Annotated in this window: 55 protein-coding genes and 1 pseudogene (2 of these 56 running past the window's edge); 44 read left to right on the top strand and 12 right to left on the bottom strand. The window is 73.5% G+C overall.

Annotated elements, in window-relative coordinates:
- Both A5481_RS18260 and A5481_RS35295 read right to left on the bottom strand, forming a co-directional pair.
- Positions 1 to 414 carry the 5' end (the start) of an outer-membrane lipoprotein carrier protein LolA gene (locus tag A5481_RS18260; RefSeq protein WP_048432919.1) on the bottom strand. It extends 537 nt beyond the left edge of the window, so 414 of the gene's 951 nt are visible here — the first part of the coding sequence; it begins with the start codon at positions 412 to 414; its stop codon lies off the left edge, out of view.
- A gap of 163 nt (positions 415 to 577) precedes the next feature.
- The gene (locus A5481_RS35295) at positions 578 to 4,951 is read right to left on the bottom strand and encodes a DNA translocase FtsK (protein ID WP_048432920.1); all 4,374 of its coding nucleotides are present in this window, start codon (positions 4,949 to 4,951) and stop codon (positions 578 to 580) included.
- Positions 4,952 to 5,183: 232 nt separating this feature from the next.
- Here A5481_RS35295 and A5481_RS18270 point away from each other — a divergent pair, with 232 nt between their 5' ends.
- The 5 genes from A5481_RS18270 (at position 5,184) to A5481_RS18290 (ending at position 10,333) form a co-directional block, all read left to right on the top strand.
- Positions 5,184 to 7,226 (top strand): NAD(+) synthase, encoded by a 2,043-nt coding sequence (locus A5481_RS18270; protein ID WP_048432921.1) that lies wholly within the window; start codon positions 5,184 to 5,186, stop codon positions 7,224 to 7,226.
- Between the two features lie 94 nt (positions 7,227 to 7,320).
- A complete protein-coding gene (locus tag A5481_RS18275) occupies positions 7,321 to 7,965 on the top strand; it encodes a cysteine hydrolase family protein (protein WP_048432922.1) in 645 nt (214 codons plus the stop codon).
- A gap of 225 nt (positions 7,966 to 8,190) precedes the next feature.
- The gene (locus A5481_RS18280; RefSeq protein ID WP_048432923.1) at positions 8,191 to 8,418 is read left to right on the top strand and encodes a hypothetical protein; all 228 of its coding nucleotides are present in this window, start codon (positions 8,191 to 8,193) and stop codon (positions 8,416 to 8,418) included.
- Positions 8,419 to 8,544: 126 nt separating this feature from the next.
- On the top strand, positions 8,545 to 8,928 hold the full coding sequence (locus tag A5481_RS18285; protein WP_048432931.1) for a PilZ domain-containing protein: 384 nt from the start codon (positions 8,545 to 8,547) through the stop codon (positions 8,926 to 8,928).
- Between the two features lie 343 nt (positions 8,929 to 9,271).
- Positions 9,272 to 10,333: an MBL fold metallo-hydrolase gene (locus A5481_RS18290; protein ID WP_048432924.1), complete on the top strand. Its 1,062-nt coding sequence runs from the start codon at positions 9,272 to 9,274 to the stop codon at positions 10,331 to 10,333.
- A gap of 104 nt (positions 10,334 to 10,437) precedes the next feature.
- On the opposite strand, the gene hslU is transcribed toward A5481_RS18290, so the two are convergent.
- The gene (hslU, locus tag A5481_RS18295; RefSeq protein WP_048432925.1) at positions 10,438 to 11,751 is read right to left on the bottom strand and encodes an ATP-dependent protease ATPase subunit HslU; all 1,314 of its coding nucleotides are present in this window, start codon (positions 11,749 to 11,751) and stop codon (positions 10,438 to 10,440) included.
- Positions 11,752 to 11,814: 63 nt separating this feature from the next.
- Complete coding sequence (gene hslV / locus A5481_RS18300) at positions 11,815 to 12,345, bottom strand: ATP-dependent protease subunit HslV (protein ID WP_064504141.1); 531 nt, start codon at positions 12,343 to 12,345, stop codon at positions 11,815 to 11,817.
- Positions 12,346 to 12,517: 172 nt separating this feature from the next.
- Here hslV and A5481_RS18305 point away from each other — a divergent pair, with 172 nt between their 5' ends.
- From A5481_RS18305 to A5481_RS18310, 3 genes are all read left to right on the top strand, one after another.
- Positions 12,518 to 12,793: a hypothetical protein gene (locus A5481_RS18305; protein ID WP_245298646.1), complete on the top strand. Its 276-nt coding sequence runs from the start codon at positions 12,518 to 12,520 to the stop codon at positions 12,791 to 12,793.
- Positions 12,794 to 12,798: 5 nt separating this feature from the next.
- Positions 12,799 to 12,939: a DUF2897 domain-containing protein gene (locus A5481_RS33680; RefSeq protein WP_156655635.1), complete on the top strand. Its 141-nt coding sequence runs from the start codon at positions 12,799 to 12,801 to the stop codon at positions 12,937 to 12,939.
- A gap of 99 nt (positions 12,940 to 13,038) precedes the next feature.
- Positions 13,039 to 13,551 carry a P-loop nucleotide/nucleoside kinase family protein gene (locus A5481_RS18310; protein ID WP_064504127.1) on the top strand — a complete coding sequence of 171 codons (513 nt, stop codon included), beginning with the start codon at positions 13,039 to 13,041 and terminating at the stop codon, positions 13,549 to 13,551.
- 117 nt (positions 13,552 to 13,668) lie between these two features.
- Here the strand turns inward: A5481_RS18310 and A5481_RS35300 are convergent, their stop codons facing one another.
- The 4 genes from A5481_RS35300 to A5481_RS18330 all read right to left on the bottom strand — a co-directional run bounded on the left by A5481_RS35300 (position 13,669) and on the right by A5481_RS18330 (position 18,533).
- Positions 13,669 to 14,160: a MerR family transcriptional regulator gene (locus tag A5481_RS35300; RefSeq protein ID WP_245238996.1), complete on the bottom strand. Its 492-nt coding sequence runs from the start codon at positions 14,158 to 14,160 to the stop codon at positions 13,669 to 13,671.
- An 8-nt stretch (positions 14,161 to 14,168) separates the two neighbouring features.
- A complete protein-coding gene (locus tag A5481_RS18320) occupies positions 14,169 to 15,272 on the bottom strand; it encodes an ATP-dependent DNA helicase (protein WP_048435420.1) in 1,104 nt (367 codons plus the stop codon).
- Between the two features lie 13 nt (positions 15,273 to 15,285).
- Positions 15,286 to 17,076 (bottom strand): cation:proton antiporter domain-containing protein, encoded by a 1,791-nt coding sequence (locus tag A5481_RS18325; protein ID WP_048435419.1) that lies wholly within the window; start codon positions 17,074 to 17,076, stop codon positions 15,286 to 15,288.
- Positions 17,077 to 17,228: 152 nt separating this feature from the next.
- On the bottom strand, positions 17,229 to 18,533 hold the full coding sequence (locus A5481_RS18330) for a cystathionine gamma-synthase family protein (protein ID WP_048436346.1): 1,305 nt from the start codon (positions 18,531 to 18,533) through the stop codon (positions 17,229 to 17,231).
- A gap of 280 nt (positions 18,534 to 18,813) precedes the next feature.
- Here A5481_RS18330 and A5481_RS18335 point away from each other — a divergent pair, with 280 nt between their 5' ends.
- From A5481_RS18335 to A5481_RS18365, 7 genes are all read left to right on the top strand, one after another.
- Positions 18,814 to 20,040, top strand: a complete 1,227-nt coding sequence (locus A5481_RS18335) for an ATPase (RefSeq protein WP_245239104.1) — start codon at positions 18,814 to 18,816, stop codon at positions 20,038 to 20,040.
- Positions 20,037 to 20,708 carry a hypothetical protein gene (locus A5481_RS18340; RefSeq protein WP_048436345.1) on the top strand — a complete coding sequence of 224 codons (672 nt, stop codon included), beginning with the start codon at positions 20,037 to 20,039 and terminating at the stop codon, positions 20,706 to 20,708. Before A5481_RS18335 ends, A5481_RS18340 begins: the two co-directional genes overlap by 4 nt.
- A 78-nt stretch (positions 20,709 to 20,786) precedes the next feature.
- Complete coding sequence (locus A5481_RS18345; RefSeq protein WP_048436344.1) at positions 20,787 to 21,632, top strand: AAA family ATPase; 846 nt, start codon at positions 20,787 to 20,789, stop codon at positions 21,630 to 21,632.
- 3 nt (positions 21,633 to 21,635) lie between these two features.
- Complete coding sequence (locus tag A5481_RS18350; protein ID WP_048436343.1) at positions 21,636 to 22,154, top strand: SixA phosphatase family protein; 519 nt, start codon at positions 21,636 to 21,638, stop codon at positions 22,152 to 22,154.
- A 451-nt stretch (positions 22,155 to 22,605) separates the two neighbouring features.
- Complete coding sequence (locus tag A5481_RS18355; protein ID WP_064504129.1) at positions 22,606 to 23,796, top strand: hypothetical protein; 1,191 nt, start codon at positions 22,606 to 22,608, stop codon at positions 23,794 to 23,796.
- 63 nt (positions 23,797 to 23,859) lie between these two features.
- Positions 23,860 to 25,323, top strand: coding sequence for a YcjX family GTP-binding protein (locus tag A5481_RS18360; protein WP_048437237.1), 1,464 nt, complete (start codon positions 23,860 to 23,862; stop codon positions 25,321 to 25,323).
- Positions 25,324 to 25,331: 8 nt separating this feature from the next.
- Positions 25,332 to 26,381 carry a TIGR01620 family protein gene (locus tag A5481_RS18365; protein WP_064504131.1) on the top strand — a complete coding sequence of 350 codons (1,050 nt, stop codon included), beginning with the start codon at positions 25,332 to 25,334 and terminating at the stop codon, positions 26,379 to 26,381.
- A 69-nt stretch (positions 26,382 to 26,450) separates the two neighbouring features.
- Here A5481_RS18365 and A5481_RS18370 read toward each other — a convergent pair whose 3' ends face one another.
- A complete protein-coding gene (locus A5481_RS18370) occupies positions 26,451 to 27,407 on the bottom strand; it encodes a LysR family transcriptional regulator (protein WP_048437508.1) in 957 nt (318 codons plus the stop codon).
- Positions 27,408 to 27,496: 89 nt separating this feature from the next.
- On the opposite strand from A5481_RS18370, the gene A5481_RS18375 reads away from it, so the two are divergent.
- The gene (locus A5481_RS18375; RefSeq protein WP_048437507.1) at positions 27,497 to 27,940 is read left to right on the top strand and encodes a PACE efflux transporter; all 444 of its coding nucleotides are present in this window, start codon (positions 27,497 to 27,499) and stop codon (positions 27,938 to 27,940) included.
- Positions 27,941 to 27,949: 9 nt separating this feature from the next.
- Here the strand turns inward: A5481_RS18375 and pobA are convergent, their stop codons facing one another.
- Entirely contained in the window at positions 27,950 to 29,149 is a 1,200-nt protein-coding gene (pobA, locus tag A5481_RS18380; protein WP_048437509.1) for a 4-hydroxybenzoate 3-monooxygenase, read from the bottom strand.
- Between the two features lie 114 nt (positions 29,150 to 29,263).
- Between pobA and A5481_RS18385 the strand changes: the two genes are divergently transcribed.
- The 3 genes from A5481_RS18385 (at position 29,264) to A5481_RS18395 (ending at position 31,788) form a co-directional block, all read left to right on the top strand.
- Positions 29,264 to 30,208 carry a helix-turn-helix domain-containing protein gene (locus A5481_RS18385; protein ID WP_245239251.1) on the top strand — a complete coding sequence of 315 codons (945 nt, stop codon included), beginning with the start codon at positions 29,264 to 29,266 and terminating at the stop codon, positions 30,206 to 30,208.
- Positions 30,205 to 31,140 (top strand): aldo/keto reductase, encoded by a 936-nt coding sequence (locus A5481_RS18390; RefSeq protein WP_064504133.1) that lies wholly within the window; start codon positions 30,205 to 30,207, stop codon positions 31,138 to 31,140. Before A5481_RS18385 ends, A5481_RS18390 begins: the two co-directional genes overlap by 4 nt.
- Positions 31,141 to 31,395: 255 nt before the next feature.
- The gene (locus A5481_RS18395; protein ID WP_048437540.1) at positions 31,396 to 31,788 is read left to right on the top strand and encodes a hypothetical protein; all 393 of its coding nucleotides are present in this window, start codon (positions 31,396 to 31,398) and stop codon (positions 31,786 to 31,788) included.
- 37 nt (positions 31,789 to 31,825) lie between these two features.
- On the opposite strand, the gene A5481_RS18400 is transcribed toward A5481_RS18395, so the two are convergent.
- Positions 31,826 to 32,536, bottom strand: a complete 711-nt coding sequence (locus tag A5481_RS18400) for a LexA family transcriptional regulator (protein WP_245239259.1) — start codon at positions 32,534 to 32,536, stop codon at positions 31,826 to 31,828.
- A gap of 360 nt (positions 32,537 to 32,896) precedes the next feature.
- On the opposite strand from A5481_RS18400, the gene A5481_RS33685 reads away from it, so the two are divergent.
- The 24 genes and pseudogenes from A5481_RS33685 to A5481_RS18510 all read left to right on the top strand — a co-directional run bounded on the left by A5481_RS33685 (position 32,897) and on the right by A5481_RS18510 (position 53,782).
- Positions 32,897 to 33,070: a hypothetical protein gene (locus tag A5481_RS33685; protein ID WP_156312205.1), complete on the top strand. Its 174-nt coding sequence runs from the start codon at positions 32,897 to 32,899 to the stop codon at positions 33,068 to 33,070.
- 86 nt (positions 33,071 to 33,156) lie between these two features.
- The gene (gene nusG / locus A5481_RS18405) at positions 33,157 to 33,765 is read left to right on the top strand and encodes a transcription termination/antitermination protein NusG (RefSeq protein ID WP_245239257.1); all 609 of its coding nucleotides are present in this window, start codon (positions 33,157 to 33,159) and stop codon (positions 33,763 to 33,765) included.
- A 259-nt stretch (positions 33,766 to 34,024) separates the two neighbouring features.
- The gene (locus tag A5481_RS18410; RefSeq protein WP_053082625.1) at positions 34,025 to 34,732 is read left to right on the top strand and encodes a hypothetical protein; all 708 of its coding nucleotides are present in this window, start codon (positions 34,025 to 34,027) and stop codon (positions 34,730 to 34,732) included.
- Positions 34,686 to 36,122 (top strand): phage terminase large subunit, encoded by a 1,437-nt coding sequence (gene terL / locus A5481_RS18415; RefSeq protein ID WP_245239261.1) that lies wholly within the window; start codon positions 34,686 to 34,688, stop codon positions 36,120 to 36,122. The genes A5481_RS18410 and terL overlap by 47 nt, the downstream gene beginning before the upstream one ends.
- On the top strand, positions 36,122 to 37,387 hold the full coding sequence (locus A5481_RS18420; RefSeq protein WP_048437538.1) for a DUF1073 domain-containing protein: 1,266 nt from the start codon (positions 36,122 to 36,124) through the stop codon (positions 37,385 to 37,387). The genes terL and A5481_RS18420 overlap by 1 nt, the downstream gene beginning before the upstream one ends.
- Before the next feature lie 344 nt (positions 37,388 to 37,731).
- Positions 37,732 to 38,733: a DUF2213 domain-containing protein gene (locus tag A5481_RS18425; protein ID WP_064504136.1), complete on the top strand. Its 1,002-nt coding sequence runs from the start codon at positions 37,732 to 37,734 to the stop codon at positions 38,731 to 38,733.
- Complete coding sequence (locus A5481_RS18430) at positions 38,733 to 39,176, top strand: structural cement protein Gp24 (RefSeq protein ID WP_048432437.1); 444 nt, start codon at positions 38,733 to 38,735, stop codon at positions 39,174 to 39,176. The genes A5481_RS18425 and A5481_RS18430 overlap by 1 nt, the downstream gene beginning before the upstream one ends.
- A 14-nt stretch (positions 39,177 to 39,190) precedes the next feature.
- The gene (locus tag A5481_RS18435; RefSeq protein WP_048432438.1) at positions 39,191 to 40,138 is read left to right on the top strand and encodes a DUF2184 domain-containing protein; all 948 of its coding nucleotides are present in this window, start codon (positions 39,191 to 39,193) and stop codon (positions 40,136 to 40,138) included.
- A gap of 14 nt (positions 40,139 to 40,152) precedes the next feature.
- Positions 40,153 to 40,422, top strand: a complete 270-nt coding sequence (locus A5481_RS18440; RefSeq protein ID WP_048432439.1) for a hypothetical protein — start codon at positions 40,153 to 40,155, stop codon at positions 40,420 to 40,422.
- Position 40,423: 1 nt separating this feature from the next.
- The gene (locus tag A5481_RS18445) at positions 40,424 to 40,795 is read left to right on the top strand and encodes a DUF4054 domain-containing protein (RefSeq protein WP_048432440.1); all 372 of its coding nucleotides are present in this window, start codon (positions 40,424 to 40,426) and stop codon (positions 40,793 to 40,795) included.
- Positions 40,795 to 41,109 carry a hypothetical protein gene (locus A5481_RS18450; RefSeq protein ID WP_048432461.1) on the top strand — a complete coding sequence of 105 codons (315 nt, stop codon included), beginning with the start codon at positions 40,795 to 40,797 and terminating at the stop codon, positions 41,107 to 41,109. Before A5481_RS18445 ends, A5481_RS18450 begins: the two co-directional genes overlap by 1 nt.
- The gene (locus A5481_RS18455) at positions 41,106 to 41,390 is read left to right on the top strand and encodes a hypothetical protein (protein ID WP_048432441.1); all 285 of its coding nucleotides are present in this window, start codon (positions 41,106 to 41,108) and stop codon (positions 41,388 to 41,390) included. The genes A5481_RS18450 and A5481_RS18455 overlap by 4 nt, the downstream gene beginning before the upstream one ends.
- Positions 41,390 to 41,809 carry a DUF3168 domain-containing protein gene (locus tag A5481_RS18460; protein ID WP_048432442.1) on the top strand — a complete coding sequence of 140 codons (420 nt, stop codon included), beginning with the start codon at positions 41,390 to 41,392 and terminating at the stop codon, positions 41,807 to 41,809. Before A5481_RS18455 ends, A5481_RS18460 begins: the two co-directional genes overlap by 1 nt.
- 24 nt (positions 41,810 to 41,833) lie before the next feature.
- Positions 41,834 to 42,142, top strand: a pseudogene (locus A5481_RS32600) (phage tail tube protein); the annotation flags it as partial.
- Positions 42,143 to 42,287: 145 nt separating this feature from the next.
- Positions 42,288 to 42,854: a gene transfer agent family protein gene (locus A5481_RS18465; RefSeq protein ID WP_048432443.1), complete on the top strand. Its 567-nt coding sequence runs from the start codon at positions 42,288 to 42,290 to the stop codon at positions 42,852 to 42,854.
- Complete coding sequence (locus A5481_RS18470) at positions 42,851 to 44,200, top strand: phage tail tape measure family protein (RefSeq protein ID WP_082172967.1); 1,350 nt, start codon at positions 42,851 to 42,853, stop codon at positions 44,198 to 44,200. Before A5481_RS18465 ends, A5481_RS18470 begins: the two co-directional genes overlap by 4 nt.
- A gap of 40 nt (positions 44,201 to 44,240) precedes the next feature.
- Entirely contained in the window at positions 44,241 to 44,876 is a 636-nt protein-coding gene (locus tag A5481_RS18475) for a DUF2460 domain-containing protein (protein WP_048432444.1), read from the top strand.
- A gap of 5 nt (positions 44,877 to 44,881) precedes the next feature.
- Positions 44,882 to 45,769, top strand: coding sequence for a DUF2163 domain-containing protein (locus A5481_RS18480; RefSeq protein ID WP_048432445.1), 888 nt, complete (start codon positions 44,882 to 44,884; stop codon positions 45,767 to 45,769).
- Positions 45,747 to 46,208 (top strand): C40 family peptidase, encoded by a 462-nt coding sequence (locus tag A5481_RS18485; RefSeq protein ID WP_048432446.1) that lies wholly within the window; start codon positions 45,747 to 45,749, stop codon positions 46,206 to 46,208. Before A5481_RS18480 ends, A5481_RS18485 begins: the two co-directional genes overlap by 23 nt.
- Complete coding sequence (locus A5481_RS18490) at positions 46,205 to 50,134, top strand: baseplate multidomain protein megatron (protein WP_048432447.1); 3,930 nt, start codon at positions 46,205 to 46,207, stop codon at positions 50,132 to 50,134. The genes A5481_RS18485 and A5481_RS18490 overlap by 4 nt, the downstream gene beginning before the upstream one ends.
- On the top strand, positions 50,127 to 52,133 hold the full coding sequence (locus tag A5481_RS35305; protein ID WP_245238665.1) for a DUF2793 domain-containing protein: 2,007 nt from the start codon (positions 50,127 to 50,129) through the stop codon (positions 52,131 to 52,133). Before A5481_RS18490 ends, A5481_RS35305 begins: the two co-directional genes overlap by 8 nt.
- 7 nt (positions 52,134 to 52,140) lie before the next feature.
- Positions 52,141 to 52,809 (top strand): hypothetical protein, encoded by a 669-nt coding sequence (locus A5481_RS34685; protein ID WP_053082254.1) that lies wholly within the window; start codon positions 52,141 to 52,143, stop codon positions 52,807 to 52,809.
- 90 nt (positions 52,810 to 52,899) lie between these two features.
- Positions 52,900 to 53,466, top strand: coding sequence for a glycoside hydrolase family 108 protein (locus tag A5481_RS18505; RefSeq protein ID WP_048432448.1), 567 nt, complete (start codon positions 52,900 to 52,902; stop codon positions 53,464 to 53,466).
- Positions 53,467 to 53,512: 46 nt separating this feature from the next.
- Complete coding sequence (locus A5481_RS18510; RefSeq protein ID WP_048432449.1) at positions 53,513 to 53,782, top strand: Pam3-gp28 family putative phage holin; 270 nt, start codon at positions 53,513 to 53,515, stop codon at positions 53,780 to 53,782.
- A 79-nt stretch (positions 53,783 to 53,861) separates the two neighbouring features.
- Here the strand turns inward: A5481_RS18510 and A5481_RS18515 are convergent, their stop codons facing one another.
- On the bottom strand, positions 53,862 to 54,731 hold the full coding sequence (locus A5481_RS18515) for a protein-L-isoaspartate O-methyltransferase family protein (RefSeq protein ID WP_053082255.1): 870 nt from the start codon (positions 54,729 to 54,731) through the stop codon (positions 53,862 to 53,864).
- A 163-nt stretch (positions 54,732 to 54,894) separates the two neighbouring features.
- On the opposite strand from A5481_RS18515, the gene A5481_RS18520 reads away from it, so the two are divergent.
- Positions 54,895 to 55,101: the 5' end (the start) of a sigma-70 RNA polymerase sigma factor region 4 domain-containing protein gene (locus tag A5481_RS18520; protein ID WP_245238667.1), read on the top strand. 300 nt of this gene lie beyond the right edge of the window; 207 of the gene's 507 nt are visible here — the first part of the coding sequence; its start codon is at positions 54,895 to 54,897; its stop codon lies off the right edge, out of view.

The following is a 55,101-nucleotide window of genomic DNA, read 5'->3' on the forward strand; positions in this document are numbered from 1 at the left end:
ATAGGCGTTGGCGCGCTCGATCACCGCGGCCGGGTTGGCGGGGTCGACCGCGGCCGCGGTGGTGGCGACGGCGACCTGCTGGGCCGGCCGGCCCGGCTCGGGCGCGGCCGGCACCGCGGCGGTCTCGACGGGTTCCGGCGCGGCCTTGGCCCCGCCGAGGGAGGAGGGCCGGCGCGGCGGCAGCGGCGCCTTGGCGGAGGCGCCGGCGCCCGGCCCGGCAGGCGCGGCCGGCGCCGCCTCGGGCTGGGCCTCGGGCACCGGGTCCTTGCGGCCGAACAGGCCGTCGAGGAACGACGAGACCTGCGCCTCGGCCGGCGAGGCGACGAGCACGGCCGGCATCGCGAGGGCGGCGACCGAGAGCGCGGCGCCGAGGGACGCGGCGCGGAGCGGGCCGGAGCGAGGACGGCCGTTCATCGGCAGGGTTCTCCGTGTGGGCGGACGGGGACGGGCTGGCCCGCGCCGGCAGGCCGGCGCCTCGCCCGCCCGACGGGCTGGAATGCCGAGCGGGCGAGACCCAGCCATAGAGCCGCCCGCTGTGGCGAATATGCGACGGCGCGACCGTCGATGCCGGAAGTCGTCACGCCTCCTCGCCTCCGGGCTGCGGCGCGGGTTCGATCAGGATCTCGCGCTTGCCGGCATGGTTGGCGGGGCCGACGATGCCCTCGCGCTCCATCCGCTCCATCAGCGAGGCCGCCCGGTTGTAGCCGATCTGCAGACGCCGCTGGATGTAGCTCGTCGACGCCTTCTTGTCGCGCAGCACCACCGCCACCGCCTGGTCGTAGAGATCGGCGGTCGGATCGCCGAAGCTGCCCTGGTCCATGACCGGGGCGTCCTGCGCGGCGGCCGCCGCCGCCTCCTCGGCCTCCTCGTCCGCCGTCACGGCGTCGAGGTAGGACGGGCGGCCCTGGCGCTTGAGGTGGGCCACCACCTGCTCGACCTCGTCGTCCGAGCAGAACGGCCCGTGCACCCGGGTCGTGCGCCCGCCGCCGGCCATGAACAGCATGTCGCCCTGGCCCAGCAGCTGCTCGGCCCCCATCTCGCCGAGGATCGTCCGCGAATCGATCTTCGAGGTCACCTGGAACGAGATCCGGGTCGGGAAGTTCGCCTTGATCGTGCCGGTGATCACGTCCACCGACGGGCGCTGCGTCGCCATGATCAGGTGCAGGCCCGCCGCCCGCGCCATCTGGGCGAGGCGCTGGATCGCCCCTTCGATGTCCTTGCCCGCCACCATCATCAGGTCGGCCATCTCGTCGACCACGATCACGATGTAGGGCAGGGCGGTGAGGTCCATGACCTCGTCCTCGTAGATCGCCTCGCCGGTCTCGCGGTCGAAGCCGGTCTGCACGGTGCGGGTGATCACCTCGCCGCGCGCGCGCGCCTCCGCCACCCGGGCGTTGAAGCCGTCGATGTTGCGCACCCCGAGGCGCGCCATCTTCTTGTAGCGCTCCTCCATCTCGCGCACCGCCCATTTGAGGGCGATGACCGCCTTCTTGGGGTCGGTGACGACGGGCGAGAGCAGGTGCGGGATGCCGTCGTAGACCGAGAGCTCCAGCATCTTGGGATCGACCATGATCAGGCGGCACTCCTCCGGCTTCATCCGGTAGAGCAGCGACAGGATCATGGTGTTGATGGCGACCGACTTGCCCGAGCCGGTGGTGCCGGCGACGAGCAGGTGGGGCATGCGGGCGAGATCGGCGATGATCGCCTCGCCGCCGATATTCTTGCCCAGACACAGCGCGAGCTTCTGCTTGGTCTCGGTGAAGACCGGCGAGGTCAGGAGCTCGCGCAGGTACACCGTTTCGCGCTTGAGGTTCGGCAGCTCGATGCCGATGGCGTTGCGGCCCTGGACGACGGCGACGCGGGCGGAGATGGCGGACATCGAGCGGGCGATGTCGTCGGCGAGCGAGATGACGCGGCTCGACTTGGTGCCCGGCGCCGGCTCCATCTCGTAGAGCGTCACCACCGGGCCCGGCCGGACCGCCAGGATCTCGCCGCGCACGCCGAAATCCTGGATCACCTGCTGCAGCTGAAGGGCGTTGTCCTCCAGCATCTCGGGATCGAGGTTGCTGCCGTCCGATTCCCGCGGCTCGGCCAGGAGATCGACCGAGGGCAGCTCGTAGGGCACGTCGACGAAACGTGCGGCCGGGCGCAGCGGGATGGTGGCGACCGGCGCCAGGATGTCGTCGTCCTCGCCGTCGTCGTCGGCATCGAGACCGAGATCGGTGACGAGGCCCGTCGTGCCGATCACCAGGCCGTGCGGCTCGGGGGCCGGCGAAGGCGACCAGGACGCCGCGGCGACGGTGTCGGCCTCGGGGGCGGGGGCATCGGGCTGCACCGCGACCGGCACCGCTTGCTCTGCGGCCGGCCCGGGTTGCGTCGCAAGCGGCACCGATGGTGCGGCCATCGGCAGGATGATGCGCGGCGGGCGCGGGGGGGAGGGCAGCGTCGGTGCAGGCAGCTGCGCGCTGAGGCGGCCGGTCGGCACGTAGACGAAGGGCTGCGCCGCATGCGACGCGGGCTGGGCGGCCGGTTCCGCTGCGGTGAGATCCTCGGCCGCGGCCGGGGCGAGGGTCGTCACCGCCGGCAGGGTCTGCGCCGCCGACTCCTCGGCCGCCGCGACCGGCAGGGTGTCCGTGGCGATGAACGACCACGGCACCGGCGCGAAGACCAGGGGTGCGGCGACGGCGGGCTCGGGCTCGCCGGCCGGCGCCTCCTCGATCGCCCGGGGGGCGGCCGGGGGCTCGGAGGCCGCCGGCACGGGCACGATCGCCACCTCGTGCGACGCGCCCGCCGCATCCGGCGACGGCGCGGGGCAGGGCGCGTAGGTCAGGGCCAGCATCGGGGCGGGCGCCGGCAGCAGGATGGTGGCGGGCAGCAGCGCGGCAGCAAGGGTATGCTCGGCCGTCTGCTCCGCCGCGGGAGCCGTGTCGGGCGCCGCAGGCGGGGAGGGGATCACCGGAGCGATCGTCTCGGCCGCGACGGCGATCGGGGCTTCGGCGACGGGCTCCGGAGCGGCGACCGCCTGCACGGCCACGGACCCGTCGGCGACAGCCTCGGCTGCCGGGGCCGGCGCCGCGGCCGGCTCCGTCGGACCCGGCTCTTCCCCAGGGCTGGGAGCCTCCGCGGCCGCGACGGCCGGCACGTCGGCGGCCGGGATCCCGTCGGACGGGGCCTCGGCCGTCGGCTCCTCCGCGACCGGCTCCGGCAGCGGACGGTTGTCCTGCTCCGCCGCATTCGGCAGCGGCAGGGTCCAGTCGTGCTGCAGCAGGCGGTCGAGGGTGTAGACCGGGCGCGCAGGCAGCGAACGCAGGTGCGAGACGTCGACCGGCACCAGGATGGCGCTGTTCGGCACGTCGAAGACCTGTGTCGGGAACACCTGTGCCGGGAACACCTGTGCCGGGAACACCTGTGCCGGGAACACCTGTGCCGGGAACACCTGTGCCGGGAACACCTGTGCCGGGAACACCTGGGCCGGCGCGACCGGCGTATCCGCGGCCGACAGGTCCGGCGCGGGCGGCACGGTCTCGACGACGACGGCATCGGGTGCCAGGGCGAAAGGCTCTCCGGCCGCCTCGGGCGCGGCGGTCTCCGCGAGTTGCGCCGGCTCCTCCGCGATCTCCGGCGATGCGGCGACGGCCTCGAGGACGAGGTCCGGCATCGCGACCGCCTCGGCGGCCGGTGTCTCCGCCGGGACGACGGGCATCCCGGCCTCGGGTGCCGGCTCGGCGGCCTCCGACGGGACCGTCTCGACCGGCCCTGCATCCGGGGCCGCAGCCTCGGCCGGGCTCGTCTCCTCCTGTGGGTGGCGCAGGAGATGATCCGGCGTGCGGGTGAAGCGCACGCCCGGCGGCAGGACGTAGGGCTGGCGCCACAGCGGCACCGGGGGCACCGAAGCGGCCGCGGCGGCGGCTTCCGCCTCGGCGAGGGCCGCCTCGGCGGCTGCGAGCTCGGCGGCGATCCGGGCGGCGGCCTCGGCCTCCGCGGCGAGCCGGGCCTCCTCCTTCTCCCGCAGCGCCTGCTCGCGCCGGCGCTGGCGCGCCTGCAGGACGTGATCGGGCGTGCGGGTGAACCGCACGCCGGCCTCGGCGGGCCGCTCGGCCGGGGCGGGGCGCGCCCGCACCTCCGGCACCGCATGGTCCGGCTCCGCCTCGCGGCGGCGGGCGCGGGTCAGCACGGCCCGGGCCGGGCCGGCGGGGGGAATCGGCATGGTCCAGCCGCCGTCCGGCACGAGGGCCGGGTCCGGCGCCCAGTGCGAGGCGCGGCGCGGCGCCGGGATCTCCGGCGCGACCTCGACGATCGCCACCGCGAAGGCCTCGGCCTCCGCCGGAAGCACCGGCTCGGCGGCGCGCATCGACTCCACCGGGTGCCCGGGCTCCGTCGGAGGCACGGCCTCCACCGGGTGACGAGGCTCGATCGGTCGACGAGCCTCCTGGCGGTACGCCCGGGCCGGCTCGGCCGGGGGCGGCGGCATGAAGGCGTCGGGCGCGGGCGACCAGGCGTCGGCGCCGGGCCCCGCGACGGCCCCTCGGCCGTAGGCGTCGTCGGCACCGATCGCGGGCTGCCGCGGCGCGGCGTCCCGCGCCGGCTCCGGCCAGGCGGCCTGCGACGGCGTCGGACCCTGTGCCCGGCCCTCGGCCGGGGCGGCGAAGGCGGCCGTCCGGGCCGGGCGCGGCGCGGGGTCCGCGGCGAACGGGCTCTGGCTCCACGGCTCCGGCGGCGCGGCGGGCGCCTGGCCGTGCATGTGGCCGGCCGCGTCGGCTTCCGGGCGCACCAGGGCGTCGGCCATCCAGCTCGGGGTGGCGCGGCGGCTCAAGGTGTAGTCCCGCTGCGCCGGCGGCGCGGCGGGCGGCGCGAAGCGGCGCGCCAGGATCGCCCGCAGGCTCATCACGGTCTGGGCGAGGACGCCGAGAGGGCGCTCCCGGCGCTCGGGCGTGCGGAGATGGTCGCGCACCCGCTGGGATGCGCGCGGCGAGGAGTCGGAGAAGGGTGGCCGTCCCGATTGTCTCATGGTGCCGAAGGTGTGTGTGGGCGGCCCGCGGCCGCGTCGCGTGGGGCCAGTTAGCCACGGCATCGTTAACACCCGATTAGGCACGCGCGCCGGCCGCCGCCCACGGGGTACCGGGTGGCGCGCCGGCGCGTTAAGGACCGGGGGCGACTGCGGCGAGAAGGGGCTTTTGCGCGCGATGTTTCGATCCCTCTACCGGCACGGTTTCGCCCGCGTCGCGGCCTGCGTCGGCCGCAGCCACATCGCCGATCCGGACGCCAACGCGGCCGAGATCCGGCGCCTCGCCGAGGCCTGCGACGCGGACGGCGTCGCCGTGGCGGTGTTCCCGGAGCTCTGCCTGTCGGGGTACGCCCTCGAGGACCTGCTGCTGCAGGAGACGCTGCTGAGCCAAGTCGAGGCGGCGCTCCTCGCCCTCGTCGAGGCGAGCCGCGCGGTGATGCCGGTCCTCGTCGTCGGCGCGCCGTTGCGCCACCGCAACCGGATCTACAACACCGCCGCGGTGATCCATCGCGGAACGCTGCTCGGCGTGGTGCCGAAGAGCTATCTGCCGAACTACCGCGAGTTCTACGAGAAGCGCCACTTCGCCCCCGGCGCCGGGGTGACGGGCGAGACGATCCGCATCGGCGAGACCGAGGCGCCGTTCGGCACCGACCTGCTGTTCCCGGCCGACGACCTGCCGGGCCTCGTCCTCGGGGTCGAGATCTGCGAGGACATGTGGATCCCGGTGCCGCCGGCGGCGCTCGCCGCGCTCGCCGGCGCGACGGTGCTCGCCAACCTCTCGGGCAGCCCGATCACCATCGGGCGGGCGGAGAGCCGGACGCTGCTGTGCCGCTCGACCTCGTCGCGCTGCCTGTCGGCCTATATCTACGCCGCGGCGGGCCCGGGCGAATCGACCACGGACCTCGCCTGGGACGGCCAGACCGCGATCTTCGAGGACGGCGAGCTGATCGCGCAAGGCGCGCGCTTCCCCGCCGAGCCGCAGGTGACGCTCGCCGACATCGACCTCGACCGCCTGCGCCAGGAGCGGGCCCAGATGGGCAGCTTCGACGACAACCGGGCGGCGGTGATGCCGGGCGCGCCGGCCTATCGCCGGGTGCCGTTCCGGCTGGCGCCGCCGGAGACGGATCTCGGCTTCCACCGCACCGTCGAGCGCTTCCCCTTCGTGCCGGCCGATCCCGCCCGCCTCGCCCAGGATTGCTACGAGGGCTACAACATCCAGGTCGCCGGCCTCGCCCAGCGCCTGCAGGCGATCGGCACCAGGCGGGTGGTGATCGGCATCTCGGGCGGGCTCGATTCGACCCACGCGCTGATCGTGGCGGCCCGCGCCTTCGACCAGCTCGGCCTGCCGCGCTCGGACATCCTCACCTACACGATGCCGGGTTTCGCCACCTCGGACGAGACCAAGGGCAACGCCCACCGGCTGATGGCCTCGCTCGGCACGCGGGCGGCCGAGCTCGACATCCGGCCCGCCGCCCGGCAGATGCTGACCGACATGGGCCACCCGTTCGGCCGCGGCGAGGAGGTCTACGACGTCACCTTCGAGAACGTGCAGGCGGGCTTGCGCACCGACTACCTGTTCCGGCTCGCCAACCAGCACGACGCGATCGTGATCGGCACCGGCGACCTGTCCGAGCTCGCGCTCGGCTGGTGCACCTACGGCGTCGGGGACCAGATGTCCCACTACGCGGTCAATGCCGGTGTGCCCAAGACCCTGATCCAGCACCTGATCCGCTGGGTGATCGCGTCCGGCCAGTTCTCCGCGGAGGTCGGCCGCACCCTCGAGGCGATCCTCGACACCGAGATCTCGCCCGAGCTGGTGCCGGCCCGCGAGGGCGAGACGATCCAGAGCACCGAATCGAAGATCGGCCCCTACGCGCTGCAGGACTTCAACCTGTTCTACACGCTGCGCTACGGCTACCGCCCCTCGAAGATCGCCTTCCTGTCGCTGATGGCCTGGGAGGATGCCGCCCGCGGGCCCTGGCCGCCCGGCTTCCCCGACGCGAAGCGCGGCGCCTACGCCCTGCCGGAGATCCGTGCCTGGCTCGCGGTGTTCCTGCGGCGGTTCTTCGGGTTCAGCCAGTTCAAGCGCTCGGCCCTGCCGAACGGCCCGAAGGTGGCGGCGGGCGGCGCCCTCTCGCCCCGCGGCGACTGGCGCGCGCCCTCCGACGGCAATGCCCGGATCTGGCTCGACGAGCTGGAGCGGCAAGTCCCGAAGGAATGATCCCGCAGGACCGCGTTCAGAAACTCCATGGGGGTATGAGCGTTGGTCGGGCCCCGGGGCCGCGGACGAGCCCCCGCAGGGGAGCCCGACCCGCATGGCCGCCACGCCCTCCGACACCGATGCCCTGCCGAACGGCCCGCTCGCCGGGAGCGCGGTGCATGTCTGCGTCGACATGCAGAACCTGTTCGCCCGGGAGACCGCCTGGCACACGCCCTGGATGGGGCGGGTGCTGCCGCGGGTCCTGCACCTCGCGGGCGCCGTGCCGGAGCGCAGCGTGTTCACCCGCTTCGTCCCGGCCCGCCATCCCGGCGAGGGGCGGGGCTGCTGGAAGCGCTACTGGGAGCGCTGGGCCGAGATGACGGTGGACCGGCTCGGCGAGGACATGGTCGCGCTGGTGCCGGAGTTCGCCGCGCTCGCGCCGCCGGCCGAGGTCGTCGACAAGACCGTCTACTCGCCCTGGATGGAGCCGGGACTGGAGACGGCGCTCCGGGCGCGCCGGGCCGAGACCCTGGTGATCACCGGCGGCGAGACCGACGTCTGCGTGCTGGCCACGGTGCTCGGCGCCGTCGACCGCGGCTACCGCATCGTGCTCGCCACCGACGCGGTCTGCTCGTCCTCGGACGAGACCCACGACGCGATGATGACGCTCTACCGGCAACGCTTCGGCCAGCAGCTCGAGGTCGCGACCACCGGCCAGATCCTGCACAACTGGAATTTGTCCGAGTTGACGAACCGTTGAGGCCGCCCACCACCTCGTGTCCGACCTGTGTTGCAATCGTTTCCCGTGTCGTTCCGAGGTTCCCGCCTCGCACGTTTTCGTGATTCAGCCCGCCTGAGCCGCATCGCACCTAGCGTCATGGCCGAGATCGCGGTGGTGCTGGGCGGCGTCGCCTGACATAGTCTCGGCCCAATCATCCGTTAGCGACTGGACGCCATGGCAGCACCTGCGAGCGGAGGCGATCCGATGCGAAGCTACAACCTGTTCTGCCTGAAGGGCCTCGACGGCCTGGTCTGCGCGGTTCCGGAGGATTACGCCGTGCCGGCCTTCGTCACCGAGGCGCGCTGGGCCTTCGGCGGCAAGCTCGACGGCACCACGCCCCGGCCCGTCGGCTTCGACGGGAGCGCCGCCGCGACCGCCGTGCGCTTCAACGGCTTCTATCTCTTCCAGAGCATGTCCCCGGCACAGGGCTGAGGGTGATCTGCCGTGGGAAGGCCGCTTGAGTCGCGTATCGCGGCGAGCATTCCTTAAAGGTCCGTGAGGCAGGATCGCGGCATCCGAAACCCGCGAGGCCGAACGGGGCTGGCCGTCATGACCGATATGTCCGAGCTGCGCAGGGAAACCCGCCTGCGGACGTTCCTGAAGGGGCGCATCCTCTTCAACAACGGCAATTCCAGCATGGATTGCCTGGTGCGGGACCTCTCCGGCTCCGGCGCCCGCCTGATGCTCAGCCAGACCGCGACGCTGCCGGAGGGCTTCGACCTCTACATCCCGGCCAAGGAGCGCACCCACAAGGCGACCCTGCGCTGGCGGAGGGAGGACAGCATCGGTGTCACCTTCGCGGAGGAGACCGCCCGCGCCCCGGCGCCGGAGGCCGACCCGGCCGCGCTTCTCGCCCGCATCCAGGACCTGGAGGCCGAGAACGCTTCGCTGCGCCGCCAGTTGAGAGAGGCGGAGGCGATGCTGCTCGAGCGCACGCCCTGACGCTCGAAACGGCGAAGGGCCGCCTCGTTGCCAAGGCGACCCTTCCATTGCCGGACCGCGGTCCGACTGATCTCTCACAGATCACGCAGTGATCCGTCAGGACCGTTCACCGATCTTGGATTGCTCGTCGTACGCTCAGGCCGTGAAGCCGGAGGCGACGATCCAGGTCCGGTGCGCCGACGACCGCGGCTGATGACAATGAGACACTGGATCACCTCCTTCCTGTTGTTGCCGATGATCCAAATGTAACCATCCCCGGGCATTGTGCAATGCGGTTCGGGCGCGGCGAAGGGTCCGCACCGCCGCACCTTGACCTCGGCCCTCCCCCGATCATCTCCCCCGCATGAAGAACCGTGGCTTCCTCAAGCTCGCCAGCGCCATGACCGTGATGACGCTCGGCGGCGTCGGCTACGCGGCGCACAAGCGCAGCCGCAATCCGTATTACCGGGGCCCGGTCAGCGACCATTTCGACGGGGTGCGGTTCTTCTCGCCGGGACAGCCGCAGGACAAGGCCCTCGGCGAGGTGGCGCGCTGGCAGCTCGGCGGCGGCCGGGCGTCCTGGCCGGCGAGCTTTCCGAGCCCGTTCCCGCCCGACGCGCCGCCGGAGCGGGTCGACGGACTGCGGGTCGTCCATATCGGTCACGCGAGCCTGCTGGTCCAGGTCGCCGGCCGCAACATCCTGATCGACCCGGTCTATGCCAGGCGGGCGAGCCCGGTGGGGTTCACCGGCCCGAAGCGCGTCAACCCGCCGGGCATCGCCTTCGGCGCCCTGCCGCCGATCGACGCCGTGCTCGTCACCCACAACCACTACGACCATCTCGACGGGCCGATCCTGGCCCGGCTCTGGGCCGAGCACGCGCCGACCTTCGTCGCGCCGCTCGGCAACGACGCGATCCTGCGCAGCTACGACGCGACGATCCCGGTCGAGACCCGGGACTGGGGCGGTTCCGTCGATCTCGGCGGCGGGATCGCCGTCCATCTCGTGCCGGCCACCCACTGGTCGGCCCGGGGCGTGAACGACCGGCGCATGGCGCTGTGGTGCGCCTTCGTGCTCACCACCCCGCACGGGGTGCTCTACCATGTCGGCGATACCGGCTACGGCGACGGGGCGATCTTCCGGGACGTGCGCGCCCGCTTCGGCGCGCCCCGCCTCGCCACCCTGCCGATCGGCGCCTACGAGCCGCGCTGGTTCATGCAGCCCCAGCACATGAACCCGGAGGAGGCGGTACGGGTTTTTCGCGATGTCGGGGCCGAGCAGGCCCTCGGGCACCATTGGGGCACGTTCCGGCTCACCAACGAGGGCCCGGGCGAGCCGGCCGCGGCCCTGGACCGGGCGCTCGCGGAGGCCGAGGTGCCGGCGGAGCGGTTCCTGGCGTTGCGGCCGGGGCAGGTCTGGGGTGGGTGAGGCGCATCACCGCGCCCCGCACCGATTCGACGACGCCTCTCCCCGTCGCCGGCATCCCGGGGCCGCGCAGCGGAATCCGGAATGACCAGGGGGGTATCACACCCTCAGAGAATGAACCGGCTCAGATCCGCGTTCTGGGCCAGGCTCTCGACCCGGTCGCGCACGTAGCCGGCATCGATCGTCACCGTCTCGCCCGAGCGGTCGGGGGCGGTGAACGACACGTCGTCGAGCACCCGTTCCAGCACCGTCTGGAGCCGGCGCGCACCGATATTCTCGACCGAGGAATTCACGTCGACCGCGACCTTGGCGAGTGCGTCGATGGCATCGTCGGTGAAGTCGATCGTCACCCCTTCCGTCGCCATCAGGGCCACGGCCTGCTTCGTCAGGCTCGCCTCGGTCTCGGTCAGGATGCGGCGGAAATCGTCGACGGTGAGCGGGCTCAGCTCGACCCGGATCGGCAGGCGCCCCTGCAGTTCCGGCAGCAGGTCGGAGGGCTTCGAGACGTGGAAGGCGCCGCTGGCGATGAACAGGATGTGGTCGGTCTTCACCGGCCCGTGCTTGGTCGCCACCGTGGTGCCCTCGATGAGCGGCAGGAGGTCGCGCTGCACGCCCTCGCGCGAGACGTCGGCGCCGGAGCGGCCCTCGCGGGCGCAGATCTTGTCGATCTCGTCGAGGAAGACGATGCCGTTGTCCTGCACGTCGCGCAAAGCCTCCTGCACCACGCTGTCCTGGTCGAGGAGCTTGTCGGATTCCTCGCTGATGAGGGGCGCGTAGGCGTCGCGCACGGTCATCCGCCGCGGCTTGCCCTTCTGGCCGCCGAGCGCCTTGCCGAGCATGTCGCCGAGGTTGATCGCCCCCATGGCCGCACCCGGCATGCCCGGGATCTCGAACATCGGCATGCCCTGGGGGGCGCCCGCCGCCAGTTCGAGTTCGACCTCCTTGTCGTCGAGCTCGCCGGCGCGCAGGCGGCGGCGGAAGGCGTCCCGGGTAGCCTGGCTCGCGGTGGCGCCGACGAGGGCGTCGAGCACCCGGTTCTCGGCCGCGGCCTCGGCCTTCGCCTGGACGCCCCGGCGCTTCTCGTCGCGCTTCAGGCCGATGCCGATCTCGACGAGGTCGCGCACGATCTGCTCGACGTCGCGGCCGACATAGCCGACTTCGGTGAACTTCGTCGCCTCGACCTTCAGGAACGGCGCGCCGGCGAGCCGCGCCAGGCGGCGCGAGATCTCGGTCTTGCCGCAGCCGGTCGGGCCGATCATCAGGATGTTCTTCGGCGCCACCTCCTCGCGGAGCGGGCCCTGGAGCTGCTGGCGGCGCCAGCGGTTGCGCAGCGCGATCGCGACCGCGCGCTTCGCGTCGCCCTGGCCGACGATGTAGCGGTCGAGCTCGGAGACGATTTCGCGGGGGGAGAAGGTGGTCATGGGGTGCTTCGCGGGATTCTCGGCGGGGGCTCGCGGCCGGTGAGCGGGGGAGCGGGGACGCCGTCAGGCGGCGTCCAGGCTCTCGAGCACCAGGCTGCCGTTGGTGTAGACGCAGATCTCGGCGGCGATCCGCATGGCGCGGCGCACGATCGCCTCGGCGTCGAGGTCCTGCTCCTCCAGCGCCCGGGCGGCGGCGAGCGCGTAGTTGCCGCCGGACCCGATCGCCATCACGCCGCCCTCGGGCTCCAGCACGTCGCCGGCGCCCGACAGAAGCAGGCTCACGTCCTTGTCGGCGACCAGCATCATCGCCTCGAGGCGGCGCAGGTAGCGGTCGGTGCGCCAATCCTTGGTCAGCTCGACGCAGGCCCGGGTGAGCTGGCCCGGATACTGCTCGAGCTTGGCTTCCAGCCGCTCGAACAGCGTGAAGGCGTCGGCGGTGGCGCCGGCGAAGCCCCCGATCACCGAACCCTTGGCGAGGCGCCGGACCTTGCGGGCATTGCCCTTGACGATGGTCTGGCCGAGGCTGACCTGCCCGTCGCCCCCGATCACCACCCGGCCGCCCTTGCGCACCATCAGGATCGTCGTCGCATGCATGCGGGGGGCGCCCCCCGCGTCGTCGTTGGCCAAGGATGTCTCTCCGGACAGGCTGTCTCTCGTCGTGCTGCGGCGTAGGTGGGGGTTGCGGGCGCGTTCGTCCAGCGGGGCGGGGTGCGGGGCGGCGATCCGGGTGCGGGGCGGCCTGTCTGACGTAGGGTGATGTGCTACGATGCGGCGACTCAACTCTTCGACCGCGTCAGCCAAAATCCCGATGCCTCACGGCGATCCGAAACACCGCGCCAAACGGTTCAACGAGGGTGCCAAGTTGCTCGCCTCCTTGTTCAACTCGCTGGCGATCGCGGTCTTCGGTGCTGCCTTCGTCATCCCGATCACACAGGGACGCTACGACGTCTTCGCCCATGGCGGGGGACTTCTCCTTGTCGCGGGTGTATGCTTCCACCTCGCCGGTCAGACCGCGCTGCGCTTCCTCAGATCGGAGGACTGACACCGATGACCATCGCCTATGCCTGGCAGATTCTCGGCGTGAGCGCCGCGCTCATTACCGGAGGGCTCCTCGCCCTCAAGGTCGCGTCGGATATCTACGACCGCAGGACGCGGGAGATCGAGGAGCGGCGGGCCGCCGGGGAATGACGGCCGCGGCCCTGTCCACCAGCTCGGTTCGGGCAGGCATCGGGTTTGCGGCCCTTCTTCGTCCATCATCCCGCTGCAACCGTCGAGAAAGCCGGCGCCATGCTGATCGTGTTCGCCGGCCTGCCCGGGACCGGCAAGACCACCATCTCCCGCGCCGTCGCCAAGGCCCTCGCGGCGACCCATCTGCGCGTCGACGTCATCGAGCAGGCGATCCGGGATGCGGGCGTGCCGGCCGGCGCCGTGGGCGCGTCCGGCTACGGGGTGGCGCAGGCCCTGGCCGGCGCGAACCTGAGCGACGGGCGGATCGTCGTGGCCGATTGCGTCAATCCGGTCGCGGCCAGCCGCTTGGGATGGCGGGCCGTGGCCGCCCGTGCCGGGGTGCGGCTGGTCGAGGTCGAGGTCGTGTGCTCGGACGCCGAGGAGCATCGCCGCCGGGTCGAGGGGCGGGTCTCCGACATTCCGGGCCTCGTCCCGCCCTCGTGGGAGGCGATCCGGCGCATCGACTACGAGCCGTGGGACGGGTCGCGCCTCGTCATCGACAGCGCGACCTTGTCGCCCTCGGAGGCTGTTGCCGCCGTGTTGGGGATCGTGGCGCAAGACCGGCCGGACTGAGAGCCTGTTCGAGCGATTGCATCGCTCGGTCTGGACCACGGGCCGACAACTCTCCTCGTCATCCCGGGGCCGCGCAGCGGAACCCGGGATGACATCGAGGATGTCGATTCGGTCGGATCACTCAAACGAGCCCTGTGGCCCATACACTGGAGTATCAGGGCCGGCTTTTCCGAGGGAGGCCTCCAGTCGCCTCCGCGCCTCGGCTTTCACCTCAGCCATCGTCTCCCATGGGCTCGGCCCGCTCTCGAGGCCGTCGCGAACCAGCCTGCGCAACTCTTCGGTCGACAGGCCGTGCGTGTCGTCTTCGACCAAGGTTACGGCCCCTGCGCAGGCTCGTGACTGCGTGTCGTGGACAAGCGTGTTGCCGGGCTCTTCGGGAAGCAACCGCCGATCGTCCTCCGGACTAGGCACCGAACACCCGACATGGGCAAGATCGACCGCCTTCACCGTTGCCAGCGCGCCCATCGGCTCCGGAAACTCTACGTCATAAGCCTCGCCCCCGTGCCACACGGCAACGACCGTGCCTTCGGTGCCCGCCGGCATCGTCTGTCCGTCATCGGTCGTCACGGCGGCCAGGATGCGCACGTCGTCGAGTTCTCGGATCAGCATGCCGGCCCCTACACCACCACGGTGATCGCCTCCGCCGCCCGGGTCAGGGCCGTGTAGAGCCAGCGCGCCCGGTGCTCGCGGAAGGCGTAGGATTCGTCGAACAAAACGACCTTGTCCCACTGCGAACCCTGCGCCTTGTGCACGGTGAGCGCGTAGCCGTAGGTGAATTCCTCGGTTTCGCGGCGTAGGATCGCCGGCACCTCCTCCTCGCTGCCGGCGATGATCGAGCGCAGGACCCGGATGTCCTGGGGCTTGCGGCGCAGCGCCGGATCGTCCTCCGGCACCACCTCGAGGCGCACGAGGTCGGGGCGGGGGGCGGCACGCAGGGCCTGGACGGTCCAGGTCGAGCCGTTGAGCAGGCCCTTGGTGCGGTCGTTGCGCAGGCAGACCAGCTTCTCGCCCACCGCCGGCATCGGGTCGACGTGGCCGACCAGCTCGCGGATGCGGCCGTTATAGAGCCGCCGCGTGCGATTCATCCCGACCAGCACCTGGTCGGCGGCGAGCACCGTCTGCGGGTCGATGTCGCGGCGCGGGATCACCCGGCTCTCGCCGTAGGCGCCGAGTTCCAGCCGTCCGCCCTCCCGCACCGTCATGGCGAGGCGCACGATCGGGTTGTCGGCGGCCTGGCGATGGACCTCGGTGAGCATCACGTCGGGCTCGGCCTCGGTGAAGAAGCCGCCGCCCTTCACCGGCGGCAGCTGCGCCGGATCGCCGAGCACCAGGACCGGCGTGCCGAAGGAGAGGAGGTCGTTGCCGAGGTCGCCGTCGACCATCGAGCACTCGTCGATGACGACGAGGGCCGCCTTGCTCACCGGCCCGGTGCGGTTGAGAGTGAAGGCCGGCCCGCCCTCGGTATCCTCGCGGGTGCGGTAGATCAGGCTGTGGATGGTGGAGGCGTCCGGGCAGCCGCGGGCGCGCATGACGGAGGCCGCCTTGCCGGTATAGGCGCAGAACAGCACCCCGCCCTCGACGTCCTCGGCGAGGCGCCGGGCGAGCGTCGTCTTGCCGGTGCCGGCGAAGCCGAACAGGCGGAAGACCTGCGGGCTGCCGCGCTTCAGCCAATCCGACACCGCCTTGAGCGCCGCTTCCTGCTGGGGCCCGAGTTCGCTCACGCTTCTCTCACGATCACTGGGGTTTGCCGACGGTGCGGCGGGCCTGGAACGGGGCGGCCGGCGGCGCCTCCTTGCGGCGCAGGATCGCCCGGAACTCGTCGCGGCGCTCGTGGATCGACGCGATGACGAGGCCCATCGGCACCCCGACATCGACCAGCACCGCCTCCGAGAGCTGGAGCGAGGCCTCGATCGTCTCCGGCACGGCATCGTCCACGCCCATCTCGTAGAGCGCGGTGGCGTGGCGCGCGTCGCGGGCGCGCGCCACGATGGTCAGGTCCGGCCGCTCGGCGCGGGCGGCGGCCACCACCGCCTCGACGGCGCGGGGCTGGTCGAGGGTGACGACCAGCGCCCGGGCGGTGTCGATGCCGCAGCGGCGCAGGAGGTCGGGATTGGCCGAATCGCCGAAATAGACCGGGTTGCCGAGGCGGCGCTGGTCGGAGACCCGGGCGGCATCCATGTCGAGGGCGATGTAGGGCACCTTGTGGCGAGCCAGCATCTCGGCGACGAGCCGGCCGACCCGGCCGTAGCCGGCGACGATCACCCGGCCGGGCTGGCGCTCCGCCGGCGGCGGCTCGGCCCGGGCCCGTCCGAGGGAGGTCCGGTCGATCCGCCGGCCGAGGCGGCGGGCGAGCGCCGCGAGGCCCGGGATCATCACCATCGTGGCGGTGGTGACGACGAGCGCCGCCTGGCCGAGATCCTCCGGCACGAGGCCGGCGGCGAGCGCGCTGCCGACGAGCACGAAGGCGAACTCGCCCCCGGGCCCGAGCAGGAGGGCGGATTCGAGGGCCACCGCCCGGGGCAGGCGCAACGCCGTTCCGATCGCGACGATCACCCCGCCCTTGAGGACGAGGAGGCCGAGGGCGAGGCCGAGGATGGTCAGCGGCGTCTTCATCAGCACCGCCGGGTCGATCCCCATGCCGACCGAGACGAAGAACACGCCGAGAAGCAGGCCCTTGAACGGGTCGATCGTCGCCTCGATCGCCCGGCGGTACTCGGTCTCGGCCAAGAGCAGCCCGGCCACGAAGGCGCCGAGCGTCATCGACAACCCGCTCGCCGCGGCCACCAGGGCGGTCGCCGCGATGACGAGGAGGCAGGCCGCCATGAAGAGTTCGGGGCTGCGGGTGCGCGCGACGAGCTGGAACAGCGGCCTCAGGCCCAGCCGCCCGGCGCCGACCAGCAGAGCGAGCGCCACCGCCGCCTGGCCGAGCGCCAGCGCGAGGCCGGTCAGCGCGTCGCTGTCCTTGCGGCCGAGCACCGCGATGGCGAACAGGACGGGCGCGACGGCGAGGTCCTGGAACAGCAGCACCGCGAAGCTCGCCCGGCCGGCCGGGGTGTTGAGCCGCTTCTGCTCGGCGAGCACCGGCAGGACGATGGCGGTGGAGGACAAAGCCAGCGCCAGCCCGACCAGGATCGCCGCGAGGGGCGAGACGTCGAGCGCCATCAGCACCGCCCCGACGAGCAGGCTCGACACCACCACCTGCAGCGAGCCGAGGCCGAAGACGAGGCGGCGCAGGATGCGCAGGCGCTCCCACGACAGCTCGACCCCGATCATGAACATCAGGAACACCACGCCGAGCTCGGCGAGGTGGGCGATCTCGGTGCGGCTCGAGATCGTCACCACGCCGAGCCACGGCACCGTCTCGGCGAGCCGCCCGAGGCCCGACGGTCCGAGGAGCGCGCCCGCCCCGATGAAGCCGAGGACCGGGCTGATGCGCAGGCGGTGGAACAACGGCACCACGATCCCGGCCGTGACCAGGAACAGGATGACCTCCTTGTAGGAGCCGGACGCGGCGTGCTCGGTCATCGGGAGCGGCGGGGCCTCTCGGATCGCGGATGGGGGGCGCCCCGGCGCGAGGCGCAGCCGGGGCTCGAGGCCGCCATCATGCGGAGGGAGGCCGGCGGGGCAAGCCGAAAGGGAGGCGCGGCCGGCGCTTTCGCGGCCGCCGGCCGGGTTTTTCAATCCAGGGTCGCGAGCGCCGCCGCCAGATCCGCCGCCAGGTCCTCCGGATGCTCGATGCCGATCGAGACCCGGATCGTCGCGTCGGTGACGCCGAGGCGGTCGCGCACCGCCTTCGGCACCCCCGAATGGGTGGTGGAGGCCGGGTGGCTCGCGAGCGATTCGGTGCCCCCTAAGCTCACCGCGAGCTTGAACAGCTGGAGCGCGTTCAGCACCCGGAACGCCTCCGGCTCACCGCCCGCGACGTCGAACGAGAAGGTCGAGCCCGGGGCGGCGCATTGCGCGGCGTAGACCCGCGCCGCGCCGGAGCCGGGCTCGAGGTGGCCGAGATGGTGGAGCCGCGTCACCTTCGGATGGGCGCGCAGGCGTTCGGCGATGATCTCGCCGTTGCGGTTCGCCTTCTCCATCCGGAGCGTCAGGGTCTCGAGCGAGCGCCCGAGCATCCAGCACGAATGCGGGTCGAGCTGGGTGCCGATTGCGGAGCGCAGGAGCCGCACCGGCTTCATCCGGGCCGCCGAGCCGAGCGCCGCCCCGGCGATGAGGTCGGAATGGCCGCCGACGTATTTCGTCAGCGAGTAGACCGAGATGTCGGCGCCAAAGCGCAAGGGATGCTGGAAGAGCGGGCCGAGGAGCGTGTTGTCGCAGACCACGACCGGCGCCTGCCCGCCCTGGCGGGCGCCGATCCGGTCGGCCGCCCCGCGCACCAGCGCGAGGTCGACGAGCGTGTTCAGCGGGTTGGACGGCGTCTCGACCATCACGACGCTGACCCGCCCGCCGCTCTCCTTGGCCAGCGCCTCCGCGGCGTCCGCCGCCGCCGCGACGCTCGCCTCGTCGGTGCCGTCCTGGAAGCCGACCGCGCCGATGCCGAACCCGGCCAGCGTCTTGGCGATCAGCGTCTCGGTGCCGCCGTAGAGCGGCTGCGAGTGCAGCACCACGTCGCCGGGCCGGGCATGCGCCAGGATCACCGTGGCGATCGCCGACATGCCGGAGGAAAACAGCAGCGCGGCCTCCGCCTCCTCGAACACCGCCAGGCGGTCCTCGACGATCTCGCTGTTGGGGTGGTTGAAGCGGGAATAGACCAGCCCCGCCGCCTCGCCGGCCGGCGGCTCGCGCCGCCCGGAGACGTAGTCGAAGAACGCCTTGCCGTGCTCGGCGGAGGTGAACACGAAGGTCGAGGTCAGGAAGACCGGCGGCTTCACCGCCCCCTCCGACAGGGCGGGGTCGTAGCCGTAGCCGAGCATCAGGGTCTCAGGCGCCAGGCGGCGGTTGCCCAATCGGTCCTTGTGGTAGCGGTCGTCCGACATGCGGGGCCTCGCTCCGGTCTGGTGGCGCCGCCGCGAGGCGGCCTCGGGTTTCGGGCGCGGCGATCGCGCCACAGGCGTCAGTTCTAACGCGGCACCCGGCGTTTTGCGGTGCGTAAAGCGCCGCCCGGACGCTGCGCCGCGGGGGGCGCCGCTCGCCCAAGGCGCATTTTCGGCGCAAAACCCCCGTAACGTGAAGGATTGAGATTCCGTGTACGCGGCCGCGACCCCGGGCGGCCAGGGATCCCGGGCGGTCAGACGGGGAGTGGTGCGAGGAGTGGTGATGAGCCGACAGCCTCCCGATCGGGTGGTGGTGCGCGAGAAGCGCGCCTGGACCGACGAGACCGATGCCTGGAAGCAGGACCGGGCGATCCGCAAGGGCTACCGCATCCGCTGGGGCTACGTCGCCATCGCGTATCTCGTCGAGGCGCTGGTGATCTGCACCTCGCTCGCCGGCGCCTGGTTCTTCGCCGAGACCTACGCGAACCCCAACGACCAGAGCTTCTGGTTCATGCTGCTGGCGCCGATCGTCTACGCGGCGATCGAGCTGTGCCGGGTGCCGCTCGGCATCCTGATCCGGGTGCAGCGCGACTGGCTGATCAAGGGCCTGGCGATCGTCGGCATCGTGATGGCGGCGGGCGTGACCACCAAGTCGGTGTCGCAGCTCGGCGAGATGATGTTCCATCCCCGCCTCGCCGAGGCCTCGAAGGCCCGCACGATCCTGAAAGAGGCGGAGGCCGACCGGGGCACCATCGACAACCGCATCGCCCAGGCCGATGCCCGGGTGGCGCAATACGCGGCCGAGGCCGCTTCGCTCGAGAAGCGCACCGCCGAGGCCTCGTCGCAGCTCGCCGGCCTGCCGGGCCAGCGCTGCGAGCGCCTGTCGGGCACCAACAGTCGGGGCAGGCGCTACAATTACCTGCGCTGCGTCACCGATCCGCGCACCGCCACCATCGCCGGCAGCCTGAAGAGCGCGGGCGACGAGCGGGCGGTGGTGGCGAAGAACCTCACGGAAGCCCGCGCCGCCCGGGCCCAGCTCGACCGCGCCGCCGCCGACCGCCGGGTGACGGAGGCGGAAGGAGCGTATCGCGACGCGGTGCGGCGCTCGCAACTGCACTCCTTCACGGCGATGGTCTACGGCGCCGACCCGGTCGACGTCACCGACCAGCAGGTCCACGCCTTCCTGCGCATCTTCGTCTTCGCGCCCGCGCTCTGCGCCGCCTTCGCCTCGACGCTGCTGGCGCTCTGCGCGGTCCAGGTGCGCAAGACCTACCGCGACGAGGACGACCTCGACGCGGTGATGCAGGCCGAGGGCGTGCCGCTGCTGCTCAACCAGATCGCCGAGAGCCGGATGGTGATGAACGACGCGGAGCGGGCGGTGCGGGAGGCGGTGGCCTCGGGCGCCGCGATCCCCCTCGACCAGCGCCGCTCGCCGACCGTGCCGCAGGCCGGCACGCCCCCGGCACCGCCGGCACGCGACGACGACCGCATCGAGAGGCCGAGACCGTGAGCTACCACGCACCGGGCACGCCGGAGAACGTCGCGCTCGCCCAGCACGTCAACGGGCGCCTGCGGGCCGAGGCCCGGATCTCCAACGCCCGCGCCTTCCTGTTCCGGGCGATCGGGTTCGGGGCGTTCGTCGGGCTGGCGGGCGCAGGCCTCGGCGCCGCCTTCTACGGCTACGCCACGATGAACGAGGTCGGCAGCGCCTCCGACAAGCTCGCCAAGGCCCTGACCCAGGCCCTCGAGACCACGACGCTCAAGACGAGCGGCGAGGTCCGGCTCACCGACAACACCCTCAAGATCGAAGGCGGCCTCCCGGCGGCGAAGACGAAGGGCGAGGGACGGCCCGACATCGCCGCGATCACCGGCAACCAGGGCAAGACCGAGGCGCCGGCGAGCGCCGCGGCGGCCATCCGCACCAGCTTCACGGTGTTCAAGGTCGTGCCCTATCTCGACGGCTCGATCGTCACCGGCTGGGACTTCAAGGGCGACGAGCAGAAGCCCGAGAAGCAGTATTGCTACGTGAGCCGGCCCCAGACCTTCGGCGACGGCAACACCTCGACGACGACCACGGTCGCGATCAACGGCGAGGTCCTGCTGCAGCCGGCCCGCTCCGAGGTGAACTTCGCGACGATCGCCCGCAGCTGCGTGTGGTTCGATCCGTCGAAGCCGTGAGGCGGGCGGGGCTCGCCAGCGCCGCCGTCCCCGCATAGGGTCGGGTCAATTCCTTCGAGCAGGACTGACGCGAGCCCGATGCGCTTCACCGGAACCGAGAGCTACGTCGCCACCGGCGACCTCACCGTCGCGGTCAACGCCGCCATCACCCTAGAGCGGCCGCTCCTCGTCAAGGGCGAGCCGGGCACCGGCAAGACCGTGCTGGCCGAGGAGATCGCCCGGGGCCTGGGCGCCCCGCTGCTCACCTGGCACATCAAATCGACCACCAAGGCGCAGCAGGGCCTCTACGAGTACGACGCGGTATCGCGCCTGCGCGACTCGCAGCTCGGCGACCCGCGGGTCTCGGACATCGCCAACTACATCCGCCGCGGCAAGCTGTGGGACGCCTTCACGGCCCCCGAGCGCCCGGTACTCCTGATCGACGAGATCGACAAGGCCGACATCGAGTTCCCGAACGACCTCCTGCTCGAGCTCGACCGGATGGAGTTCCACGTCTACGAGACCGGCGAGACGGTGCGGGCGGCGCGCCGCCCGATCGTCATCATCACCTCGAACAACGAGAAGGAGCTGCCGGACGCCTTCCTGCGCCGGTGCTTCTTCCACTACATCAAGTTCCCGGACGCCGACACGCTGAAGGCGATCGTCGACGTGCATTACCCGGGCATCAAGCAGCGCCTGGTCGAGGAAGCGCTGCGGATCTTCCTCGAAGTGCGCGAGGCACCGGGCCTCAAGAAGAAACCCTCGACCTCCGAGCTGCTCGACTGGTTGAAGCTCCTGATGGCCGAGGACATCGGACCCGAGACCTTGCGCGAGCGCGACCCCCGCAAGCTGATCCCGCCGCTGCACGGGGCGCTCCTGAAGAACGAGCAGGATGTCGGGCTGTTCGAGAAGCTCGCCTTCCTGAACCGCCGCGAGGGGCGTTGACCGATGCGCCGCCTGATCCTCCTCCGCCACGCCAAGTCCGACTGGCCGGACGGCACGTCGGACGTCGACCGGCCGCTCGCGCCCCGCGGCCGGGACGCCGCGCCCAAGATGGCCGCCTACCTGGCGGCGCAAGGGCTGATCCCCGACCGGGTACTGGTCTCGCCGGCCCGGCGCACGCAGGAGACCTGGGACCTCGTCAGGCCGGCCCTCGGGATGGCACCGGACGAGACCGTGCCGCAGATCTACGAGGCCCCGGTCTCGCGCCTCCTCGACGTGGTGCGGTCGATCCCGGACGACGTCGCGACCGCCCTGATGATCGGCCACAATCCGGGCTTCCAGGACCTCGCCCGCCTGCTCTCCAAGCCGAGCGACGCGCGGCGGGCGCTGACCAAGAAGTATCCGACGGCGGCGATCACGGTGATCGACTTGGCCGTGGAATCCTGGGCCGAGGTCGAGGCCGGGGAGGGCGATGTCGAGCGGTTCGTGACGCCGAAAAGCCTGGGGCACGGCGAGGACGAGTGAGACTCTTCCGCCCCCCTCACCCTCGCCCTGCGGGCTCTCTGAGCCCCTTCGGAGCTCACGCCTCTCCCCGCCCGCGGCAGGACTGTCCGGGGAAAATCCCTTGAAAGATCAAGCACGGGATCCCCTCTCCCGTGTGGGAGAGGGGTAGGGGTGAGGGTGGAGACGGTTCAGAATTAAACTCGGTGGTCGAGCTGCCAGCACCACGGCCTGAGTTTTACGCGGAAGCGTCACACCCTCACCCCTAACCTCTCTCCCACACGGGAGAGGGGATCCCGCGCCAATCTTTTCCCCGGACAGTCCTGCGCCCGCGGGGAGAGGAGGAACCCGCGCCTTTTATTGCCCCTGGACAGCCCCGCCGCCCGCGGGAGACACATGCCCTGGTCGGTGGAACGCAGCAACCAGCCAATCGCTTAAGACAGGCTTCGCCTTCAGCAACGGCAAACCGGCCCCCGTGATCCTCACCGCCTTCCTCGCCTTGAGCCTCGCGGCCGGACCCGCTGCCGATGCGGGTGCCGCCCTGGTCAGGGACAGTGCTGCGCGAATCGGCGACGGGCTCGCCGCCGCCTCCGCCCTGGCGGCGCCGACGCGCGAGATCCCGGTCTACCGGCCCGAGGCGCGGGCGGTCTCGAACTGGCGGGCCGAGACCCGCGACGGGCTCCTGCCGCTCTCGCTCGCCTGGACCGCCTGGGCGGCGCCGGGCGATCCGGCCTTCGTGGCCCGCTGCGTCAAGCTCAACAATTACTGGTGCATCAAGCGGGCGCGCTGGGACGGCGAGATCGGCGGCGACCAGGAGGGCCATACCGGCTTCGCCACCGCCGGGCAGGGGGCCGATGCCGCGGTGTCGCTGCTCAGGCGCTATTACGGCGAGTACGGGCGCCGCTCGGCCCTCGCGATCGTCCGGCGCTGGGCACCGGCGGAATGCGCCGCGCCGCTCGCCGTGCGGGCGGCCCCGCCGGGCCGGGCCGGGAGCCCGGTGCGGGCGGCCTCGCCGGCCCTGGCCTCCCTGGCGCCGCAGGGTATCGGCCGCACGCTCAGGGCGCGCTTCCTCGCCACCCACGGCCGCGGCGGGGCACCCCGGCGGGTCGCGCGGGTTCCGACCGCGCGGCAGCCGGCGCGACCCGTCGCCGGCACCGCCCTGCGTGTCCAGCCCTGGTCGGCGCTCGCCCGGATGCAGGGCCGCCCGCGCCTGCCGGTCCGGGCCGTGAAGGTGCCGCCGCTCCCCACCATCGCCACCGGCATCGGCGAGGCCCCCCGCCCCGCCGCCGCGATCGAGCCGGGCCGGATCCTCGACGGCGCCCGCCTCGCGGCGGAAGCCGCCGCCCTGCCGACCCTCGCCGCCGCCCCGGTCTCGGCCCTGCCGCCGGCCCTGCGCCCGCCCGCGCCGCTCTGCGGCTCGGACGAGATCCGCATCCAGAACTACGCCGCCCGCATCGCCGGCAGCGTCGGCGTGAAGCCCGCCGACGATCTCGGCCTGTTCACCGCCGACGGCCACGCCACCGCGCGCCTCGCCCCGGTGCTGCTGGCGATGTCCTCGGTCGAGCTCGGGGCCTTGCGGGCGAGCCCGGCCCTCGTCGCCGCGGCGATCGCCCGGGCCGAGGCCGAGCGCGGGGCGGCCCGGCAGCAGGCGGACGCCGCCCCCTGAGCCCTTGCGGAAGCCGCCTCTCCGCGCCACCTCCCGGATCACGATGAAGCGAGAGCGTACCGCGTGCCCCTGACCGACCTCGCCGCGCGTGCCGGCTCCCTCGCCAAGTCCGTCACCGAGGCCACGCGCTCGCTCGCGGAGGCCTCGAACGACCTCCTGGTCCAGCCGACGGTGCGGCTCGGCGTCACGGGCCTCGCCCGGTCGGGCAAGACGGTGTTCACGACTGCGCTGGTGCACCAGCTCACCGGCCTCCACCCGCTGCCGGCGCTCCGCGCCTCGCAGGAGGGCAGGCTGCGCCGCGCCCGCCTGGTGCCGCAGCCCGACGACGCGGTGCCGCGCTTTCCCTACGAGGACCATTTCGCGGCGCTGACCGAGGCGCGGCGCTGGCCGCGCTCGACCGACCGGATCAGCCAGCTGCGCCTCGAGATTGATTACGAGCGCAGGAGCGGCTGGCGCACGGGACCTGCGAGCCTGATGGTCGACATCGTCGACTATCCGGGCGAGTGGCTGCTGGACCTCGCGCTGATCGAGCAGACCTACGAGGGCTGGTCGCGCGAGACGATCGCCGCCGCCGAGCGCCCCGGCCGGGCCGCGATGGCGGCGCCCTGGCTCGCCTCGCTGCGGGCGCTCGACCCGAACCAGCCCCTCGACGAGATCGTGGCCGAACGGGCGAGCGAGGCCTTCACCACCTACCTCGCCGCCGTGCGGGCCGGCCCGGAAGCGGTGGCGACGACGCCGCCCGGCCGCTTCCTGATGCCGGGCGACCTCGCCGGCTCGCCGGCGCTGACCTTCGCGCCTCTGCTCCTGAACGGCCCGGTCAACCCCGACAGCCTGGGCGGCCTGATGCAACGCCGCTTCGAGGCCTACAAGTTCCGGGTGGTGACGCCGTTCTTCCGCGACCACTTCCAGCGCATCGACCGGCAGATCGTGCTCGTCGACGTGCTGGCGGCGGTCGATGCCGGGGCGGCGGCCCTCGCCGAGCTGGAAGAGGCCCTCGACCGGGTGCTGATGAGCCTCAGGGTCGGGCGCAACACCCTCCTGTCGCGGTTCTTCGCGCCGCGGGCCGACCGGATCCTGTTCGCCGCCACCAAGGCCGACCACCTCCACCATACGAGCCACGACCGGCTCGACGCGCTCCTGCGTCTCCTCGTCGCCCGCTCGCTGCGGCGCACCGAGGCCGCCGGCGCCCATGTCAGCACCCAGGCGCTCGCCTCGGTGCGCTCGACCCGCGAGACGGTGGTGCATGACGGGCCGCACGCCTTCCGGGCGGTGGCCGGCACGCCGGAGGCGGGCGAGAGCATCGACGGCGAGACCTTCGACGGCGAGACCGAAGCGGCGATCTTTCCCGGCGAGCTGCCCGAGCGCCCGGACGCCGTGCTCGAAGGCGCGGTCGCGCCGGGCTCGCTCCGCTTCCCGCGCTTCCGCCCGCCCCTCGTCTCGCGCGACGCGCTCGGCCGCCCGGGCCGCCTGCCGCAGATCCGCCTCGACCGCGCCCTGAACTTCCTGATCGGCGACCGCCTCGCCTGAGGGTCCTGATGACCGACGCACCGAAGCCCCGCGCCTTCCGCCTGCCTCCCGCCGGCACGCAGGCCCCGACGGCCCCGCCGCCACCCGGCACCGAGACGGCCCTGCCCGACGGAATCCGGGTGGTGGAGGAGCCGTTCGAGATCGTCGAGGCCGCCGACGGCGTCGCCGTGCCGGTGGCGCCGCGCGCCCGCGCGCCCTGGGCCGCGATGCTGCTCTCGGCCCTCGGAGGGCTGGCCTCCCTCGGCATCGGCCTCGCGGTCGAGCGCCTGATCGCCGATCTCTTCTCCGCCGCGCCCTGGCTCGGCATCGTGGCCCTGGTGCTGCTGGCGGTCGCCGTGGTGGCGCTGCTCGCGATCGTCTGGCGCGAGGTGGCCGGGGTCCTGCGCGAGCGCCGGATCGAGGCCCTGCGCGAGGAGGCCCTCGACGCGCTGCGCTCCCGCGACCACAGCGCCGCGAAGAGCGTGGTGCGCAAGCTCTCCGGCCTCTATGCCGGGCGCCCGGCGGCGAGCGCCGCCCGCGCGCGGCTCGCCGCCCTCGACGACCAGATCCTCGACGTCGAGGACCGGATCGGCATCGCCGAGGCCGAGCTGCTGGCCTCCCTCGACCGCGCCGCCAAGGCGGCGGTGGCCGAGACCGCCAAGCAGGTCTCGGCGGTGACGGCGCTGAGCCCGCGGGCGATCGTCGATGTCGGCTTCGTGATCTTCGCAGGCGTCCGCCTCCTTCGCCGCATCGCCACGATCTACGGCGGCCGGCCCGGCCTGTTCGGCTTCCTGCGCCTCGCCCGGGCGGCGCTCGCCCATCTCGCCGTCACCGGCAGCGTCGCGGTCGGCGACAGCCTGGTGCAGTCGGTGCTGGGTCTGGGCGTCGCCGCGCGGATCTCGGCGAAGCTCGGGGAGGGCGTGCTGAACGGGTTGATGACGGCGCGGTTCGGGCTCGCGGCTCTGGCGGTGTGCCGGCCGCTGCCGTTCACCCGCGAGCCGGCGCCGCGGTTGGGGGACGTGGCGGGGGAGCTGTTGCGGGGTGGGGGTGATGGGGAGGAGCGGGACGGGCCGCGATAGAGCGACGTCCGGCAGGCCCCGCGTTTCGTCGTCATCCTCCCCTGGCCCGGGTCTCCGTCCGCTGACGCTTCAATCGTCCGGGAAAGGGGAAGGCCTGCGAAAATCGGCCGCTCGCTCATCACCCGAGAGCCCACCGACTCTTTCGGCTGCGAACCGCTCCCGCAGCCATGCCGCCGCCGGCCCGCACGGCCGCTGCTTGTGCCAGACCAGCTCCAGGGCGATCGGCCAGTCGCCCTGGTCGAACTGCAGATCCGGCGTGACGAGGTACGGCGCGGTGAGCGAGGCGGCGATGACGTGGTCGGTGACGAAGGCCCAGCCGATCCCGTGCTTCACCATCTCGAGGATCACCCAGTGGCTCTCCACCCACCACACCTCGGCCGCCACCCGCAGGCGGCGTTTCTCGGGGCCGTCGCTGCGGGCGGCGACGAGGATCTGGCGGTGGCGCTTCAGTTCCTCCCACTCCACCCGGGGCTTGTCGAGCGAACCCTTGGCGAGCGGGTGATCGCGGCCGCAGACGAGCTTGAGCGGGACCCAGCCGATGGTCTGGAAGCCGAGTTCCGTCGGCAAAACCTCCTGGCGCCACATCACGCCGAGATCGGCGGCGCCCGACTGCACCATGCGGCTGACATCCTCCATCAGCGGGAAGAGCAGCTCCAGCTCGACATGGGGGAAGGCCCGGGCGAACTCGGCGAAGAGGGCGCCGAGCGCGTGCTCGGGGTAGAGCTCGTCGATCGCGACGACCAGCCGGTGCTCGACCCGCTGCTCCAGGCTGCGCGCGACGCCGATCAGGTGCTCGCGCCGGTCGAGCACGACCCGCGCCTCGAGGAGCAGCCGCTCGCCGGCCGGGGTGAGGACCGGGTTGCGGCCGGCCCGGCTGAACAGGTCGAGCCCCAGATCCGCCTCGAGATTGGCCACCTGCATGCTGACGGCCGATTGCGCCTTGCGCAAGGCGCGGGCTGCGCCCGAGAACGACCCGGCCTCGGCCGCCGCCACGAAGGCCTGGAGCTGGTCGAGAGAGACCGCCACCTATCTGTTTCTCCGATATGTGCCAACTTGCAGGGCGCAGCATCGCCGATAGAACGCCGCGAACCAACCGGCTCTTTCGGGGACATCCCATGCGCAGCACCCGCGACCGCATCCGCCACGCCCTGCTGTTCGAGGTCATCGGCCTCGCGCTCATCATCCCGCTCGGAACCGCCCTGTTCGGGCTGCACACCTCCGAGATGGGCGTGATCGGCGTCGGCAGCGCCATCGCGGCGACGGTGTGGAACTACGTCTACAATCTGGGCTTCGACCGGGCGATGCAGCGGTTCCTCGGGCATACGCGCAAGAGTCTGCCCCTCCGCCTGGGCCACGCCGTGCTGTTCGAGGCCGGATTGCTGGTGATCCTGCTGCCGCCGATCGCCTGGTATCTCGGCATCGGCCTCGTCCAGGCCTTCGTGATGGATATCGCGATCGCCCTGTTCTACGTGGCCTACGCCTTCGTCTTCAACCTAGGGTACGACAGGGCGTTCCCGCTGAAGAGCTGGGGCGAGGTCGCGGCGCAGCCGTCGCGCTGACGCCGCCCGTCACAGGCTCGGCGGTTCGCCCCCGAATCCCATCGGCAACCCGACGTAATTCTCCGCGATCGCCGTCTGCGCCGCCTGCGATCCCCGGATATAGGCGAGCTCCGCCACCTGCATCCGGCGCGCGAAATCGTCCATCTCGGGGAAGCGGTGGGTGAGGCCGGTGAACCACCAGCTGAAGCGCTCGGCCTTCCACACCCGGGCGAGCGCCCGGGCCGAGTAGCCGTCGAGCCCGGACGCATCGCGCTCCGAATAGTGCTGGGTCAGCGCCTCGGCGAGCATCGCGACGTCGGAGACCGCGAGGTTCATGCCCTTGGCGCCCGTCGGCGGGACGATGTGAGCGGCGTCGCCGGCGAGGAACAGGCGGCCGTAAGCCATCGGCTCGGCGACGAAGCTGCGCAGGGGGGCGATGCTCTTCTCGAAGGACGGGCCGCGCACCAGCCCGGCGGAGGCCTGGGGCCCGAGCCGCGTCTCGACCTCGTCCCAGAACCGCTCGTCCGGCCAGTCCTCGATCCGCTCGTCGAGGCCGACCTGGACGTAGTAGCGGCTGCGGGTCGGCGAGCGCATGCTGGCGAGCGCGAAGCCGTTGGCGTGGTTGGCGTAGATCAGCTCGTGGTTGACCGGCGGCACCTCGGCCAGGATGCCGAGCCAGCCGAACGGGTAGACCCGCTCGTAGACCTTGAGCACGTCGGCGGGAATCGCCGCGCGGCCGACGCCGTGAAAGCCGTCGCAGGCGGCGACGAAGTCGCAGGCGAGGACCTGCGCGACGCCGTCCCTGGTGAACGCGACGCTCGGGCTCTCGCCGGCGAGGCCGTCGAGCCGCAGGTCCTCGGCCTCGAACACGATCGTCACGCCGCGGGGCTCGGCGGCGTCGAACAGGTCGCGCATCACCTCCTGCTGGCCGTAGACCGTGACGGCGGCGCCGCCGGTGAGCGCCGCCATGTCGACGCGGAAGATCTCGCCGTCATAGGCGAGGTTGGTGCCGGTATGGACCAGGCCCTCGGCCTTGAGACGCGCGTCGAGGCCGAGTTTCTCCATCAGCGCGACCGTGCCCTGTTCGAGCACGCCCGCCCGCACCCGGCCCTCGACGTAGTCGCGGGTGCGGCGCTCCAGCACCACCGCGTCGATCCCGGCCCGGGCCAGCAGATGGGCGAGGAACAGGCCGGCCGGGCCGGCGCCGATGATGGCGACCTGAGTGCGGATCTGGCTGGGCATGCGGCGTGTCCTTCCCTGGCGCCACCGTCTCGGCGATGGCTGCCCGTGGCGGAAAGGTGACCGGCGCCGCGCCGGTTGACGATGGACGGGACGTGGAAAAAGTTGGATTTTCCGAACACGCCCCGTTCGCGCGAGAGCCGGCCCGCGATGCGCCTCGACCCGCCCCAACTCCCTGCGGTGCCGCACTTCTTCCTCTACGGCGAGGCGCCGCGGGACACCGGCGACCGTTTCCTGCACCTCGAGGCCTTGGACGATCGCAGCCGGCCGAACCGCTGGACCATCCGGCCGCACGTCCATTCCGGCCTGCACCAGATCCTGCTGATCGCCGAAGGGACGGGGGAGATGCGGGCCGAGGCCGAGCGCCTGGCCTTCGCGGGGCCCTGCCTGCTGGTGGTGCCGGCCGGGACCGCCCACGGGTTCCGCTTCGCCGACGGCACGGTCGGGACTGTGCTGACCCTCTCGGCGCGCTACCTGCGCGACCTGTGCGGTCGCGAGCCGGAACTGGCGGCCCTGTTCGCCGGCCCCGCCTCGCTCGCCCTGCCGGAGCCGGGCCCGGTCGAGGAGGCGGTGGCCGAGCTCGCCAGGGAGCTCGCCTGGGCGGCGCCGGGGCGGCGCGGCGCGGTCGAGGCACAGCTGATGCTGCTGCTCGTCGCCGGCCTGCGGCGGCTCGCGGCCCTGCGGGCGCCCCCGGCCGCGCCGGGCCCGCAGGCGCTCCTCGCCGCACGGTTCCGCGACCTCGTCGAGGCGCATCACCGCCGCGAGCGGCCGCTCTCGGCCTATGCCGACGATCTCGGGGTGACCGAGGCGCGGCTGCGCGCCGCCTGCCGGGCGGTGGCGGGCATGAGCCCCGGGCGGATCATCCGCGAACGCCGGCTGATCGAGGCCAAGCGCAGCCTGCTCTATTCCGACCTCGGCATCGCCGAGATCGCCTACGGCCTGGGCTTCTCCGACCCGGCCTATTTCTCGCGCTTCTTCGCCAAGGGCACCGGGGAATGCCCGCGGGCGTTTCGCGACAGGCGCGGCGCGGACAGGGACGGGACGCGATGACGACGGAACGGAACGGGCTGACCCGGCAGGGATTCCTCGGCGGCGCGCTGGCGGCCGTCGCCCTCGGGGGCGGCGGGGCGGCCGCGCAGGAGCCCCGGCCGGCCGGGGCGCTGCACCGGCGGCCGATCCCGGCGAGCGGCGAAACGCTGCCGGTGATCGGGCTCGGCACCTGGCGCGGCTTCGACGTCGGCGAGGCGGCCGCCGAGCGGGCCCCCTTGCGCGAGGTGGTGGCGACGCTGCTCGATCGGGGCGGCCGGGTGATCGATTCCTCGCCGATGTACGGCCGAGCCGAGGCCGTCGCCGGCGACCTCGTGGCGGGGCTGGACGCCCGCGACCGCACCTTCCTCGCCACCAAGGTCTGGACCAGCGGGCGCGAGGCGGGCATCGCGCAGATGAACCGCTCGTTCCGGCTCCTGCGCACCGGGCGGCTCGACCTGATGCAGATCCACAACCTGCTCGACTGGCGCACCCACCTGCCGACCCTCCGGGCCTGGAAGGAGGAGGGCCGCATCCGCCACCTCGGCATCTCGCACTACACCGAGAGCGCCTACGACGCCGTCGAGGCGGTGCTGCGGGCCGAGCGGCTGGACTTTCTCCAGATCAACTACGCCCTCGACGACCGGGCGGCGGAGGAGCGCCTGCTGCCGCTCGCCGCCGAGCGCGGCGTGGCGGTGCTGGTCAACCGGCCCTTCGGCGGCGGCGGGCTCCTGCGCCGCCTCGCCCACCGGCCGCTGCCCGACTACGCGGCGGAGCTCGGCTGCGCCTCCTGGGGCGAGATCCTGCTGAAATTCGTGATCGGCCATCCGGCCGTGACCTGCGCGATCCCCGGCACCGCCGATCCCCGCCACATGGCGGAGAACCTGCGCGCCGGCACCGGCCCGCTGCCCGACGCGACCCTGCGCCGCCGCATGGCGGCGACGCTGCCGGCCTGAATCGAAGCTGAACGCTCTGGTCTCCGAAGTAGCTCGGCAGTATGGCGGCGGTGAAACTTGGCAGATCGCCCAGTCGATCCGGCGGCTGGGCGAATCTCCTCGCCATATTGCTGCCGTTCTGCCTGCGTTAATGATCCCCCATCCACATCGTTCCCATCCAGCGCACGACCGCGAGCGGTCGCGTCGCGGATGGTTGCGGATCGCCTCGCAGGATCCGCCGAGATCGACGTTCCAGATCGAAATCCAGGGGTCCCCATGCTCAAGTCGTCCGTCGCCGCCCTCGTCCTGTGCGCCGCCCTGCCGGCCAGCCTGCAGCCGGCGGCGGCGGAGGGGCGGGGCTTCAACGGCACCTGGTCGGTCCAGCTCGTCACCGAGTCGGGCCTGTGCGACAGCCGCTACTCCGTCTCGCTGGCGATCAACGAGGGCGACGTGCGAGTGGCCTCGGCGGGCGAGGGCGGCGCGACGGTGAGCGGGCGCATCGGGCAGGACGGCAATGTCGGGCTGACCGTCCGCCACGGCTCGGCCAGCGGCGCCGCCTCGGGCCGGCTCCAGGCCAATTCCGGCTCCGGCACCTGGAACGTGTCGTCGCTGTGCTCCGGCCGCTGGACCGCGCAGCGCCGCTCGACCCGGGTGGCGCAGGCGAGCTGATCCCGGCCCGGATCGCTGCAACAGGCAGCGACCCTCGTTACGATGCGCCCCCCTTGGCGCGGGCGCAGAACCGGCTCCAGTGCTGCGCGTGCACGGTGCTGATGATCCCCGAGGCCCAGACCAGGCGGCGGTCGGGCATCAGCGGGGCGTTGTGGCTCTCGAGGTGGTAGGTGCCGCGCTGCGAGCCGCGCAGGATCTTCTTCAGGAAGCGGTGCCCCTCCGCCGTCGCGACCGCGGCGTAGAGGTCGAGCAGGCGGTCCGGGCTCTCCCCGGCCTCGGCGCACAGCACCACGTCGTCGGGCTCGTATTTCGGATACATCGACAGGCCGGCGACCCGGAACGCGATCGTGCCGGGCGGCACCCCGAACGGCACCGTGATGCGGAAGAGATCGCCGTCCGGCCCGGGCTGCTCGTCCCCGGTCTCGATCAGGCCGCCGGCGCTGATCAACCCCTTCACGCCCACGACCATTCCCCCGGCTTGAGCGCCCTCGTCCGGCGCGTCGTCGTCGCCGAACAGCAACCCCTTGGCGCTCACCTCGACGCCGTCGCGCCGGAAGCGCGCGGCGTAGCGCTCGGCATCGTCCTGGCCGATGGTCCGGGTGCCGGCCTCGTGCGCCCGGTACGTGCTCTCCGGCCAGGCATTCTGCAGGGCGGCGTCCCGCGCCGAGCGGTAGCCGGCGGCGAGGCGCGCCTGCCGCAGCCGCTCGCCCTGCGCCGCCCGAACCCGGTTCTCTCCCGACTGAATCACCTCAGAGAAAATCCCCGACACTTGAGGTATTGAGCAAAGTCATTACATCATGTAGCAACCGCAGTCGCAAGGCCCGCGGCATGCAAGGCTGTTCGCGTCTGCCCCGCCCTGCGCCCGTCCCCAAGGACCCTACCCCAAGGGCATCCTTGCGCCGTATCCCTCGTTGCGGGAGTTCTCCGATGATCCACCGATTCCTCGCGCTCCGCCGCGGGCCGCCCGTCCGGTGGCGCGGCGGCGGAATGTGGACCCCCGACCCGGGCCCGGGACCGTCGCGGCCGCCCGGCGGCGAATCGCCGCAACGGGGAGGCCGCGCGTCGCAGACCCGTCGCGCCGCGCGCCGCTCCGGTGCAGGAGGGGCGGATGAAGGTTGCCCTGATCGTGCTCTGGACCCTCGCGGCGGGGGTCGGCCTGTTCCTGATGGTACGCGCCCGGATCATCCGCGCGACCGAGACGCTGACGCGGGAGGCCGCGCGCGAGGCGACCGGCACGCCGCCGGCCGGCGAGCCGCCTCCGGATCGTCCGGGCGCGGCCTGAACGCAGCGACGGCCCGGCGGCCGGGGAGGGCGGCGTGAGCCGTCCGAAGCGCCGCATCGCCCGCCGCCGCCGCGAGGCCCTGGCGCATGACCGTCCGCCGGCGGACCGCGCCGCCGAGATCCGCCGACGCCGGCGCCGCCGGGTCCGCCCCCCCCCGGACCGTGCTGGCGGCCGACCGGGTCTGGATGATCGCCGAGACGAAGCCGCGCTGGTCCGCCCGGGCCGCCCGCGACCTCGAGGCCGCCGGCATCGCCGCCTTCGACCCGCGGGAGGAGGTGGTGCTGACCTCGCACGCCGGCCGAAGCCGCACCGCCCGGATCCCGCTCCTCCACCGCACGATCTTCGTCGGCCTGCGGGACGATGCCGACCTCGCGCGGGTCGAGGACCATCCGGGCATCGACCGGATCCTGTTCCGCGACGGCCGCGCCGTCGTCGTGGCGCCGGCCGTGCTCCAGGGCTTCGCCGACGCGATCACCGGGCACGGACGCGACGGGGAAGGCGGCGACGCGGAGGCGGTGAGGGCGGTCTTGTTCGCCCTCGGCGACGGCGTGCGGGTGACCGACGGGCCGCTCAAGGCTCTCTGCGGCACGGTCGAGACGATCGATCCGCACCGGCGGCGCTACCGGGTCGCCCTGTCGCTGTTCGGACGCGAGACCCCGGTGACGCTCGACGAGGGACAGATCGAGCGCGAGTGACCGCATCCAGAAAGACGCGCCCCGCCGAAGAGAACATTTGACGAACATCGGCGGGGCGGGTACAAGGATCTCAGGTTATCCGGGTCTGCGGCCTGCCCTCGAGGGCGATGGCTGCTCGACTGCCCCGCGACGCGGGGATGTGTCCCCGGACCCGGCCCACGGCATCACCGAGGCGAAGGGCGGCTCGTGTCCGCGGGCCTCCAGCCGCCGGTTGGCCGCCCGACCCGTGCCGCGCTCTCCACTTTCCCAAAGAGGCGACATGGCCAAGACCGACGCCGGAACCGGCGCCAAGATGCACGGCAGGACGCACACCAAGGCGCACGCCAAGGCGCGGGCGGCCCGGCGCGTCGTCGACTGGGCGGGCATCGCGGCGGCCTACCGGGCCGAGCCGGGATCCGGGCCGGCCATCGCGTGCCGGTTCGGCGTCAGCCCGGCGACGTTGCGGCGCCGGGCGCGAGCGGAGGGGTGGGCGCGCGACGCGCCCGAGGGCCGGCCGGACCCCGCTCCCCCGGGCGCACCCCCGGTGAGCGAGTCCCTTCCGGGCGATTCTCCCTTGGGCGACGCTCTTTCCGGCGACGTTCTCGGCGGCCACCGCATCGTGGTGGCGCAGGGCGCGGCCCTCACCCTGCGGTTCCTCGACGACCTCCAGGCCGCCTCCGTCGAGGATCCCGCGCCCGACGACGGCAGCGAGGAGGGCGGGCTCGCCCGCGCGGCGATCCTGCAGAAGCGCGTCGCGGCGTTGCGCGACCTCGCCGCCGCGGCGCGGCTGTGGATCGCGCTCGAGCGCCAAGCCTGGGACCTCGACGGCAAGGGGGTGGGACTTCACCGTGACGACACCGCGCGCCCCGATCCCGACATCGCCCTGCGGCTCCTCGACGACGGCCAGCGGGCCCAGCTCCGGGCGATCGCCGAGCGTCTGGCTGAACGACCCGCCGGCCCTGCTGCGGGCCCTCGACCGGCTGGATAGCGAGGAGAGCCTGGCGGGCTTCGTGCGCCGGGCCTGGCCGGCGATCGAGCCGGGCGCCCCTTACGTCCATGGCTGGCACATCGATGCGGTGAGCGCCCATCTCGAGGCCGTCACCGCCGGCGAGATCACCCGGCTCCTGATCAACGTGCCGCCCGGCACGATGAAGAGCCTGCTCGCCGGCGTGTTCTGGCCGGCCTGGGAATGGGGCCCGAAGAACCGCCCCGCCCTCCGCACCGTCGCGGTCTCGCATACCGAGCGGCTGGCGCTCCGCGACAACCTGCGCACCCGGCGCCTGATCACCTCGCCCTGGTACCGGGCGCTGTGGGGCGAGCGGGTGCGGCTCACCCGCGACCAGAACCGCAAGGGCCGGTTCGAGACCACGGCGACCGGCCTGCGCGAGGCGGTCTCGGCCGGCTCGATCACCGGCTCGCGCGGCGACCGGGTGATCCTCGACGACCCGATCTCGGTCGAGGGCGCCAATTCCGAGCGGGTGCGCGAGGGGATCGCGCGGTGGTTCCTCGAAGCCGTGCCGACCCGCCTCAACGACCCCGTCCGCTCGGCCATCGTGGTGATCATGCAGCGGCTGCACGAGCGCGACCTGTCGGGCGTGATCCTGGCGAGGGACCTCGGCTACGAGCATCTGATGCTCCCGATGGAGTTCGAGCCGGAGCGCGCCTGCGCCACCCGGATCGGCTTCACGGATCCGCGCCGGGAGCCGGGCGAGCTCTTGTTCCCGGCCCGCTTCCCCCGCGCCGCGGTCGAGCGCGACACGGCCGCGATGGGCGAGTACGCGGCGGCCGGCCAGTACCAGCAGCGGCCGGCCCCCCGGGACGGCGGCCTGTTCAAGCGCGGCTGGTTCACCCTCGTGCGCGCCGTGCCCGCCGGCTGCGTCCAGGTGCGGGCCTGGGACCTCGCGGCGAGCGTGCCGCGGGCGGGGCGCCAGCCGGACTACACCGTCGGCGTGAAGCTCGCGCGCAGCCCCGACGGGCATCTCTACGTCGTCGACGTGCGCCGCGACCGGCTCTCGGCCGGCGGCGTCGAGCGGCTGATCCTGGCCACCGCCGCCGAGGACGGGCCGGCCTGCCGGATCTCGCTGCCGCAGGATCCGGGCCAGGCCGGCAAGGCGCAGGCGCAGTACCTCGTCTCGCGGCTCGCCGGCTACGACGCGCGGGCTTCACCTGAGAGCGGCGACAAGGCGACCCGCGCCGCGCCGGTCTCGGCCCAGGCCGAGGCCGGCAACCTGCACCTCGTCGCCGGTCCCTGGAACGGGACCTTCCTCGACGAGCTCTGCGCCTTCCCCAACGGCGCCTTCCTCGACCAGGTCGACGCCCTCTCGCGCGCCTTCTCGGCGCTGGCCCGGCCGGGATACGGCCTGCTCGGAGTCCTGTGATGTGGCTCGCCGACCGCCTCGCCAACCTCGTCTCCGGCCTCGGCGGCCCGCGGGACAAGAGCACCGGCAACCTGCACGTCCACGTGCCCCGTGCTCAGGCCGAGCTCGACGCCGCCTACCGGGACAACTGGCTCGCCCGCAAGGTCGTCGACATCGTGCCCTTCGACATGCTGCGCGAGTGGCGCGCCTGGCAGGCGCCGCCCGAGGTCGCGGCGGCGCTCGCGGCGAGCGAGGCGCGCCTGTCCCTGCGCGACCGCCTCTTGCGGGCCCTGCGGCTCGCCCGCCTGCACGGCGGCGCCGCGATCCTGATCGGCGACGGCGCGCCCGACCCGGCCCTGCCGCTCGATCCCGAGACGGTCGGGCAGGGGACCTTGCGCTACCTCCACGTCCTGCCCCGCGGCCGGATCCAGGCCGGTCCGATCGAGGGCGATCCGCTCTCGCCGTGGTTCGGCGAGCCCAAGGGCTACACGATCGCCGGCGGCCAGGCGGTGCACCCGTCCCGGGTGGTGCGCCTTCTCGGCGCGGCCCTGCCGGACGATGCCGTCAGCGACGGCTGGGGCGACAGCGTGCTCCAGGCGCTCCTCGAGGCGATCGACCAGGCGACGGCGGCCTCCGCCCACATCGCCGCGATGCTGCCCGAGGCCAAGCAGGACGTGATCTCGGTGCCGGGCCTGTCGCAGCACCTCTCGACCGAGGACGGCACCCGCCACCTCACCGAGCGCTTCGCCTACGCGGCGCGGATGAAGGGCCTGTTCGGGATGCTGCTGCTCGAAGGCGACGGCCGCTCGCCGGAGGGCGAGCGCTACCAGCAGAAGCAGCTCGACTTCTCCGGCCTGCCGGAGGTGGCGCGGCTCTTCCTCCAGGTCGCGGCGGGCGCCGCCGACATCCCGGTGACGCGGCTGCTCGGCCAGTCGCCGGCGGGCCTCAACGCCACCGGCGAATCCGATATCCGCAACTACCACGACCACGTCGCGGCCCGTCAGACCGTCGAGCTGACGCCTGCCATCGCCCGCCTCGACCGGCTCCTGATCCGCGACGCGCTCGGCCGCTCCGACCCCGCCCTGCGCTACGCCTGGCGGCCGCTGGCGCAGGCGAGCGAGCGCGAGAAGGCGGAGATCGGCCGCCTCAAGGCCGAGACCGCCGCGATGCTCGCCCGCGAGGGCGTAGTGCCTGCCGAGGCCCTCTCCCGCGGCGTCGAGGGCTGGCTCTGCGCCGCCGATCTCTTCCCCGGCATCGCCGCGGCCTTCGGCCGGCCGGCGGGCTGAAGCCGGGTTCCACCCCACTCCCGAGCGGGCCGACACGGTCACATCGCCGAACGAGACGCGGGTTCTCTCCTCTCCCCGCGGGCGGGGAGAGGGCTGCCGACCCCTTGTCGGGTCGGCAGCAAGCCCGAAGGGCGAGGGTGAGGGGGTATCTCCGAAAGAGCCTCCTCCGGCACCTCCCCCTCACCCTCGCTCCAGCTGCGCCTCCGCTCGTCACGGCCCCGACGAGGGGGCCGTGACCCTCTCCCCGCCCGCGGGGAGAGGAGAAATGCGCACGATTCGGCGTGTGACCCGACGAGCCCGACCGGGAGCGAGGCCTTCCCCCTCCCAACGCGAGAACCATCCCGATGCACATCTACGACAGGCTCAGCCTCGGCCCCGCGGCCGAGATCGCGGGCGCGCGCCCGCTCGGCAACGGCGCCCTGGTGGTGCAGGCCCGCGCGGCGCGGGCCGGCAACGTCCAGGTCTATCGCGGCGACGAGGTCGCCCGGCCGGACCTCGCGGAGGTCAGGATCTACCGCGACCCGGACGAGATCTTCCGGCCGGAGTCCTTGCGCAGCTTCGGCCACAAGCCCGTCACCCTCGACCACCCGCCCGAGGCGGTGACGCCGCGGACCTGGCGCGGGGTCGCGCGGGGCCATGTCGGCGACGAGGTGGTGCGCGACGGCGGGTTCGTCCGCATCCCGATGCTGCTCGCCGATTCCGCCGCCATCGCGGCGGTGCAGGGCGGTCGGCGCGAGGTCTCGGTCGGGTACACCTGCGACCTCGACTGGACCCCCGGCACCGCCCCGGACGGCAGCCCCTATGACGCGCGCCAGACGAAGGTGATCGTCGACCACGTCGCCATCGTGGCGCGGGGGCGCGCCGGGCCGGATTGCCGGATCGGCGACGCGGATCTCGGCCAGCGCCTCGCCGAGGCCGAGGCAAGGGCAGAAGCCGCCGAGACCGCTCTCGCCGAGCGTGACGGCGAGGTCGCGGCGCTCCGCGCCCGGGTGCCCGACGACGCCGCCCTCGACGCGCTGGCCGCCGAGCGCGGCGCCCTGGTGGCCGACGCCCGCCGGATCCTCGGCGACGCCTTCGATCCGACCGGCCTGACGCCGGACGCGATCCGGCGCGCGGCGGTCGCCCGGGCGCTCGGCGAGACGGAGGCCGCCGCCCTGAGCCCTGCGGCGGTCGAGGGCGCCTTCCGGGTGATCGCCGCCGGCCCGCGCCAGCCCGCCCCGCACCCCACGCCCGACCCACTGCGCGACGCCCTGAGCCGGCGCGCCGACGCCCCGACGCCCGAGGCGGCCCACGCCGCCATGGTCGAGACCCTCCGCAACGCCTGGAAGCCCGCAGGAGCCCGCTGATGCCCCCCGTCCAGACCAGCTATCCCGCCCGGCCCGCCGCCGCCTACGAGGGCATGGCCGCCGACCAGAACCCGACGACGATCGTGAGCCGCACCGTCGAGACCCCGGAGGGGATCGGCTTCGGCCGCGCCGTCTTCCAGGGCACCCGCGACGAGAGCATCGCCGCCGCGGGCGCGGTGTTCCGCGGCATCGCGCTCGCCGACCGCAACGCCCGGCCGTCCCCGGGCGGGGCCGACCTCTTCGCCAAGGGCGAGACCGCCCCGGTGATGACCTCCGGCGCGGTCTGGGTCGTCACGGCCTCGGCCGCGAGCGCGGGCAGCCCCGCCTACGTCACGCCCGCCGGCGCGATCACGGCCGCCGCCTCCGGCAACGCCCCGGTCCCGAACGCCCTGTTCGACACCTCCGCTCCCGCCGGCGGCCTCGTCCGCCTGCGCCTGAACTGACGAGAGGCTTACTCATGACCCGCACCCTTCTCGCCGACGCGCCCCGGGCGCTCGCCTTCCTGGTCAGCCAGCAGGCCTTCATCGAGCCGACCGTCTACCGCGCCCGGTACCCGGCGATCCGCTATCCGCGCCTCGTGCCGGTCGACACCGCGGCGCCCGAATGGGTGCCGACCGTGACCTACTTCTCGGTCGACCGGGTCGGCCAGGCGACCTGGGTCCACGGCGCCGCCGCCGACGTGCCGAAGGTCGAGCTCACGCGCCGCCAGCACGAGACCGCCGTCGCCATGGCGGGCATCGGCTACGGCTACGACCTGGAGGAGCTCGGCAAGGCCCAGCTGCTGGGCATGAATCTCGACGCCGACAAGGCCGATGCGGCGCGGCTGGCCTCGGAGGAGTTCATCGACCAGGTCGCGCTGTTCGGCGATCCCGCCAAGGGCTTCTCCGGCCTCCTCAACCACCCGGGCGTCACGGTCGGCAGCGCAGCGGCGACAGGGGCGAACGGCAGCACCGCCTGGGCGCAGAAGACGCCGGAGCAGATCCTCGCCGACGTCAACGGCCAGTTGATCGGCATCTTCACCGGCTCGAACACCGTCGAGATGGCCGACACCCTGCTGCTGCCCTACGAGCAGATGCTCGGCATCGGGCTTCGCCGCCTCGACGGGATCAGCCCGCTCACCCTGCTCGACTGGATCCGGCGCCACAACGTCTACACCCTGGAGACCGGCCAGGAGCTCACGGTCTACGGCGTGCGGGCGCTCGAGACCGCCGGCACCGGCGGCACCGCCCGCCTCGTCGCCTATCGCCGCGACCCCTCGGTGCTGAAGCTGTGGCTGCCGATGCCGTTCCGGTTCTTCCCGGCCTGGCAGACCGGCCCGTGGCGCTTCGAGGTGCCGGGCGCCTTCCGGCTCGGCGGCCTCGACATCCGCCGCCCCGCCGCCTGCCGCTACCTCGACGGCATCTAGGGGAGGCTTCGCGCATGATGCGGGTGACGAACCACGCCGCCGGCCCCCGGCTGGTCTGGCCGAAGGGCGCGCGGACGCCCCGGCTGCTCGTGCCCGGCGAGAGCGCGGTGATCGCGCTGCCCGACCGGACGGATCCCTGCCTCGCCGCCTGGGCGGCGGCGGGGGAGATGCGGATCGAGGCGGCGGAGCCCGGCGAGGACCCACCGCAGCAGGATCCGCGGCAGAATCCACGGCCCGAGCGCCGCCGCGGCCGCGAGCGGCCGCCCTTCGGCGGGGAGGCGTGAGATGGCCGATCCCACGCCCGCCGCCTTCCGGGCCCGCTTCCCGGCCTTCGCCTCCGTCCCCGACGCCGCGGTTGCAGGCGCGCTCGCGGAGGCCGCCCCCCGGATCGGCGCCGCCTGGCCCGAGGCGGACGCGACCCTCGGGCGGATGCTCCACGCCGCCCACACCCTGACCCTCGACGGGCAGGGCGGCCCGGAAGCCGAGCTCGCCCGGGCGGGCGCCCTCGACCTCAAGGGCTTTCGCAGCGGCAGCCTCCACCTCGAACGGCGCGACCCGCCGGCCGAGGCGCTGCCCGGCACGCTCGGGCTCACCTCCTACGGGCGGCGCTTCCACGAGGTGCTGCGCCGCAACGGCATCGGCGTGGCGGTGGTGTGATGGGCCTCCTCGACGGACTCGGCCGCCATCTCGGGGGGGTTTTCGCCCCCCTGTTCGACGAGGCGGTCCTGCACCGGATCGGCCCGGACGGCGCCTCCTCGGACGTGCCCGTCCGGGCCCGGATCGACGGCGCCCGGGAGGCCCCCGAGGAGCCGGGGCTGCCGGGCCGCCTGGTGCGGATGACCGTGCTGACGCCGGGCCTTCCCCCGAACCCCGACGACGAGATCACCCTGGCGGGGACCCGCCACCGCATCGTCGCGGTGGAGACCGACCCCGCCGGCAGCCACGCCCTCATCCAGGGGAGACCGCTGTGAACCAGAGAGCCGAGACCGGCCCGCTCCAGGCCCGGCTCGCCCGCCTCGCCCGGGCCGGCGGCGACGCCGCCCGGGCCCGGGCGCGGGAGGCGGCGAACGCCCTCGCCGCCGAGATCGCGAAAGACCCAGCCGACGGGCGCGCCGAGGCGGCGCAGACGCCCGACGGCGCCGTCGTCGCGGTCGAGGCGCCGGGCCTGATCGCCCGGGAATTCGGCACCGCGACGCGGGCCGCCCGGCCGGTGATCGGGCCGGCCGTCGCGCACCTGACGGGGAGGGCGTGATGGCCGTCCTCGACCTGTCGCCCCAGCTCCTGCGGGCGGTCCGCACCCGCCTGCTGGCCGATCCGGCCCTGCGCCCCCTCGTCGGCAACCGGGTGCGCGAGGTGGCGAGCGCCCGCGAGGAATGGCCGTTCCTGCGCGTCGATCCGCCGGAGGTCGGCCCCTACGAGGCGCAAGGGTGGCGCGGCTGCACCTGCCGCCTGACCGTCCACGCCTTCCTGCGCGGCGCCCGGGACCTGCGGCCGGTGCAGGAGCTGCTCGCCGCGATCGCCGCCGCCCTCGACGAGGCCGACCTGGCGCTGACCCGCGGCGAGCTCCTGTGGCTGTCGCACGAGCGCAGCCTGGTCCTGCCGGAGCCCCTCGGGCCCGGCTCCTGGCACGGCGTCGCCCGCTTCGCCGCCGTCGCCGCGGAAACTGTCTGATCCTCTCCCTCGGAGTCGCCCCCCATGGCCCAGCCCACCACCCTGCCGTTCTCCGCCATCGCCGTGAAGCTCGAGAGCCCGACCAAGGCCGGCACCTTCGAGGCGCCCTGCGGCCTCACCGAGCGCGCGGCGCAATTCACCAAGGAGACCAACGCTTCGGTCGTGCCCGATTGCGCCAACGAGGATGCCGCGCCCTTCGTCGACCGGTTCGCGGTGTCGAAGTCGGTCGCGGTCTCCGGCAAAGGCGTGATGGCGCGCCAGAGCATCGCCCGCTGGCGCGCCGCCTTCGACTCCGACGCGCCGGTGCGCGCCCGGGTCGAGGTGAGCGGCGCCGGAACGGAGGGCGGCGGCACCTGGGAGGGGCTGTTCCACCTCACCAGCTTCGAGGTCGGGGCCGTGCGGGCGAGCGCTGCACCGTCTCGGTGGCCCTGCAATCGACCGGGGCGGTGCCGTTCACCGCGGCGGCGTGAGGCGGATCATGAGCCGCGACGGCCATATCGACCTCGACCTGAACGGGACGACCCACCGCTTCCGCCTCGCCATCGGCGACCTCGAGGCGCTGCAGGAGGCGACGGGGGCGGGGCCCGCCGACCTGCTGCACCGCTTCCATGCCGGCCGGCTCTACCGGTTCCGCGACGTGCGCGACGTGCTGCGCCTCGGCCTGATCGGCGGCGGCACCCCGGTGCCGCAGGCCCACGCCGTCGCCGGAAGCCTCGACGGGCAGCCCTGCATCCCGCTGATCGCCAAGGCCGCCCTGGTGCTGGCGGCGGGCCTCGAGGGCGCCGATGACGAGCGGGTCGGCCGACCGGCCGGCGCTGCGGGCCCCGGGGGGCGGATCGCCTTCGCGGCGTTCTACGGCGCCGCCGCCGCCATGGGCCTGCCCGCCGCCGACATGCGGGCGATGAGCCTGTGGCAGCTCGCCGCCTACATCGACGGCTTCAACCGCGCCCGCGACCCGGACGCCGCCGACGCCCCGACCCCGCAGGAGGAGGACGCGCTCTGGGCCTGGCTCCGGAACGCGCCGGATGACGGATCGCCCGCATGACGACCGAGATCGAGCGCCTGGTGGTCTCCCTGGAGGCCAATGTCGAGGCCTACGAGCGCGAGCTCGCCCGGGCCGGCCCGCTCGCCGAGCGGGCGATGTCGCAAGCCGAGCGCGCGGTCGAGGCCGGATCCGCGCGCATCGCCGCCGCGATGGCGCGGGCCGGCGCCGAGGTGCGCGACGAGCTCGCCCGCATGGCCGCGCCGGAGGCCCTTGGCCGGCTCCAGCGCGCGATGGAGCAGGTCGGCACGGTCCCGGCCGGCGACGGCGCCGCCCTGAGGCGGGTCGACGACGCGGTCGGAAGCCTGACCGCCCGGCTCGGCGAGGCCGGCTCCGCCTCGCGCGAGGCGGTGGCGGGGTTCGAGGCGGTGGCGGGTGCGGTCGGCGGGATCGCGGACAGGATCCCGGCCGCCGCCGACCTCGTCGCCGATCTCGGCCGGCGGGTGAAGGCGGCCGCCGACGAGGGCGCGGCGATCCGCGCCCGGATCGCCGACGCCTTCGCGATCAGCGACGCCGCCCCCCGCGGCAGCCTCGCCCCGGCCGCACCGGCCGCCTCCGCTGCCCAGCCGACGCGGGCACCCGTTCGGTCGCCGGCGGGGCCCGCCACGGCCGCGGAGCCGGAGGACGATGCGTTCCGCGACGAGGTCGCCCGCCTCACCCGGCGCACCGGCCTCCTGAAGATCGAGGCCGACGCGGTCGGCCGCGAGGAGGGCGCCACCGCGAAGGCCGAGGCGGCGTTCCGCCTGCTGGAGGCGGCCAAGAAGGCCGACCTCGCGGTGACGCCGGCGTTGCGCGAGGAGGTCGACCGGGTGGCGGAGGCCTACGGTGCGGCGACCGCCCAGGTGGAACGGGCGGAGGCCGCACAGCGCGCCGCCCAATCCGCCTCGCGGGAACTGGGCTCGGCGCTCGCCGACAGCTTCAAGGGCGCGATCCTGCACGGCGAGCGCCTGACCACCGTCGTCGCGAGGCTCGCCACCACGCTCGCGAGCCGCGGGCTCGACCGGGCCTTCGACGGCCTGTTCGGCCGCGGCAGCCCCGGCGGCGACCTGATCGGCGACGCCCTCGGCTCGCTCGGCCTGACCCAGAACCCGACCGGTCGCGCCGCCGGCGGCCCCGTGACGCCGGGCGTCGCCTACACGGTCGGCGAGAGCGGGCGCGAGACCTTCGTACCGCTCCAGCCCGGACGCATCCTGCCGGCGGCGCACGGCGTCGCCCCGCAAGCCGCCGCGCCGAATGTCCAGGTCTCGGTCTCGATCGCCACCGCGGACGCCCCGAGCTTCCACCGCTCGGAGGCGCAGGTCAGCGCCGCCCTGGCCCGGGCGGTGCAGCGCGGCCTGAGGGGCCTGTGAGAGCCGGGCCTTCGAGAACAGCATCGGGAGCCCGTGAGCCATGCCGAGCCCCTTCCACGAGGTGCGCTTCCCCCTCGCCCTGTCCTACGGCTCCCGCGGCGGGCCTGAGCGGCGCACCGAGGTCGTCACCCTCGGCTCCGGCGACGAGGAGAGGAACAGCCTCTGGCGCCACTCGCGGCGCCGCTACGATGCGGGCCCGGCCCTGCGCACGGCCGAGGACGTCGCCGTGCTGATCGCCTTCTTCGAGGAGCGCCGCGGGCCCCTCTACGGCTTCCGCTGGCGCGACACCTTCGACCACTCGTCCGCCGCCCCCGGCCAGGCGCCTGCGCCCACCGACCAGCGCCTCGGCACCGGCGACGGCACCACCCGGGCCTTCCCACTCGCGAAGACCTACGGCGGCGCCTTCGCGCCCTATGCCCGTCCGATCACCAAGCCGATCGCCGGCTCGGTCGCGGTCGCGGTCGGGGGTGTGGCGCTCGCCGGCACCGCCTTCGCGCTCGATGCCACGACCGGCCTCGTCACCCTCGAGGCCGCCCCCGCCTCCGGGGCGGTCGTCACCGCGGGCTTCCTGTTCGACGTGCCGGTGCGCTTCGCCACCGACCGCATCGAGATCGACCACCAGGCCCTGCGCGCCGGCGTGGTCGCCGACATCCCGATCCTCGAGATCCGCCGGTAGACGCCATGAAGATCCTGTCGCCTGCCCTGACTGCCCGCCTCGCGAGCGGGGTCACCACCCTGTGCCACTGCTGGATCGTCACCCGCACCGATGGGCTCCGCCTCGGCTTCACCGACCATGACGAGGACCTCGTGGTCGACGGCGTCACGTGCTCGGCCGAGAGCGGCGCCACCGGAACGGCGCTCGAACAGGGCACAGGCCTCGGCGCCGACAGCCTGGAGATCGTCGGGGCGCTGACGAGCGGGCGCCTGGCTGAAGCCGAGCTGGCGCACGGCCTGTTCGACGGCGCCGCGGTCGCGGTCTGGCGCGTCGACTGGTCGAGCCCGGCCGACGGCGTCCTCGTCCTCTCCGGCACCGTCGGCGAGGTCTCGCGCGGGCCCACCGCCTTCACGGCGGAAGTCCGCGGCCTCGCCGATCGCCTGAACCAACCTCGCGGTCGGGTCTACCAGCGCTCGTGCGACGCGCTGCTCGGGGACGGGCGCTGCGGGGTCGATGCCGAAGCCGCCGCGATCCGCGGCGCCGGCACGGTCGCGACGGTGCGCAGCGCCCGCGGCGTCACCGCCTCCGGCCTCGCCGGGTACGTCTCCCGCTGGTTCGAGGCCGGCCGGCTGGTCTGGACCTCCGGGGCCAATGCCGGCGCCGCGGTCGAGGTGCGGGCGCACGCGCGCGCCGGCGGCCTCGCCGTCCTCGACCTGTGGGAGCCGATGCCGGCCCCGATCGCGCCCGGCGACGCCTTCCAGGTGGTGGCCGGCTGCGACAAGTCCCTGGCGAGCTGCCGGGACAAGTTCGCCAACGTCGTCAACTTCCGCGGCTTCCCGGACCTGCCGGGCAACGACTACGCCGTGGCCTACGCGGTCCAGGGGGCAGACAATGACGGAGGCCGCCTCGGCTGACACCCGCGCGCGCGTCGTCGCGCTGGCGCGGACCTGGCTCGGCACGCCCTACCACCATCAGGCCAGCGTGCGGGGGGCGGGCTGCGACTGCCTCGGCCTGCTGCGGGGCGTCTATGCCGGATTGACCGGCCTCGAGCCGGAGGTTCCGCCGCCCTACACGCCGAGCTGGGCGGAGGACCTGGGGCGGGAGACGCTGCGGGAGGCCGCCGCCCGCCACCTGGTGCCGCTCGCCCCGGCCGCGGCCGAGCCCGGCGACGTGCTGCTGTTCCGCTGGCGCGAGGGGCTGCCGGCCAAGCACTGCGCGATCGTCGCGGCCGGCCCGCCGAGCCCGCGGATGATCCACGCCTATGACGGTCACGCCGTGGTCGAGAGCTGGATCCCGCCGACCTGGTCGCGCCGCATCGCCTACGCCTTCCGTTTCCCGGAGCTTCCGAGATGAGCACGCTCGTCCTGTCCACCGTCGGCCAGGCGGTCGGCACCGCCCTCGGCGGCCCGATCGGCGGCGCGATCGGCCAGATGGTCGGCGCCGCCGGCGGCAGCGCCCTCGACCGCGCCATGTTCGGGTCCAAGCCGAAGACGCCGATCAATCTCGGCCCGCGCCTGTCGGACCTCCACGTCACCGCCTCGACGGAAGGAGCGGCGGTCGCCCGCGTGTTCGGCCGTGTCCGCATCGGCGGGCAGATCATCTGGGCGACCAAGCTCAAGGAAGTGCAGAAGGTCGAGAAGGTGAAGTCCTCCGGCGGCAAGGGCGGCGGCGGGCAGAAGGCCTTCAACGTCACCTATGCCTACAGCATCAGCGTGGCGGTCGCCCTGTGCGAAGGCCCGATCGTCGCCGTGGGGCAGGTCTACGCCGACGGCAAGCCGATCAACCTCGGGGCCTACGGCGCCCGGGTCTATCTCGGCGACGAAGCGCAGGGGCCCGACCCGAAGATTGCCGCGGTCGAGGGCGCCGACAGCGCCCCGGCCTATCGCGGCCTCGCCTACATCGTGTTCGAGGATTTGCCCCTGGCCGGGTTCGGCAACCGGGTCCCGGTCATCACCGCGGAGGTGATCCGGCGTCCGGCCAACGCCTCCGGCCGGCCGCGCCTCGAGGAGCTGGTAACGGCGGTCACGATGATCCCGAGCATGGGCGAATTCACCTACGCCACCGCGCCGGTCAACGCCTCGACCTTCGGCGGGCTCGCCGGGCAGAACACGGTGTCGGGCGGGGTCGACGCGCTCAAGGCGCTGGACCAGCTCGCCGCCGAGGCGCCGCGCTGCCGCCACGTCTCCCTCGTGGTCGCCTGGCACGGCACCGACCTGCGGCTCGGGTCGTGCCGCATCGTCCCGAAGGCCGAGACGGCATCGAAGACCACCAAGCCGGAATGGCTCGCCGGCGGGGTCGACCGGGCGGCGGCTGCCATCGTCAGCGGCGGCGCCTCCGGGACGCCGCTCCTCGGCGGCGCGCCGTCCGACCTGTCGGTGGTGCAGCTCGTCCAGGCGCTCAAGGAGCGGGGCTACGCCGTCACGCTCTACCCGTTCGTGATGATGGACATCCCGGCCGGCAACGGCCTGCCCGATCCCTATGGCGGGGCGGAGCAGGCCGCGTTCCCCTGGCGCGGGCGGGTGACCTGCCACCCGGCCCCCGGCCGGCCCGGCACGGTCGACAAGACCGCGGCGGCGGCCGATCAGGTCGCGGCGTTCTTCGGCACGGTGGCGCCGGGGGACCTGGCGTGGAACGGCCGCACGGTGACCTGTGCCCGGGCGGAGTTCTCGTTCCGCCGGTTCATCCTGCATTGCGCGCGCCTGGCCGAGGCGGCCGGCGGGGTCGACACCTTCTTGATCGGCTCGGAGATGATCGGGCTCACCACCGTCCGGTCGGGCGTCGCGACCTTCCCGGCGGTGGCGCAGCTCGTCGGCCTCGCGGCCGATGCGCGGGCGATCCTGGGGAACGCCACGAAGCTCGGCTACTCGGCCGACTGGACGGAATACGCGAACCATCGTCCGGCCGACGGCTCGAACGACGTGTGTTTCCACCTTGATCCCTTGTGGTCGAGCCCGAACATCGACTTCGTCGGGATCGACAATTACATGCCGCTCGCCGACTGGCGCGACGGGTTCGACCATCTCGACGCCCAGGGCAGCACGTTCACATCGGGCGCACCCTCGCCCTACGATCCCGGCTACCTCGCCGCCAACGTCGCCGCCGGCGAGCTGTTCGACTGGTCCTATCCGACGCCCGCCGATCGCGACGCGCAGGCCCGGGTGCCGATCGCCGACACGGCGTACGGCGAGCACTGGGTCTTCCGCATCAAGGATTTGCGCGCCTGGTGGTCGAACCCGCATCGCGACCGGCCGGGCGGGGTGCGCCGAGCGACCGCAACGGGGTGGGTGCCGCAGAGCAAACCGGTCCGCTTTATTGAAATCGGCTGCGCCGCGATCGACAAGGGCATGAACCAACCGAACGTCTTCGTGGACCCGAAGTCGTCGGAAAGCTTCCTGCCCTACTACTCGAACGGAAGGCGCGATCCTGCGGCTCAGCGGGCCTACCTGGAAGCGACCTTGGCGTACTGGCAGGGCGGGAGCGGCAACCCGGTCTCGGCGGTCTACGGCGGCCGGATGGTCGATCCGGAACGGCTGTTCGTCTGGACGTGGGACGCCCGGCCCTATCCGGACTTCCCGCGCCAGGCCGCGGTCTGGAGCGACGGGCCGAACTACCGCCTCGGCCATTGGATCAACGGGCGCCTCGGCCTGGCGCCGATCGCCGATGTGGTGGCCGAGCTGTGCGGCGGCCTCGGGGTGCCGATCGATGTCGGCCAGCTCTACGGCCTGGTGGAGGGCTACGCGGTCACGGAGGTGCAGACGCCGCGGGCTTCGCTCGAATGCCTGCGGACGTGCTTCTTCTTCGATGCGGCGGAGTCGGCCGGCCGGCTGGTCTTCGCGCCGCTCGCCCGGGCGCCGGCGGCATCTCTCACCGCCGACGACCTGGTGGCGCGGGGCGGCACCGGCGGGGACTACCGGCGCACCCGGGGCGAGGAAACCGCGCTCCCGGGCGTGGTGGCGCTGACCTACATCGATCCGCACCGGGGCTACCAGTCGGCATCCGTCGAGGCGCGCCGGACCAATGGTCGGGCCAACGCGGTGCAGCGGGTGGCGGTGCCGCTCTGCCTGGACGAGGGGGCGGCGCGGGGGATCGCGCAGGCCTTGCTGTATCAGGGCGTGGTCGAGCGGGAGACGGTCGGGGCGACCCTGCCGCCGTCCTGCCTCGCCTTGGATGCCGGCGATGTCGTCACCCTGTCGCTGGCCGGGAGCGGCGCCGACTACCGCCTGACCCGCCTCGGCCTCGAAGGGGGCCGGCCGGCGAGCGGCATCCGCACGGACCTCGCCGTGTTCGCCTACCGGGACGGCACCGCGACGCCGCGGCCGGCCGAGCCGCCGGCGACGGTCGGGGTTGCGCTGTTCCAGTTCCTCGACCTGCCGCTCCTGCGCTCGGACGCGGTGCCGCACGCGCCCTACCTCGCCGCCTACACGGCGCCGTGGTCGCCGGTGTCGGTGCTGCGCGCAACCGCCGGCGGGGCCTTCGCGGACGACGCCACGGTGGGCGCCCGGTCGATCATCGGGCGGCTGACGGCCGATCTCTACCCGGGCCCGGTCGCCCGGTGGGACCGGGTGAACAGCGTCTATGTCGAGGTGCCGCGCGGGGTCGAGCTGGTCTCCGCCCCTGAAATCGACGTGCTCAACGGGACCAACGCCGCGGCCCTGCTGACGCCGTCGGGGGACTGGGAGGTGCTGCAATGGGCGCAAGCGACCCTGCTGGCGCCTGGCCGGTACCGGCTCGCCACCCTGCTGCGCGGCCAGCTCGGCACCGACTTCGCCCTCGGCGCGCCGACCCCGGCCGGCGCGCCGTTCGTGGTGCTGACGGACGCGCTGGTGCAATCGGGGATGCCGCTCGCCTCGCGCACCCTGCCGCTCGCCTGGCGCTGGGGGCCGCTCGGGCTGCCGCAAGACGATCCGAGCTTCACCGGCGCCACCCTGGCGTTCCGGGGCGTGGGCCTGCGCCCCTACGCGCCAGCGCAGGCCCGGATGGTGCGGGCCGGGTCGGGCGACCTGGTGCTGTCGTGGGTCCGGCGCACCCGGATCGACGGCGACCCGTGGGAACAGGTCGAGGTGCCGTTGGCCGAGGAAACGGAGGCCTACGCCCTCGACGTGCTGGCCGGGTCCACGGTGCTGCGCACGTTCGAGGTCGGGGCGCCCTCCGTCACCTACACGGCCGCCCACCAGGCGGCCGACTTCGGCGGCCCGGTCACCGGCCTGTCCGTCGCGATCCACCAACTCTCGGCAACCTACGGCCGCGGCGCGGCCCTGAGGGCGACCCTGTATGCCTGACGCAGCCACCGCCAACCTCGCCCTGCCGCTGCTGCAAGCCGCGCAGGCGCAAAAGCACGTCACCCACAACGAGGCGCTGGTCGCCCTCGACACGCTGGTCCAGCTCGCGGTCCTCGACAAGGACGCGCTGGCGCCGCCCGCGAGCCCGGCCGAGGGCGACCGCTACCTGATCGCCGGCGCCGCCCCGACCGGGGCGTGGGCGGGCTGGGCCGGCCGGGTGGTGCGCTACCAGGACGGGGCGTGGCGCTCCTTCGTGCCGCGCCCCGGCTGGCTCGCCTTCGTGGCGGACGAGGCAGACCTCTACACCTATACAGGTGTGGCCTGGGCCTCGTTCCGCTCCACCCTGACGGCGTTGCAGAACCTCGCCCGGCTCGGCATCGGCACCACCGCCGACGCCGCGAACCCCTTCGCCGCCAAGCTGAACAAGGCGCTGTGGACCGCGCTGACCACGGCTGAAGGCGGCACCGGGGACCTGCGCTACACCCTCAACAAGCAAGCCCCCGGCAACACCCTGTCGCTGCTGATGCAGTCCGGGTTCTCCGGCCGGGCCGAGATCGGCCTGACCGGCGACGACGACCTTCGCCTCAAGGTCTCGGCCGACGGGAGCACCTGGCGCGAGGCGCTGCGGGTCGACCGCGCGACCGGCGGCCTCGACCTCGCGGCGGCCGAGGCCTCGGTGCCGATCGCCGCCACGGTCGACCTCGGCGCCCTGCCGGCGCTGCGGGTGGTGCTCACCGGCTCGGGCACGGTCTCGAGCTTCGGCACCGGTCCGAACCGGGTGCGCTTCCTGCGCTTCACCGGCGCCGCCACCCTCGCCCACAACGCCGTGAGCCTGGTGCTCCCGGGCGGGGCCGCCCTCGTCACGGCGGCCGGCGACACGGCCCTGGCGGTCTCGGACGCGGCGGGTAACTGGCGGGTGGTCGATTATGCCCGCGCCTCCGGCAAGCCGGTGGCCGGCCCGGCCGCGGCCGAGATCCTGGACGCCAGCGCCTCCGGCCTCGCCGTGCTCACCGGCTCGCCGGCCTCGGGCGCGACCGCGCTCGGGCTCGGAAGTGCCGCGGTGCCGGTGTTCGGGGGCGTCACGGTCGGCTCCCCGCCGCTGGGGACCGCGGCCGGGACCCGCTCGCCGGCCGTCACCCTGGTGTCGGCCAATGTCGGGAACACGGACCAGCTCGGCATCTTCCACTATCGGAAGCAGGCCGGCAGCGATCACACCTCCACCGAACAGGTCATCCAGCGTCGCGTCGACAGCGTCGACATGGGATTTCTGTCCTTCGGCTCGTCCAACGTCTGGCTCGGCAGCGGAACGACCAAGGTCTTCGGCATCGGCGGCAGCGAAGCGGTCCTGAACGGCTCCCTGAACGTCAACGGAGATCAAAGGACGGAGCGCATCACGAAGCTCTCCACCGCCGGCAGCCTGCGGTGGAAGTTCGGCGCCGACAGCAACCCCGAAGGCGGAGGCAACAACGGAAGCAACTTCGTCTTCTACCGCTACGGCGACGACGGCTCGTTCCTCGGAAACGCCTTCTACATCGTGCGCGCGACCGGCGCCGCCACGTTCGAGAAAGAGATCTTCGTCAACGCGAACGTGACCATCACGAACGCCGGCGATGCCAAGTTGTATGTGGAAGATACCGGCGCGGATGCGACCAGCTACCGCCGCAAGATGCTGTACTCGTCCCGCACCGTCGGGGGCGGGTCGGACACCCTGATCCGGGCGCAGCGTCCGTCGGATGCGGCAACGCTGGACTACGTGTTCGCCGCCGCCTTCCCGGGCACGGTCCTCACCTCCGGACACTTGGCGGGCGGCCTGCCCGGGCCGATGCGGCTGGCATCCTACACCGTGGCGACGGTCCCGGCCGGGTCGGCCGGGATGCTGGTCTACGTCTCGAACGGCCGCAAGCCGGCCGAGGGCGCGGGCGGCGGGACCGGTGTGGTCGCCTGCTACTCCAACGGCAACTGGCGGCGGCTGTCGGACGACAGCCCGGTCGCGGCGTGAGGTCATCATGGGCGAACCCTACCTGTACGAGTTCCTGTATCGCGGCCGGCCGGCAGGCTCGGCCGAGCCCCCGGCCTGGCACGTCGTCATCGGCCAGCACGTGACGCCGCCGGGCGCGAGCGAGGCGCAGTTCGTGGCGAGCGGGGCGCTGACGCCGGCGCAGGCCGACGCCGCGGGGTTCCCGCTCGCGGCGGTGCTGGCCGGGATCGATGCCGCGGCGCTGTCGGGGCGGGATGCGGCGGTGTCCGAGGCGGCGGAGTCGCGCCGGGCGCGGGATGCGGCGGTGGCGGAGGCGCAGGCGGCGCGCCGGGGGCGGGACGCGGCGGCGGAGGAGCGCGACGCCCTGGCGACGCAGCTCGCCGCGGTGCAGGCCGCGCCGGGGTCGGCGCCGGCCGCGGCGGCGATCTCGGACCGGCAGTTCTTCCAGGCCCTGGCTCAGGCCGGCGCGATCACGCCCGACGCGGCGCTGGCGGCGGTGATGACGGGCGTTCTGCCGGCGCCGATCGCCGCGGCGGTCGAGGCGCTGCCGGAGGGCGAGCGCTTCGCCGCCCGGATGCTGCTGTCCGGCGCGACCGCGTTCGAGCGCGGGCACCCGATGGTGGCGCAGCTCGGCGCGGCTTTGGGCTACGACGCGGCGGCGCTGGACGCGCTGTGGCGCGAGGCGGCCGCCCTCTGAACCGCCGGCCTGCGACCTCACCCCCCTAACACGCGCCCGACGCCTCCCGGCCGGCGCACCGCACTCCCCCCTGACAATCCGGAGAAACCGATGACCGCGACGACGTTCGAGCGGGCGATGACGCTCGTCCTGGCCCACGAGGGCGGCTGGTCGGACGACCCCGCCGACCCGGGGGGCGCGACCAACCTCGGAGTGACGATCGGCACCCTGAGCCTCGAGCTCGGCCGGCCGGCGACGAAGGCGGAGGTCAAGGCGCTGACGCCGTCGCGCGTGGCGCCGCTGTACCGGCGCCGGTTCTGGGACGCGATCCAGGGCGACGCGCTGCCGGCGGGGCTCGATTACGCACTGTTCGACTTCGCGGTGAACAGCGGGCCGAAGCGCGCGGTGATCGGGCTGCAACGGGCGCTCGGCCTCGCCGACGACGGGCGGCTCGGGCCGGTGACGCTGGCGGCGCTCCAGGGCCGGGACGTGGCGGCGCTGGTGAACGCGGTGAGCGACGGGCGGCTGGCGTTCCTGCGGGCTTTGTCGACCTGGCCGCTTTTCGGCCGCGGCTGGGGCCGGCGGGTCGAGGAGGTGCGGGCGGCGGCCCTGGCGCTGCGGGTCGCCCCGGGCCCGGCCGCCTCCTGCCCGGCCTGCGGCCGGCCGCTCGCGGCCTGACCCCCGGCTCGAGATCCCCGCCCGAGATTCCCCGCAGGAGACCTGCATGAACCAGGAACAGCTCACCGCGCTGCTGCGCACCCTGCTGCAATTCGGCGGCGGCATCGCCGTCGGGCACGGCTGGATCGACGCCGAGACCGCCACCGCCGTGAGCGGCGCGCTGCTCACGCTCCTCGTCACCGCCTGGAGCCTCTACGCGCGGCGCAATGCCGGTCTCGTCGCTGCGGCCGCCGCGGTTCCCGCCGTCAAGGCGATCCTGGCCGACCCGGCGACCGCGCAGGCCGTTCCGAGCGCCAAGGTCCGGCCGGCGGAGTAATCCCCGCTCCGGTTTCGGGTTGCGGGGCCGTCGCCCCGGAGGGCCGCGGGCCCGATCGCCGGGATCCGGCAGCGCCTCGTCATCCGTAGGCGAGGCACCAGCCCGGGCCGCGCAGCCAGCACCCGGCCTCGGGCAGCGCATCCCCGCGGCAGAGCCTCCGGACGGCCTCCTGGCCGCCGGCCGCCAGAGCGCGGCCGAGGGCCCGCTCGGCCTCCGGGTCGCGGGCACCGGCACAGGGGTAGATCAGGGTCGGGGACAGGCAACGGGCCGCATAGCGATCCTCCGCTTCGCGCTCGATCAGGAAGATGGCGCCGCGGGTGACCGGGGTGCCGGGCAACGGTCCGGCCGTGAGAGGCAGGATCAACCGCCCGCCGGTCGCCAGCGCATCGAGCCAGGCCTCGGCCGGGTACGCCGCACCGGCATTGACCAGGATGAGGTCGGCCGCCGGTAGCGGCATCGCGGCGCCGTCGCCGGCGAGGACGCGGACCTGCGGCAGGTCGCCGAGCGCCGCGGCCGCGTGCGCCGCCAGATCGGGATCGTGCTCGATGCCGAGCACCCGGCCCTCGCGGCCAGCGAGCCGAGCCATGAGGGCGGTGTAGTAGCCGGTCCCCGCACCGACATGCACCGCCCTCATGCCCCGGTGCGGCCGTCCCCGGGCGATCAGGCCGGCGATGAAGGACGGCTGCCCGTTGTTGAGGTGCCGCTCCCGCCGGATCGCCACGGGCAGGTCCTGGTAGAGGTAGATCGGGTCATCGTCGGGCGTCTCGGCGTAGCCGCCCTGCGGGCGGGCGAGGTGCCAGGGCCCGGGCGGCAAGAAGCGCTCGCGGAGGACGGCAGCCAGGGCGGCCTCCAGGGCACCTCGGAGGCCGGCATCGCCCGGCGCCGCCGCATGGGCGACGTGCCGGGCGTAGATCTGCCGCGCGATGGCGGTCAGCATGTCCCGTGTCATGGTGTCTGCTCCCGTTTCCGGATCTCGGGCCGACGCGGCGCGGCCACGGGAGAAGGCGGGGGAGCGGACCGGACGCGGACCGGCCGGAATTCTTTATCGAGACCTGTCCGCGCTCGGCTCGCCGGTGCGCATGACGCTGGGAGAGCGGGCAGGACGGCGAAGAGTGACGGACGAGACCGATCAGCGGGACGTCGCAGGGGCGATCCGCGCCCTGTCGAACGTCGAACTCGCTCGGTTGCGGGCGCTCGCCCGGCTGCGGGCGCGCCGGCTTCCCGAGACCGACTGGGCCGACCTCCTGAACGAGGCGATCGTCCGGGCCCTCGACGGGACGCGGCTCTGGCCGCCCGAGGTTCCGATCCTGGCCTTCCTG

The organism is Methylobacterium platani (assembly GCF_001653715.1).
GTDB lineage: Bacteria > Pseudomonadota > Alphaproteobacteria > Rhizobiales > Beijerinckiaceae > Methylobacterium > Methylobacterium platani.

Excerpts from the sequence above, each read along its gene's own strand:
- A5481_RS18465 (WP_048432443.1), top strand. The coding sequence starts at position 42,288 with ATGAGCCGCGACGGCCATATCGACCTCGACCTGAACGGGACGACCCAC.
- A5481_RS18410 (WP_053082625.1), top strand. The coding sequence starts at position 34,025 with ATGGCCAAGACCGACGCCGGAACCGGCGCCAAGATGCACGGCAGGACG.
- A5481_RS18275 (WP_048432922.1), top strand. The coding sequence starts at position 7,321 with ATGGCCGCCACGCCCTCCGACACCGATGCCCTGCCGAACGGCCCGCTC.
- A5481_RS18310 (WP_064504127.1), top strand. The coding sequence starts at position 13,039 with ATGCTGATCGTGTTCGCCGGCCTGCCCGGGACCGGCAAGACCACCATC.
- A5481_RS18470 (WP_082172967.1), top strand. The coding sequence starts at position 42,851 with ATGACGACCGAGATCGAGCGCCTGGTGGTCTCCCTGGAGGCCAATGTC.
- A5481_RS18480 (WP_048432445.1), top strand. The coding sequence starts at position 44,882 with ATGAAGATCCTGTCGCCTGCCCTGACTGCCCGCCTCGCGAGCGGGGTC.
- A5481_RS18460 (WP_048432442.1), top strand. The coding sequence starts at position 41,390 with ATGGCCGTCCTCGACCTGTCGCCCCAGCTCCTGCGGGCGGTCCGCACC.
- A5481_RS18515 (WP_053082255.1), bottom strand. The coding sequence starts at position 54,731 with ATGACACGGGACATGCTGACCGCCATCGCGCGGCAGATCTACGCCCGG.
- A5481_RS18270 (WP_048432921.1), top strand. The coding sequence starts at position 5,184 with ATGTTTCGATCCCTCTACCGGCACGGTTTCGCCCGCGTCGCGGCCTGC.
- A5481_RS18440 (WP_048432439.1), top strand. The coding sequence starts at position 40,153 with ATGATGCGGGTGACGAACCACGCCGCCGGCCCCCGGCTGGTCTGGCCG.
- A5481_RS18490 (WP_048432447.1), top strand. The coding sequence starts at position 46,205 with ATGAGCACGCTCGTCCTGTCCACCGTCGGCCAGGCGGTCGGCACCGCC.
- A5481_RS18325 (WP_048435419.1), bottom strand. The coding sequence starts at position 17,076 with ATGACCGAGCACGCCGCGTCCGGCTCCTACAAGGAGGTCATCCTGTTC.
- A5481_RS33685 (WP_156312205.1), top strand. The coding sequence starts at position 32,897 with ATGAAGGTTGCCCTGATCGTGCTCTGGACCCTCGCGGCGGGGGTCGGC.
- A5481_RS18395 (WP_048437540.1), top strand. The coding sequence starts at position 31,396 with ATGCTCAAGTCGTCCGTCGCCGCCCTCGTCCTGTGCGCCGCCCTGCCG.
- A5481_RS18375 (WP_048437507.1), top strand. The coding sequence starts at position 27,497 with ATGCGCAGCACCCGCGACCGCATCCGCCACGCCCTGCTGTTCGAGGTC.
- A5481_RS18290 (WP_048432924.1), top strand. The coding sequence starts at position 9,272 with ATGAAGAACCGTGGCTTCCTCAAGCTCGCCAGCGCCATGACCGTGATG.
- A5481_RS18330 (WP_048436346.1), bottom strand. The coding sequence starts at position 18,533 with ATGTCGGACGACCGCTACCACAAGGACCGATTGGGCAACCGCCGCCTG.
- A5481_RS18345 (WP_048436344.1), top strand. The coding sequence starts at position 20,787 with ATGCGCTTCACCGGAACCGAGAGCTACGTCGCCACCGGCGACCTCACC.
- hslV (WP_064504141.1), bottom strand. The coding sequence starts at position 12,345 with ATGCATGCGACGACGATCCTGATGGTGCGCAAGGGCGGCCGGGTGGTG.
- A5481_RS18280 (WP_048432923.1), top strand. The coding sequence starts at position 8,191 with ATGCGAAGCTACAACCTGTTCTGCCTGAAGGGCCTCGACGGCCTGGTC.
- A5481_RS18285 (WP_048432931.1), top strand. The coding sequence starts at position 8,545 with ATGTCCGAGCTGCGCAGGGAAACCCGCCTGCGGACGTTCCTGAAGGGG.
- A5481_RS18430 (WP_048432437.1), top strand. The coding sequence starts at position 38,733 with ATGCCCCCCGTCCAGACCAGCTATCCCGCCCGGCCCGCCGCCGCCTAC.
- A5481_RS35300 (WP_245238996.1), bottom strand. The coding sequence starts at position 14,160 with ATGCTGATCCGAGAACTCGACGACGTGCGCATCCTGGCCGCCGTGACG.
- nusG (WP_245239257.1), top strand. The coding sequence starts at position 33,157 with ATGACCGTCCGCCGGCGGACCGCGCCGCCGAGATCCGCCGACGCCGGC.
- A5481_RS18445 (WP_048432440.1), top strand. The coding sequence starts at position 40,424 with ATGGCCGATCCCACGCCCGCCGCCTTCCGGGCCCGCTTCCCGGCCTTC.
- A5481_RS18485 (WP_048432446.1), top strand. The coding sequence starts at position 45,747 with ATGACGGAGGCCGCCTCGGCTGACACCCGCGCGCGCGTCGTCGCGCTG.
- A5481_RS18435 (WP_048432438.1), top strand. The coding sequence starts at position 39,191 with ATGACCCGCACCCTTCTCGCCGACGCGCCCCGGGCGCTCGCCTTCCTG.
- A5481_RS18305 (WP_245298646.1), top strand. The coding sequence starts at position 12,518 with ATGCGGCGACTCAACTCTTCGACCGCGTCAGCCAAAATCCCGATGCCT.
- A5481_RS18475 (WP_048432444.1), top strand. The coding sequence starts at position 44,241 with ATGCCGAGCCCCTTCCACGAGGTGCGCTTCCCCCTCGCCCTGTCCTAC.
- A5481_RS18335 (WP_245239104.1), top strand. The coding sequence starts at position 18,814 with ATGAGCCGACAGCCTCCCGATCGGGTGGTGGTGCGCGAGAAGCGCGCC.
- A5481_RS18510 (WP_048432449.1), top strand. The coding sequence starts at position 53,513 with ATGAACCAGGAACAGCTCACCGCGCTGCTGCGCACCCTGCTGCAATTC.
- A5481_RS18450 (WP_048432461.1), top strand. The coding sequence starts at position 40,795 with ATGGGCCTCCTCGACGGACTCGGCCGCCATCTCGGGGGGGTTTTCGCC.
- A5481_RS33680 (WP_156655635.1), top strand. The coding sequence starts at position 12,799 with ATGACCATCGCCTATGCCTGGCAGATTCTCGGCGTGAGCGCCGCGCTC.
- A5481_RS18505 (WP_048432448.1), top strand. The coding sequence starts at position 52,900 with ATGACCGCGACGACGTTCGAGCGGGCGATGACGCTCGTCCTGGCCCAC.
- A5481_RS18350 (WP_048436343.1), top strand. The coding sequence starts at position 21,636 with ATGCGCCGCCTGATCCTCCTCCGCCACGCCAAGTCCGACTGGCCGGAC.
- A5481_RS18365 (WP_064504131.1), top strand. The coding sequence starts at position 25,332 with ATGACCGACGCACCGAAGCCCCGCGCCTTCCGCCTGCCTCCCGCCGGC.
- hslU (WP_048432925.1), bottom strand. The coding sequence starts at position 11,751 with ATGACCACCTTCTCCCCCCGCGAAATCGTCTCCGAGCTCGACCGCTAC.
- A5481_RS18420 (WP_048437538.1), top strand. The coding sequence starts at position 36,122 with ATGTGGCTCGCCGACCGCCTCGCCAACCTCGTCTCCGGCCTCGGCGGC.
- A5481_RS18390 (WP_064504133.1), top strand. The coding sequence starts at position 30,205 with ATGACGACGGAACGGAACGGGCTGACCCGGCAGGGATTCCTCGGCGGC.
- A5481_RS34685 (WP_053082254.1), top strand. The coding sequence starts at position 52,141 with ATGGGCGAACCCTACCTGTACGAGTTCCTGTATCGCGGCCGGCCGGCA.
- A5481_RS18425 (WP_064504136.1), top strand. The coding sequence starts at position 37,732 with ATGCACATCTACGACAGGCTCAGCCTCGGCCCCGCGGCCGAGATCGCG.
- A5481_RS35305 (WP_245238665.1), top strand. The coding sequence starts at position 50,127 with ATGCCTGACGCAGCCACCGCCAACCTCGCCCTGCCGCTGCTGCAAGCC.